Consider the following 55,120-nt stretch of genomic DNA (forward strand, 5'->3'; position numbering starts at 1 on the left):
GGCAGACGCGCCTGCAGCGCACCGACAGCGCCCTGCTCGACCTGCGCACCTTCCGCACCCGTGGCTTCACGGTGCCGATCGTCGCGATGGGCCTGAGCTTCATGGCGATGTTCGGCACGCTCATCCTGCTGCCGATCTACCTGGAGCGCGTCCTCGGCCTCGAGGTCCTGCAGGTCGGCCTGCTGCTGCTCCCCGGTGGGCTGCTGATGGGCCTGCTCTCCCCCATCGTCGGGCGCATCTACGACCGCCGTGGCCCGCGCGTGCTGCTGATCCCCGGATCGATCATCGTCAGCGCCGTGCTCTGGGCGCTCTCCACCGTGGGCGTCGACACCAGCGTGTGGTTCGTCCTCGGTGCGCACGTGGTGCTGAGCATCGGCCTGGCCCTGACCTTCACGCCGCTGTTCACCGCGGCGCTCGGCGGGCTGCCCCCGAAGCTGTACTCGCACGGCAGCGCGGTGCTCGGCACGGCGCAGCAGCTCGCCGGTGCGGCGGGCACGGCCCTGTTCGTCACGCTGCTGACGATCGGTGCGGCCACCGCCGTCGAGGGCTCCGGTGCCCGTGGGGTCCAGGTGGCCACCGCGTCGGGCGTCGGCACCGCCTTCATGGTCGGCGCGATCATCTCGCTGTTCGGCATCCTCGCGTCGGTGTTCGTCCGCCGGCCCGAGGTGCCCGAGGGCGCGCCGACGCCCCCGCCCGTGCACTGACCGACGAGCCTCTCGCACCGACCGACGAGCCGGGCCGACGCCGAACCCGTGACGGGACCGGCGCCGGCCCGCGCCCGTCTCCGGACCGCGTGGCAGGGTGGGCGCCATGCGGTCGACGACGAGCGAGCTCAACTGGTCCGGCACGGTCACGTACACGGCCGAACGGGTCGTCCGCCCGTCGTCGACCGACGAGGCCGCCCAGGTCGTGGCCGACGCCGATCGGGTGCACGGCCTCGGCACCCGGCACTCGTTCAACGACGTCGCCGACACCGCAGGCACCCTGCTCGACCTGACCGGCGTCCCCACCGACCTGGTCGTCGACGCCGAGCACCGCACCGTGACCCTCGGAGCCGGCACCCGGTACGGCGACGTCGCGGCCGACATCGACCGTGCCGGGTTCGCCCTGCACAACACGGGGTCCCTGCCGCACATCTCCGTCGGGGGTGCGGTCGCGACCGGCACCCACGGTTCCGGTACGGCACTGGGCTCGCTCGCCACCGCGGTGCGCGCGTTCGAGGTGCTCGGTCCGGACGGCTCCGCCCGGACGATCGACCGGACGGACCCCGCGTTCGACGGTGCCGTGCTGCACCTCGGACTGCTCGGCATCGTGACCCGGGTGACCCTCGACGTGGAACCGTCCTACGGGATGCGTCAGGACGTCTACGGCGCGATCCCCTGGGACACCTTCACGGCGAACGTCGCTGACGTGCACGCCGCCGCGTACTCGGTGTGCGCCTACACCGTGTTCGGCGATGCGATCACCGAGGTCCTGGTGAAGTCGCGCGTGCCCGACGGCGCCGAGGACGTGCCGGTGCCCGAAGCGCTGGCCGGCGCACGCCGCCTGCCCGGCACCCCCGGCGACGACCGCCGGACCGCGCGCGACGGCTCGGTCGGACCGTGGTGGGACCGCCTGCCGCACTTCCCGATCGGGTCCGTCCCGAGCCACGGGTCCGAGGTGCAGAGCGAGCACTTCGTCCCGCTCCGGCACGCGGCGGCCGCTCTCGACGCGCTCCGGGGGCTCGCCGACCGGATCCAGCCGCACCTGCACGTCTGCGAACTCCGGACGATGGCCGCGGACGACCTCTGGCTCAGCCCGACCCAGGGCGAGGACGTCCTCTGCATCGCGTTCACCTGGAAGAAGCACCCGACCGAGGTCGCCGCGATCCTGCCCGACCTGGAGTCCCGGCTCGCAGCCTTCGACGGCCGACCACACTGGGGCAAGATGAGCTCCCTCGACCACGCGGCGATCGCCGGGCTGTACCCGCGGCTGGCGGACTTCCGCGACCTCGTCGCCCGGGCCGACCCGGAGCGGACGTTCGCATCCGCGTTCGGCGAGCGCGTGCTCGGGACCTGAGCCGGGCCTCCAGGCCGTGCCCCGCTAGCCGGTGGTGAACGCGAGCGGCGTGATCGTCCGCGTCTCGCCGTCCCAGTGCCGGACGCCGCCGACGTCGAGCGTCTCCGGCAGCGGCACGGCGCGCAGCGCAGCGACGGCGCGCGGCAGGTCCTCGTCACGCACCCGGCGGGCCAGCGTGACGTGCGGCGACCAGTGCCCGGGCACCGACGTCTCGACGCCGCCGGGCGCGACCGTGTGCACCTCGCCGTGGAAGGTCGTGAGCGCCGCGTCGAGGACCACCGCGCGCACGAGGACCGACCGACCGGCACCCGCGGGGAAGAGCAGGAGCCCGCCGAGCCGGATCGCGGTCGGGACCGACGTGCGGAACCCGGCCGGCACGGGCAGCGTGTCCCCGGCGGCCAGGGTGACGTGCGGGGCGTTCGACGGCGACGGGTGCCGACCGAGGCTCGGCAGGTCGGCGTCGATCAGGGCCTGCCAGGCGGACCGCACGGCGGCGTCCGACTCCGGGCCGAGGACGAGTTCGATGCTGCGCACGATCCGAGTCAACCAAGTCGTGTCGGGACGCGTGCTCCCACGCAGGCGGCACGGGTCGAGTGCTGCGTAACACGACGGAACGGAACTCGCACCGGGGGTGGACCGCACGTCACACTCGTCTCCACGCCGCGGACCACCGCGGCTCCCCCACACGCACTGCCCACGAGGAGCACCAGCATGTCCGCAGCCCCCGCACTGCCCGAGAAGCCGAAGGGCAAGCGCCCGATCGGCTGGATCGTCGCCGCCGCGATCGTCGTCGTGGCGATCGTCGTCGCCGTCGTCGTCGGCGCCCTCCGCTCCGGGAGCAACGACGCCGGTGCCGCCGGTGACGCCGCCCCGAAGACCGTCACGATCGGTGTCGCGGACAAGTCGCTCGGCTACTGGAGCACGTACACGAAGCTCGCGAAGGACAAGCTCAACGTCACCGTCAAGCTGACGAACTTCTCGGACTACTCGCTGCCGAACCCCGCCCTCAAGGACGGTCAGCTGGACATCAACCAGTTCCAGCACATCCAGTACCTGGCGGACTACAACGTCACCTCGAACGACGACCTGCAGCCGATCGGTTCGACCGCCGTCTACCCGCTGCCGCTCTACGCGACGAAGTACGACAAGCCGTCCGAGCTGCCCGCGAACGCCAAGGTCGCGATCCCGAACGACTCGATCAACCAGGCCCGTGCGCTCCTGATCCTGCAGGCGGCCGACCTGATCACGCTGAAGGACGGCGGGTCGGCGTTCTCCACCGCCGACGACATCGAGACGAAGAAGGTCGACGTCCAGCCCCTCGACGCCTCGCAGACCGCGAACGCGCTGCAGCAGGGCTCCGTCGCCGCCGCCGTCGTGAACAACAACTTTGCCACCGCCGCCGGTCTGCCGATCTCGGACGCGATCTACCAGGACGACCCCTCGAGCGCGAGCGCCGCCCCGTACGTGAACGTGTTCGCCGTCCGCGACGAGGACAAGGGCAACAAGACCTACCTCGACCTGGCCGAGCTGTTCCAGGACGACGCCGTGCAGAAGGCCTTCGCGAAGGACCTGCCCGAGGCAGTCGCCCGCGACGAGAGCGCCTCGAAGCTGCAGGACGAGCTCGCCCAGGTCGAGCAGGACGCGAAGGCGGCCAAGCAGTAGTGCCGGTCCTCGTCGAACTCCGCGGCGTCTCGAAGCACTACCGCCGCGCCGACACCGGCGAGACCGTGGTGGCCGTCGAGGACGTCTCCCTGGACGTGCACCAGGGAGAGGTCCTCGGCGTCATCGGGTACTCCGGTGCCGGCAAGTCCACCCTGGTCCGCCTGGTCAACGCGCTGGAACTGCCGAGTTCCGGCACGGTGACCGTCGCGGGCCGCGAACTGACGGCGATCCCCGAGCGGGACCGCCGTCTGGCGCGTCGCAACATCGGGATGATCTTCCAGCAGTTCAACCTGTTCCGGTCCCGCACGATCGCCGGCAACGTCGCGTACCCGCTCAAGGTCGCAGGCGTGCCGAAGGCCGAGCGGAACCGTCGCGTCGCCGAGCTGCTCGACTTCGTGGGCCTGCTCGAGCGCGCCCACGCCTACCCGGAGCAGCTGTCCGGCGGGCAGAAGCAGCGCGTCGGCATCGCCCGCGCCCTCGCCGCGTCGCCCGACCTGCTGCTCGCCGACGAGGCGACCAGCGCCCTCGACCCGGAGACCACCTCCGAGGTGCTCGCGCTGCTCCGCCGCGTCAACCGGGAGCTCGGCGTCACCATCATCGTGATCACGCACGAGATGGACGCGGTCCGGCAGATCGCCGACCGGGTCGCCGTGATGGAGCAGGGGCGGGTCGTCGAGGTCGGGGACGTCTACGACGTGTTCTCGACGCCGAAGACCGGTGCCGCGCAGCGCTTCGTCCGCACCGCGCTGCACGACCGGCCCTCCCCCGAGACGCTCCGGCGCCTGCGGGACCGCCACCCGGGTCGGCTCGTCACGGTGCAGATCACCGACGAGGCCGGGCTGCAGAACCGCATCGACGCCGCGTTCCGCGCCGCCGGGGTCACCGCCGAACTCGTCTACGGCGGGGTCGGCGAGATCCGGGAGCGTCGGATCGGGTCGCTCACCTACGAACTGAGCGCGCCCGGCGCCGAGCCCGACGCCATCGATCGCGCGATCGCCGCACTCCGCGCCGACGGCGTCACGACCGACGAGGAGGCCGCCGCGTGAACAACAACTCGTTCCAGAGCGTGATCGACACGTTCGACGTCTTCCTCGCCGCGATCCGCGACACCATCGTGATGTCGCTGATCTCGCTGGTCATCGCCGGGGTCATCGGCCTCGCGCTCGGCCTGCTGCTCTACGCGACCCGGCCGGGCAACGTCCTCGGCAACCGCACCGCGTACACGGTGCTCAACGTGTTCGTGAACCTGATCCGCCCGATCCCGTTCGTGATCTTCCTCGCCGCGATCGCGCCGCTGTCGCGGGTCGTCGTGCAGACCACGATCGGTGTCCCCGCGGTCACCTTCGCGATCTCGTTGGCCGCGGCCTTCGCGGTGTCCCGGATCGTCGAGCAGAACCTGCTGTCGGTCGACCCAGGCGTCGTCGAGGCTGCTCGGGCCTCGGGTGCGCACCCGGTCTCGATCCTGCTGACCGTGCTCATCCCCGAGGGTCTCGGCCCCCTGATCCTCGGCTACACGTTCATCTACATCGGCATCGTCGACATGACGGCGCAGGGTGCGCTGATCGGTGGCGGCGGACTCGGCGAGTACGCGATCACCTACGGCTCGCAGCGCTACGACTGGTGGGTGGTCTACGTCTCGGTGGCGGCGATCGTCGTCATCGTGCAGCTCGGCCAGTTCATCGGCAACCGCTTGGCGCGGGCAACGCTGCGTCGCTGACGCGGGCTCTCGGGTTCTGAGGGCAACCGCCTGGAGGCCCGGTGCCGGTCCACGAGACCGGCACCGGGCCTCCGGTGCGTCGCCGCCCGGACGGACGCGCCCAGCGTCGTGCGCCGAGCGGTCACGACTCCCCGCTCATCTCCGCCGAGGTCGCACGCACCGTCGCCCGACGCCCCCGCAACCGACAGTTCCCGACCACTCGGCGCCGCGCACACGGCACGTCGAGCGACCTCGGCACGCGCTGCCGAGCGGTCACAACTCCCCGCTCACCTCCGCCGAAGTCGCACGAACCGTCGTTTACCGGGCCCGCAACCGACAGTGCCCGACCACTCGGCGGCACGCACGCGGCATGTCGTGCGACCTCGGCACACGCCGCCGACGCGCCCGACGGCCCCCTGCCGAGCGGTCGGAACTCCCCGCTCACCTCCGCCGAGGTCGCACGAACCGTCGCCCGACGCCCCCGCAACCGACAGTTTGCGACCACGCGGCGATGCGCACGCGGCATGTCGTGCAACCTCGGCACGAGCCCGCCGCCGCGCCCGACGGCCCACCGCCGAGCGGTCACAACTCCCCGCTCACCTCCGGCGAGGTCGGTCGAACCGTCGTTTACCGGGCCCGCAACCGACAGTGCCCGACCACTCGGCGATGCGCACGCGGCATGTCGTGCGACCTGGGCGGCCGACACGAGCGGCCGACGGCGCGGGTCAGGCGGCGGGAGCCTCGACGGTGGTGACGGCGCCGGTCTCGCCGGGGTGCTCGTAGTGGGCACGGACCAGGATCGGGCGGTGGTCGGAGATGCCGGCCGGCAGGGTCTCGACGCCCGCGATGTGCAGGCCGACGCTCGTCGCGAAGTCGAAGTGGCCCGTGAACTTGCGGTAGCGCAGGTACGTCGGCTGGTCGGACAGCGACAACGCGAACCCGCCCTGCTCGATCTTGCGGCGCAGGTTCGTCTGGAACCACGGGTAGTTGAAGTCGCCGACCATGACCGCGGGGACGTCCTTCGCCAGCTCGCGCAGGAACTGGTGCGCGGCCTCGATCTGCTTGCGGCGCAGGGAGTTCGTCGCGGTCAGCGGTGAGGCGTGGAACGAGGCGACGACGACCTCGGCATCGGCCTCGGTGTCGCGCAGGTGCATCGCGATGAGCCGTTCGTGCGCGGGTGCGAGGACCCGGTCGTGCAGCGACTTCTGCAGCGAGTGGATGCTGAAGTCCTGCACCTCGAAGCGGTCGTCGCGCTTGTAGATCGCGAGCCCGAGTCGGTTGGTGCGGGTCGACGCGGCGAGCGAGAGGCCGCCGATCGACGGTGCGAGGTCGTTGCTGTCGCACTCCTGCACGCACAGGACGTCGGCGTCGGACGCCTCGGCCAGTGCGGCGAGCTCGCTGTTCGCGGTGTGCTCGCGGAGGTTGTAACTGACGACACGGAGCTGCGTGGGCTGCACGGTCTGCTCTGATGCGATCGTGCTCTGCTGCTCTGGCGCGGCCATGCTGCCTTCCTGTCCGGGTGTTCCGGTCACCCTGCCGCGGTCACCGTACTCGGGTACCGCGGACGGTTGCTGAGACTGTAACGCCTGCCGGGTTTCGTCCGTGTGACCGTGACGGAAACGGACAGCGGCGGGATCAGGCGCGGACACGGCGGACCGGGCGGACGGTGTCACCCGCTGTGCGACTCATCAGGATGCCCTCCACGCAGGCGACCACGAGCAGGGCGGCGATGACCCAGAACGCGGCCGCGTACGGCCCGTCGCCGCCCAGCCCGGAGGCCGCGCGGATGACCACGGCGGCGACGGCGACACCGAAGCCCGCGGCGGTCTGCTGCAGCGTCGACGACAGCGTGTTCGCGGGGGTCATGTCGGCCTGCTCGACGTCGGCGAAGGCGATGGTGTTGTACGCCGTGAAGCCCACGGAGCGGGCGGCACCACTGACGACGAGCAGGACGGCGAGCAGCCAGAACGGGGTGTCCTCGGTCATGAACGCCATCGCGACCACGGTCAGCGCGGCGACGGCCGACGACACGACGATCACCGGGCGGTAGCCGAACCAACGGAGGAACGGGGTCGTCATCGGCTTGATGCCGAGGTTGCCGACGAACACCCACAGCACGGCGGACCCGGCGAGCACGGCGCTCCAACCCCAGGCGTCCTGGAACAGCAGCGGGAGCACGAACGGCACCGCGGACACCGCCAGGCGGAACAGGCCGCCGCCGGCGTGCGACACCCGGAAGGTCTCGAGCCGGAACGCGTCGAGCCCCATGATCGGGTGCGGAGCCCGGCGGAAGTGCCGGATCGCGAGCCAGCAGCACACCGCGCCGAGGATGCCGGAGACGACGACCGCGGTGACCGGCACGACGTCGAGCGCGAGCAAGGACGCCATGACCACGAGCGAGCCGAGCCCGACGCAGGCGAGCAGCGACCCGAACCAGTCGAACGGCACCCGCTGCGCCGCACGCTCCTGCGGCACGAGCACCAGGGCGGCGATGAAGGCGACGACGCCGAGCGGGATGTTGATGAGGAAGATCCAGTGCCACGACAGCGTCTCGACGAGGACCCCGCCGATGAACGGCGCGATGATCGGTGCGGCGAGGGCCGGCCAGGTCAGGATGGCGATGGCGGTGACGAGTTGTTCGCGCCCGGCGCTCCGGAGCACGACGAGCCGGCCGACGGGCACCATGAGCGCTCCACCGAGCCCCTGCAGGATGCGCCACAGCGTCAGCTCGACCAGCCCGGTGGACAGCGCGCACAGGGCGGACGCGATCGTGAACAGCGCGATGGCCCCGGCGAAGACGGTCCGCGAACCGATCCGGTCGGTGAGCCAGCCGGACACCGGGATGAACACCGCGAGGGTCACGAGGTACGCGGTGATCGTGACGCCCACCGCGGCGGAGTCGACCCCGAGGTCACACCCCATGGCCGGGGCGGCGGTTGCCAGGATCGTGCCGTCCAGGAGCTCCATGAAGAAGGTCCCGGCCACCAGCACGGCGACCGCCGTGCTGCGCGTCCGTCGTCTGGGTGTCGTCGCCGTCGTCGTCATCGCCCACCGAGACTATGCCCGCGGACGTCCGCGCCGTCACGGACGGGCCGCCCACCGGACGCCGCACCCGCCACCCACCGGGCGCGACGCAGCGCACATGACGCGGGACGGGCCTCCAGGCGCAGTTCCGGGCGATCCTCATGCTCGGGCCGACTACCCTGGCCGGGTGCCGACCCGACCACCCGAACGCCGAGGAACTCGCGCGTGAGCCGCACCGACAGCGCCGGTGTGGTCGCCGCGGGCACGGCCAGCGGTCGACGACGTGTCCTGGACACCGTTGCCTCACTGCCGGCGTGGGCGGCGGTCCTGCTCGTCTGGACGGGCGGCCGGGTCCTGTCGACCCTCTGGCTCGCGCTCGCGTACCCGCTCATCGGTCGTGCACTGCCGGGCAACGCGATCTGGGGCAACGAGCACGGGTTCGGCGCCTTCCTGGTGGCCTGGGACGGGCAGTACTACGAGCAGATCTCGCTGCACGGGTACCCGGACGCGCTGCCGCTCGACGCCGCCGGCAACGTCGCGCAGAACGCCTGGGCCTTCCTGCCGGCGTTCCCCTTCGCGATCCGGGCGCTGACCGCCTCGACCGGGGTGCCGTTCGAACTCGGCGCACCGCTCGTCGCGATCGTCGCCGGACTGCTCGCCACCTACCTGCTGCACCGCCTGGTGCGGGACCGCGCTGGGCACGCCGCCGCGATGTGGGCGGTCTTCTTCTTCAGCTGCGGTCCGCTGTCGTTCCTGCTGCAGGTCGGGTACGCGGAGAGCATGTTCCTCGCGCTGTCGTTCGGGGCGCTGCTCGCGCTGGAGCGTCGGCGCTACGGGCTCCTGACGGCACTCGGCGTCGCCGCGGCCTTCACCCGCCCCGGTGCCCTGGCGATCCCGCTCGTGCTCGGCGTCGTCGCACTCGTGCGGTGGGTCCGTGCACGGCGCGAGACCGGCCGGGTGCTCGAGGGCTTCCCGCTCCGCGAGCAGGTCCGGGTCGTCGCCGCGGGGCTGACCATGGTCCTCGCGGGGCTCGCCTGGCCGGTGATCGCCTCGCACGCCACCGGGACACCGAACGCCTACCTGGAGACCGAGATGTCCTGGTGGGTGAACTTCATCGGCCGCGTGGACTTCGTGCCGCTGACGCCGTGGTTCCTCATCGCGGGCCGCTGGCTCGGCGTGGGCGGGATCCTGATCGTGGTGTTCCTGCTCGTCACGTACCCGATCTGGCTGCTCCGCCGCTCGACGCTGCGGCTCGGGCCCACGACGGTGCTGTACTCGGCCGCGTACGCGCTCTACATCTTCGCGGTGTCGCTGCCGATGGCCTCGACCCCGCGGCTGCTCATGCCGCTCGCGCCGCTGTTCGGGTCGCCCGAGCTGGTCGCGAAGCCCTGGATGCGGTGGACCTTCGTGACGGCCGCGTTGGCCGGGCAGCCGGTCCTGGTCGCGGTGCTGTGGCTGCTCGGCCCTCCGTGAGCGGCTGACGCGCAGCCCTCGCAGGCGACGGCCCGGTGCACGCGCCCCGACATGACGCGACGCCGCCGTCCGGACAGGACGACGGCGTCGCGCGTCACGCGTTGCGCCTCAGAGCTCGACCGTGCCGTGGTCGCCGGTGTCCGGCTGGCTCTGCTTACCGAGCGCCGCCTTGAACATCTGCACCAGGCTGCCGACCGGCCCGGTGTCCTGGGTCCAGTACTCGACTGAGACCCCCTCGACCGTGAGCAGCCGGATCGACGGGTCCTGACGGCCCTCGGGGAACCAGGCCTCGGCGAACGGGGACCACAGCTCGTCGACGACCGAGTCGTCCTGGGTCACGGTCGCGGTCCCGGCGATGGAGAGGTACCCGCCCTGCGACTCGATCGAGACGTTGACGTGCGGGTTCCGCGCGATGTCCTCGACCTTCTCGCTGCCGTCCTGCACCAGGAACCGCAGGGTCCCGTGGAACGTCTTGTCCTGCACCGCGAGGGGCCTGGCGTGCAGGTTCCCGTCCTCGCTCACCGTGGTGAGCAGTGCCGTGTGGGCGCCGTGGACGATGTCCGAGATGGCGGCGCGCTGGTCCGTCTGTGTGTCGGTCATGGTGCTCCTTTGCGTCATGCGCCCCGCTCCGCCGACGTGCGACCGTCGGTGCACGGGGCCGTACCGTTCCGACCAGTGTGCCCCTCCGGCGCTGGACGCGTCAGCCCGGCGCGTCGACGTGGTCCGGTCGCGGTCGGCCTGGAGGCCCGGTGCACGCCCGCCGCGCCGCCCCCGCCCGGCGCGCGCCGGCCTCCGAGCCGTGCATGCGTGTGCAGGAAGCGACACCACACGCGTCGATCGACAGGTGGAACGTCGTTGCATGCACACGCACCGGATGCGTGTGCATCGAGCGACCGGACACGAGTCGATCGACGCGCGGATCGTCGGAACATGCGCACGCACGGAACCGGCGGGCGGCCCCGTGGGCGGGCCAGCCGGCGTCAGGCGGGTTCGCGGATCGTGGTCTCGACGTCGACGACCTGCGGGATCTTCGGCATCGAGGCGAAGCCGAACGCCACGGGCGGGTCGAGCGGTGCCAGGTCCCCGAGGGGCTCCCCCGCCCAGGTCCCCCGCACGCCGGTGACGTCGTGCGCCCCGGTGACGCCGTAGTACTCGCGCCGGCCGTTGCCCGCCGAGCCCGCGGTCCCGGACCCGGGCGCGAGCAGCCGTGCCACGGGGTCGATCGCGGCGAGCCAGCGCGGGTCGCGGGCGATCGGCTTCGGGACGATGCGCAGGATCCGGCCGAGCGGCGAGATGCCGCCGACGTCGATCGAGGCCTGCAGCGCCCCGGCGGACAGCTCGAGCCCGCTGGCGGTGCGGCGGGCGCGGACGTCGACGACCGAGACGGTGTCGAAGCGGTAGGTGCCGGAGACGTACGCGGCGACGATCTCGTCGGGCGCGAGCAGCACGCTGGAGCCGTCGGGGAGTTCGAGGAACACGTCCGTGAACGGCCCGAACGGTGACCGGTCCCACATGCCGACGACGATCCGGACGCCCGAGGTGGTGCCGACGCCCATGATCCGGCCGCGGAACCGGCGTTCGACGACGGAGTCGGAGGCGTGACCAGCAGCGGGACCGGAGGCGTGGTCGGGGCGTGACGACATGCCCTGGACCGTACCCGCGGCCCCCGTGAGCCGATCTCGGCGGCCGCCCCGGGCCTCCCGGCCGTTGCCCGCGCGCCCGTGTCAGACGGAACCTGAACGCAAAACACCGGTGTCCACGCTCCGAACACCCGCGAAGGGTGGTGTGGAGCGCGAACACCGGTGTCTTGCGGACCGAACCGGACCGGACCCCGGACGGGCCCGCGACCGTCAGGCGACGGGGACGGGCTGCGCCAGCAGCTCGCGCACGCGGGGTGCGACCTCGGTGCCGTAGAGCTCGATCGAGCGCATCATGTCGGCGTGCGGCAGGCGACCCGTGGCGTACCGCATGTCGAAGCGCGAGGCGCCGAGGATCCGCATGTTGCGCGCGACCTTCCGGGCGACGGTCTCCGGGGAGCCGACGTAGAGCGAGCCGCCGGCCGACAGGCTCGCGCGGTACCCGGCGACGTCGAGGGGCGGCCAGCCGCGCTCCCGGCCGAGCTGGTCGGTGACGGCCTTGTGGTACGGCCAGTAGCGCTCGGCGGCCTCTTCGTCGGTGGCGGCCACGAAGCCCGGCGAGTGCATCGCGATGGGCTGCTGCGGCAGGTCGAGCTGCGCGAGGGCCTGGCGGTACAGGCGCGAGAACGGGGCGAACTGGGCTGGCTGCCCGCCGATGATGGCGAGGAACAGCGGCAGGCCGTACGACGCGGCACGGATGACCGACTGCGGGGAGCCGCCGACACCGATCCACGTCGGGATGGCGCCGTGCTCGAGCTTCGGGAAGACGTCCTGGTCGACCAGACCCGCACGCTTCGTGCCGGACCAGGTGACGGCGTCGCCGCCGCGCAGGGCCGCCCAGAGCTGGAGCTTCTCCTCGAACAGGACCTCGTAGTCGCTCAGCTCGTAGCCGAACAGCGGGAACGACTCGGTGAAGGAGCCACGACCCAGGATGACCTCGGCGCGGCCGTTCGACAGGGCGTCGACGGTGGCGAAGCGCTCGTACACGCGGACGGGGTCGTCGGAGGACAGCACCGTGACCGCGGAGCCCATCCGGATGCGCTCGGTGCTGGCGGCGATCGCGGCGAGGACGACCTCGGGGGCGCTCACGACGAAGTCGGCTCGGTGGTGCTCCCCGACGCCGATGAAGTCGACGCCGACCTGGTCGGCGAGGACGGCCTGGTCGACGACGTCGCGGATGCTCTGCGCGTCGGACTGCAGGCTGCCGTCGGCGCGCTCGGTGACGTCACCGAAGGTGTCGAGGCCGAGCTGCAGCGGTCCGATCCGGTCGGGTGCGGGCGGCGGGACGTCCGAGGGACGGTCGGTGCCGAATGCGTTGCTCATGGTGTCCTCCTGGTCGCACTTCCATGCGTTTGCATCAACATAGCACGACCCCGGCGCGCGCGCACCGGGGCCCGGGCCGGGCCCGGACCGGGGCCGGCCAGCCCGCACGAGTACGGTCACCCGCATGCCGAACCTCCCCGACCAGACCGGACGCCGCATCGTCGTCACCGGGTCCAACAGCGGCACCGGACAGGAGGCCGCCCTGCGCCTCGCCGGAGCCGGCGCCAGCGTCGTGCTCGCCGTCCGCAGCACCGAGAAGGGCGAGACCGCCGCCGCCGGCATCCGCGCCGCTAACCCCGGAGCCGACGTGGAGGTCCGCGAACTCGACCTCGCCGACCTGGCGAGCGTCCGCCGCTTCGCCAGCGGCATCGTCGACGAGGAACGTCCGATCGACGTCCTGGTCAACAACGCCGGCGTGATGGCGCCGCCGGAGCGCTTCGAGACCGTCGACGGATTCGAGCTGCAGTTCGGCACGAACTTCCTCGGCCCGTTCGCCCTGACGAACCTGCTGCTGCCGTCGCTGCTGCGTGCGCGCACGCCCCTCGCCGACGGTCCCCTGGCCGAGGCACCCCGGGTCGTCACGATGTCGAGCCTCGCCGCGATCCCCGGCCGGATCCGCTTCGCCGACCTGCAGTGGGAGCGCGGCTACAACGGCTGGCGCGCCTACGCGCAGTCGAAGCTCGCCGACCTGCTGCTCGCGCTGCACCTGCACCGCCTGACCGTCGAGGCCGACGTGCCCCTGGTCAGCACCGCCGCCCACCCCGGCTACACCCGGACGAACCTGCAGGCCGCAGGGCGCTCGCTCGGTCGGTCGAAGCCGGTGCGGTCGAGCAACCGCGCCCTGCCGTTCACCCAGGCCGTCGAGCAGGGCACCGAGCCGCTGCTGTACGCCGCGGTCGGGCCGAACGCCGTCGGCGGCGCCTACTACGGGCCCTCGGGTCCGTTCGGCATGACCGGTCCGACCACCACCGTGTCGATCCCCGGGTCCGCGCGGAGCGCCGACCTCGCCCGCTCGCTCTGGGCCGTCGCCGAGGACCTCACCGGGACGCGCCCGCCGCTCTAGCAGAGACGCCGGCGTCTCGCCAAGACGCCGGCGTCTCGCCAAGACGCCGGCGTCTCGCCAGGACGCCTCCAGCTCCACGAGACGCCGCTGAATCCGGAGGCGTCTCGCGCACCTGGCGGCGTCGAACGGGCACGCCGGCGTCTCGCGGGAGGCCCGGGGCGGGCCCGGTGCGTCGCCGGCGTCAGGCGCGGTGCAGCTCCACCGACCCGTCCAGCTTCCCGGGTTCGGTCAGGCGGGCGTGCTGCAGGACGGTGCGCCCCGGCGCGATCGCCGCGGCGACGATCGACAGGGTCGTCATGTGCCCCTCGGCCTCGTGCACGTCGCGGAGGATCGCGTCGGGGTGGTCGCTCGGCAGCGCTGCGGACTCCGCCAGCACGCCGAACCAGCCACCCCAGCCGTCCCCGGCGTCACCACCGGAGTCCACGGCGCGGAGTTCGTCGAACGGGCCGAGCACCGGTGGGCCGGCCGGGGCGTCGACGGCACGGAAGGCCTCGAGCCACCGACCGATGCGCGGCGCCGCGGGGTCGTCGGCCGCACCGTGCGTGACCATGTGGACGCCGGGGCCGAGGTCGGTGGTGCGGACCTGTTCACCGTCCCAGGTCAGCACCGAGGCGCCCTCGGCCGTGGCGCGCACCAGGTTGAAGGCCCGGGTGGTCGGCAGGGTGCCGTCGTGTCCGGGCAGCAGGTCGTCGGCGACGGCGTCCACCGGCACCACGCCGCGGGTCGTCCACGTGCCGTCGACGCTCGTCACGGGTTCGGCGCGGTTGAGCACCACGGCCAGGCCGGCGCGGTCGGACGCGGCGAGCCACGCACCACCGGCGGAGCGGTCACGGACACCACGGAGGTCCGGGTCCCGGTCCGGCCACCAGGCAGCGGGCGGGTCCCACGGGCGCTCGGGCGACTCGTCCCGCAGGGCGAGCACGGTGACGGGCCACGCGGACCCGGGGTCGACGCGGACGACGACGGTGCACATGCCGTCGATCCTCGCACGTGGCCCCGGTAGCGTGAGCCAGGTGAACGCAGCAGCAGAGCGCGCCCTGACCGTCATCGTGGGGATCACCGGGGGCATCGCCGCCTACAAGGCCGTCGGGGTCGTCCGCGACCTCGTCAAGCGCGGCCACGACGTGCACGTCGTCCCGACCGAGGGCGCCCTCCGCTTCGTCGGACTGCCGACGCTCGAGGCCCTCAGCCGCAACCCCGTCACCACGAGCGTGTGGGACGACGTCGCCGAGGTGCGCCACGTCGCGCTCGGTCGCCGCGCCGACCTGGTCGTCATCGCCCCAGCCACCGCCGACTCGTTGGCGCGGATGGCGCACGGCCTGGCGAGCGACCTGCTCGGCACGACGCTGCTCGCGACCGAGGCACCCGTGGTGGTCGCCCCGGCGATGCACCCGCAGATGTGGGAGCACCCCGCGACCCGTGCGAACGTCGCCACGCTGCGTGACCGCGGCGTCCACCTGGTCGGCCCGGTCGTCGGCGCGCTCACCGGCGACGACGCGGGCATCGGTCGGATGGCGGAGCCCGAGGACATCGTCGCCGCAGCGCTCGCCGTGCTCGACCAGCACCCCGCCCCGGCCGGCCGCCGCAGTGCGGACACCGGCACCGCGTCCAGCACCGGAGCCCGTGGTGAACAGGGCGACCTGGCCGGCGTCCGTGTCGTCGTCAGCGCGGGCGGCACCCGCGAGCCCTTCGACCCGGTGCGGTTCGTCGGCAACCGCTCGAGCGGCCGTCAGGGCATCGCGATCGCCGCCGACGCCGTCCGTCGTGGCGCGTCCGTGACCCTCGTCGCCGCGAACGTCGAGGGCTCGCTGACCGCCGGACTGGACGCGACCGTGGTGCCCGTCGGGTCCGCGCTCGAACTCGCCGAGGCCGTGCACGCCGCCGCCACCGAAGCCGACGTCGTCGTGATGACCGCCGCCGTCGCCGACTACCGTCCCGCCGAGGTGCTCACCGAGAAGCTCAAGAAGGACGCCCAGGGCGAGCGCATGACGCTCGAGCTGGTGCGGAACCCGGACGTGCTCGCCGACCTCGTCGCGGCGCGGCGGACCGGGCAGATCATCGTCGGGTTCGCCGCCGAGACCGAGCCCGACCGCGACGCACGGATCGAGCTCGGACGCGCCAAGATCAGCCGGAAGCCGGCGGACCTGCTCGTCGTGAACCACGTCGGCTGGTCGGCCGGCTTCGAGCGCGAGGAGAACGCGATCGAGGTCCTGGTGCCCGGTGGCGAGGTGGTCCGCGAGACCTCCGGCACGAAGGCCGAGGTGGCGACGGCGGTCCTCGACCTCGTCGCGACCGCACTGACGTGAGCAGCGTCTCCGGCTGCTTCCGAGGACGAGCGGGCACGATGGGGCGCATGCGACGACGTGAGCGGATCCGACGTGCCAACCGCACGGCCACCATCCTGGCGGTGGCCCTCGGCGCGGCGGGCACCATGCACTTCCTGCGCCCGACCCACTTCGACCGGATCGTGCCGGAGGCCCTGCCTCCGCGGCTGACCACGCTGGCCTCCGGGGCGGCCGAGCTGGGCATCGCCGCCGGGCTCGCGTTCCCCGCCACCCGCCGTGCCTCGGGCTGGGCGGCGGCTGCGCTGTTCGCGGCGGTGTTCCCGGCGAACCTCAAGATGGCGAACGACCTGCTCGACCATCCCCGCTCGAGCCGGGCGATGCGGCTGATCGGGGTCCTGCGGCTCCCCCTGCAGCTGCCGCTGGTCCTCTGGAGCATGCGCGTCGGTCGGCACGCACCGAAGCCGTGACCCAGCCGTCGTGGACCCGCGCGGCGGTGCCCCTGCTGCACCGCCCGGTCACCCAGCACGCCTGGGAGGACATCGTGTTCGCGCACTGGCGGCACGACCCGGCGTCGCTGCAGCGGCTCGTCCCGCGCGGCACCCGTCCGGACGTGGTCGACGGCAGCGCCTGGGTGGGGCTGTCGGCGTACGTGTTCCGGGAGACCCGGGTGCCACCGTTTCCCTCTGCCGGGCGGCTCGGCACCATGACCGAGGTCACGATCGAGGTGCTCACGGTGGACGACCATGGGCGCCGCGGGGTGACCTACCGCACGGTCGACACCGCGAACGTGCCCGCCATCGTGGCCGCGCACGCACTGCTCGGCGTGCCGTACACGTTCGCGCACGCACGTTCCCGTCGCCGCGGTGACGCGGTGGCGCACCGGTCCGTCCGGCACCCGACCCGCGCGCTGCACCCCGTGCGGTGGGCGCGGTCGCTCCGGCAGGAACGCCCGACCGGTGCGGTGCGGCCGAAGCACGCGGCCTCGGTGCGGGTGACCGCCGGCGAGGTCGTCGACACCCCGCTGGCCGCCGAGCTCACCACCCGCGCCGGCATCCACGCGCGGTACCTGGCGCAGACCCTGTTCTGGCAGCGACAGCACCCGGTGCTCACCACCCGTTCGGCCACGCTCGACCGACTCGAGGGCGACCTGCCCGACGCCGTCGGCATGCCCGGACTGTTCGACCGGGCCCCGGACTCCCTGCTCGTGGTCGACGGCACGACCGTCCGGTACGGCTGGGGCGGGGTCGTCCGGTGACGGACGCACAGCCGCACGCACAGGCCGACGACCCGTTCGACCTCGACCGCTTCGTCCGGGCCCAGCAGGGTGTGTACGACGTCGCGCTCGACGAACTCCGTCGGGGCCGGAAGTCGTCGCACTGGATGTGGTTCGTGTTCCCGCAGCTGGCCGGTCTGGGGCGGAGCGCCACGGCCGTGCGCTTCGCGATCACCGGCGTGGACGAAGCCCGCGCCTACCTGACGCACCCGGTGCTCGGGCCCCGTCTGCTCACTGCGACCGACGTCGCACACGACGCCCCCGCCCGCTCCGCCGACGCCCTGCTCGGGGGCATCGACGCGGTGAAGCTCCGGTCGTCGATGACGCTCTTCGCCCGGATCGCGGCCGACCCGGGGCCGTTCGTCGCCGTGCTCGACCGCTGGTACGACGGCGCCGAGGACCCGGCCACGGTCCGCCTGCTCGGGGAGCGCTGAGGACGCACCGGAGCGCCACCGGTCAGGCCGGCACCGAAACGGGCACCAGCGGCACCTGCACCTGCACCTGCACACAGTGAGCCGACCGCAACGCCGTTGTCATATCAGGTACGGTGATGCGAGCACGTGCGATGTCGACCGTGCCCGTTCGCCCGGCGCCCCGACGCCGCCGCCCCCGAAGGAGAACGCATGCCGGTCCCCCGCAGCGCCCCGACCGAGCACCAGCTGCTCCGTGACACCGTCCGCCACAAGATCCACGACGCGATCATGGACGGCACGCTCCTGCCCGGGGAACGACTGAACGACGACGAGCTCATCTCGTGGCTCGGCGTCTCCCGGACGCCCATCCGCGAGGCCCTGAGCCAGCTGTCCCGCGCCGGCCTGATCGAGATGGCCCCGAACCGGTACACCCGTGTCACCACGCCGGACCCCGCCGAGGTCGTCGAAGCGATGCAGACCCTCGGCGTGCTGTTCGGCGGCGTGGTCCGGCTCGCGGTCCCGCGCCTCGGTTCGGCGAGCCGGAAGAAGATCCTGGCCCAGCTCGACAAGACGATCACCGAGCTCGAGGCCCACGAGGTCGCCGCCGTCAACCACGACGCCCTCGACGTCTTCGCCCTGTACGTCGCCGAGTGCGGCAACGAGAACCTGCAGCGCGTCTGCCGCGACACGATGGACGGCCTGGCGTTCCGGTTGCGCCTGCCGAACCTCGACGAACTGGTCGACTGGGACCGGATGACCGAGGACTTCCGGCGACTCCGGGCGGCGACCGAATCCGGCGACAACGTCACGGCCGAGCTCGCGACCGAGGCGATCCACCAACTGCCGGGCGAGAAGCACTGAGTCCACCTGTACTCCCGTACAGGAAACGCCTGTCTCGCGCACGCGAGGCGGGCGGTCAACGTTCCACGGGCCTCCCGGTCGGCGGCCCGGCCATGCGCGTGACGCTCCCAGTCCCGGGGCCGCGCGGACCGATAGCATCGCTGGCGACCACCTGAACCAGGCACCCGGAGCAGCACATGAACCCCCGCCCGACGGACCGTACCGAGGTCGCCGCACGCCTGGCCGCCGCGGTCGGTCGGATCAACCGACGGGCCCGCACCGACTCGGCCTCGCTCGGGTACGGCATCGTGTCGGCGCTCGCGTCGATCCAGCGGCACGGACCCCTGCGCCCCGGCGACCTGTCGCGGATCGAGGTGGTCACGAAGCCCACGATGACCCGCATCCTGACCGAGCTCGAGCAGCGCGGCTTCATCCAGCGCGAGGCCGACCCGCGCGACGGCCGGGCGTTCATGGTGACGGCCACGCCGGAGGGCATCGAGGCGGTCGAGCAGGCCCGCGCGAACCGCACCGGGATCGTCGCCGAACTCATCGCCGAGCTCGACGAGTCGGACGTCCAAGCGATCGCCGGCGCCCTGGCCGCGCTCGAGCGTGTCGCCCAGGGCGAGCACGCCCAGGAACCTCACACCTTCTAGGCCTCGTAGGACCGTTACCGAACCGTTACCAAGTGGTGGACGGACCGTTCTGCCAGCGTTCCTGGACGCGCTGCCCAGTCTGACCGGTCATGGTGTCGGCTCCGCCTGACCGCGGCCACCCCACGGCTGCTCCCGGCGGACGGACGGGCCCCACACCACCGTCCGGTCCTCACCGGCTCGAGGACTCCTCGTCGTCGCCGACGGTGTCACCGACACCGCCAGCCTCCGGCGTGCCCGTACGACCTCGGTCGCGCGAGCGGGAGTCCCTCCCCCACCGAGCCGCCGACCTGCGGAACCGATGCGACACACCCCTGAGCTCCCCACCACGACGGCCTCGACCCGACGTGAAGCCCTGAACACCCCCACCCGCCGGATGCGTCGGGCCCTGCGGCACCGCGCGACACTGATCGCCGGCGGCGCGGCGGTCCTCGCCGTCGCCGGTGGCGCCCTGACCGTCGGCACGCAGCCCGCCATCGGCGAGGCCCTCGGCATGCCGACCGGCACCCCGAGCGCCTCGGCGACCGCGGAGCCCGCCCTGCGCGGCACCGCGCTCGACCGCGCCCAAGCCGCCGCCACGATCACCACGGCGAAGACCGTCATGCAGACCGCGAACCACAAGGTCGACACCTCGGCGCTCGAACAGCGCGTCGACGCGCTGAGCGACTACCCGGACCTGTCCGGCGCTGCGCTGACGAACCGCATCTCGACGACGGTCGCGTCGACCACGCACGTCGCCCAGGCGAGCGCCACGCAGGACAAGCGGGACGTCGACGCGAAGGCCGCGGCCGCAGCGAAGGCCGCAGCCGAGCGGAAGGCTGCCGCCGAGGCAGTGGAGGCCGCCCGGAAGCTCGCCGCCGGCAACACCGTCGCCGGTGCCAAGGCCACGGCGAGCTCGCTCGCATCGTCGGAGTACGGCTGGGGTGCCGACCAGTTCCAGTGCCTGGACAACCTGTGGACCAAGGAGTCCGGCTGGAACTACCAGGCCGTCAACGCGAACGGCGGCGCGACCGGCATCCCGCAGGCGCTCCCCGGCTCGAAGATGGCCACGATCGCCGCGGACTGGCGCACCAACGCCACCACCCAGATCACCTGGGGCCTGCAGTACATCAGCTCGGCGTACGGCACCCCGTGCGCGGCGTGGGGGCACTCGCAGGCGAACAACTTCTACTGATCGGCGCGGTCGCGACGGCGACCCGCAGACGGACGGGAGGCCCGTGGCGGATCCGCCACGGGCCTCCCGTCCGTTGCGTGGTCGCGGTCAGCCCACCCGCGCGACGCGCACGTCTGCGCGGGTGGGCAACGGACCCGCCCGTCGCGCCGCTCGTCGCGCCTGCTCCTCAGAGTGACCGGCGGAGGACGACGGACGCCTCGGGGGTGTTCACCCGGAACGCGAAGGTCTCCTCGACGTACATCGTGACGTCGACGGCGTCGTGGCCCAGGTAGCCGAGGGCCAGGTCCTCGCCGACGGTGAACACGAAGTCCCCGCCGCGCTGACTGATCAGCAGCGACTCGTCGATGCCGGGCGCTCGCTCGACCTGACCGCCGGTGATGCCCTCGAGCTGCTCACGCAGGGGCGTGCCGGCGTCGTCGGTCTCGACGATGTCCGCCCAGTCACGGGGGCTGCACGCCAGGGCGTACGGCCCGGCGACCCCGACGTCGCGGAGTGCGGCGACCGCAGCGGTGACCGCGGCCCGGAACGACGCCGGCGAGCCGTCGTGCGACTGTTCGGGCTGGGTCGACGCGTGGCCGGCCCCGGTGATGCCGCCCTCCGGCCACCCGCGCAGCGTCGCCCGGTTCTCGTGGGCCGCGAGCCGCAGCACGGCCGCGTCGAGGTCGCCCAGGTCGACGTCGGTGGCGCCGCGGGAGGAGTCCACGAGCTCTTCGAGCGCGACGGTGAAGGTCGCACGGACCTCGCAGAGCGGCAGGACCCGGCGTCGCCGTGCGGTGATGCCGTCGGCGACCCCGCCGGTCACCGCGTCGGTGCGGCCGAGGTCGACCGAGGACCACTGCCAGCCGCGCGGTCCGTCGAAGTCGACGATGCGCCGCGCGGCGAGCGCCGGGACCAGCCGGTCACGGGCCTCGGCGTCGAGCACCGCCCAGGTGTCGTCGCCGAACGGCGCGAGTTCGCGGAGGAGGTGGTTCATGGCGTGTGCCCTTCCGTGCTGCGGAGCGAACCGATGCCGAGACCGGGACCGGTGGCGTCGGGAGCCGCCACCACGGACGGCGACGGTGGTGCCGCGAGCGCGGCGAGGTCCACCAGACGATCGCGTGCGGGTGCGAAGAACGTCGCTCCGGTGATCGCACGTGAGAAGTCGAGCAGCCGGTCGTACGTCCCGGGAGGATCGCCGACGAACATCCGTTCCAGCATCCGTTCGAGCACCCAGAGCTCACCGCTGTAGCCGATGAAGTAGGTGCCGTACTCGCCGCTGCCGGGTCGACCGAAGGGCATGTTGTCGCGGAGGACGTCGTGCTCGACCCCGTCGTCGTCGACGATGGTCGCGAGCGACTTGTGCGACGGCCGGACCTCGGTGGCGCTGTCACGCTCCACGTTGTCCGACTTCGACCGGCCGATGATGCGTTCCTGCGCGTCCGTCCCGAGGGCGTTCCACGCCGCCAGGTCGTGCAGGTACTTCTGGACGACGACGTAGCTGCCACCGGCCCAGTCCGGGTCGTCCGCGCCGACGAGTGCGGAGGCAGCCAGGTCCTGCGCGACCGGGTTCGCCGTGCCGTCCACGAAGCCGAGCAGGTCGCGGGTGTCGAAGTACCGGAAGCCGCTGACCTCGTCGACCACGGTGACGTGGTCCCCGAGCGCGGCGAGCAGCAGGCGTTCGAACTCGAAGCAGACGTCGGTGCGTTCGCCCCGGATGTGGACGAGCAGGTCTCCTCCGGTGGACGGCGCCGAGTGGACCGGCCCGGTCAGTGCGGGGAACGGGTGCAGCGCGTCCGGGCGGGCGTGCGGCGAGAACCGGTCCCACGCCACCGCCCCGATGCCGACGACGCAGGACAGGTGCGCGTCGAGGTCGCGGAACCCGACCGTCTTGAGCAGGCCGTCGAGGTCGCTGAGCACGTCGCGGACGGCATCGAGGTCGTCGTCGTCCGGCCCGACGTCGAGGGTCAGGAACACCGCCGAACGGGACAGCGGTGCGTCGACGCTCTGCGCGTCGATGGGGACGCGGCTGCCGGGTGCGCCGGGCATCAGGGTGCGCCGTGGACGGAGGCCATGGTGTCCGCCTTTCCTCCGCAGCCGTCCTGACGGTGCGGTTCGGTGCCGTGGGGTGTCTCCCGTCGAGCATCGCCACCCGGCACCCCGTCACGCCTGAGTCGGATGACCCGCTCCGCAAGGGGGGATGCCCTCGCGACCACGGGGTGATGTGGTGACCGCGTCGTCGTCGCTAGCGTCCGGAGTAGCCGCCACGGGCCTCCCGGGCGGCGCAGTCGACCGACGATCCAGGAGCGACGATGACGATCAGCATCTCGGACGCACGACCGGCGCACGACGACGGCATCGGGCGAGCGCTGCGATCGCCGTCCGGCGGCACCGATCCCTTCGTGGTCGTCACCGGACCGGACGCGTCCGCCCGGGCGCGGGCGCTCGCGGACGTCGCCGACGCTGCCCGGGCGGACGGGAACACGGTCGTCCGGTGGCGTGCGGTGGGCGGTGACCCCGTCATCGAGGCCGCGTCGCTGGCCCCGTGGCTCGCCCTCGTCCGGGCGCACGACGCCGGGGCGCCGGGGCCCACCCGCAGCGTCGTGCTCGTCGAGGACTTCGACGCGCTCGACGAGGACGCCAGGACCGTGCTGCACGACCTGCTCGCCGCACTGGCGCGGGACCTCGGGACGGTCGTGGTGGTCGCCGTGCGTGAGGGCCGGGCCCTGGCGGGATCGGGCACCCGGCTGCCGTCGGCCGACGTCTCCGTCACGGCCGCCTTCACCGGGGACTTCGGTCTCGTCGACACCGAGGCCGAACGGGCCGTCCGCCGGGGCACCCGACCCGATCCGTCGCTGGTGGCGGCGGTCGAGTTCGTCCGGGCGGTCCGGTCCGGTGACGTGCACGCCGGCAGGCGGACCGTCCTGACCGCGCTCCGGGAGTCCGACCGGGCGGGCACCGACGACGTCCTGGTCGCGACGCTGCACGTGCTCTGCTACCTCGGCGGGCACGACTCCTGGTGGGGCGAGGCGCTGGCGCTGACCGCCGACCGTGACCTCGACCCGGTGCTGCGGCTCGTCGAGGACTGTGTGGACGGATCCGGCCGGACCGAGCACGAGCGTGCCGCGCTGTACCGCGAGGTGCACGCATCCGCTGCCGACACGCAACCGTGGAAGGCCGTGGCACTGCACATCGCGTGGACGCTGCTCGACTCGACGGATCCGCGCCGGGACCACGTGGAGGCCGTGCTCCGACGAGCGGGCGACGCCGGGCTCGTCGGCTACTTCAGCTCGTGCCGTGCCGCCGTGACGCACTACCAGGCCGGGCGGCTCGACGCGGCGCGGGCGGCGTTCGACCACGTGCTCCGAGCGGCCGAGCGCTGGCAGGCCGGGACGCTCGTCGCGCTGACCGAGGCGCTGCAGGCACTGGTGCTCTCGGTGCAGGGCGAGCCGGAGCAGGCGGCGTGGAAGGCCGACCGCGCCGCACGGTGGGCGGCGCAGCACGGCACGCCGCTGGTCGCCCGGGCTGCGGAGCACGCCCGCTCCGCGCTCGACGTCGCGACGGGACGGTTCGAGGAGGCCTACAGCCGCTCGGCGACGCGACCGGGCAGGGCGGAGCGGTGGCTCGAGAGCAGCTACGGACCGATCGAGCTGCTCGACGCGGTGGAGTCGGCTGCGCGGCTCCGCCTGGCCGACCACGGTGCCGCGCTGGTGGCCCGGGCAGAACGGGCGTTCACCGACCAGCCGACCCCGCGCCGCTCCCTGGTGCTGCTCGCCTGCCGAGCGGTCGTCGACGAGACGCACGGTGCCCGCGCCCTCTTCGAGGACGCGCTGGCCAGCGTCGACGGCGACGTCTCGCCGTTCGAGGTGGCCCGCGTCCGCCTGGCCTACGGCGAGTGGTTGCGTCGTGGGATGCACGCACTGGAGGCCCGGGGCCAGTTCCGGATGGCGGCGCGCGCCTTCGAGGTGCTCGGTGCCGGTGACTGGCGGGCCCGCGCGGAACGCGAGCTACGCGCAGCCGGTGCCGCCCGTCCGCTGCCGACGGCGCTGGAGGCGGTCGACCTGAGCGAACAAGAACGCCGTGTGGCGTCGCTCGCCGCTGCCGGGCTGACCAACAAGCAGATCGCCGGGCAGCTGTACCTCTCGCCGCGCACCGTGAGCGGGCACCTGTACCGGCTGTTCCCGAAGCTCGGCGTGACGACGCGCGCCGGACTCCGGGATGCACTCCTGCGACTGGGAGGCGATGCGACGGGCGACGTCCGGACGTGACCCTGTCAGGGACACCCTCGCCGGCCGCTCGCCCCGCGGGCCCCGGATGCCCCGGCCACCACCCGCGACACCCCGGGCGGACGACCCGGGAGCGTCACCGGAACCCGTCGCCGGGGTAACGGCAGGGCCCGTCGCGAGCCCGCGGTCCGTTCGTAGACTCCAGCCACCGACGAGGACTGGTGGCCGCCGTGTTGACGGACGAGGAGTTGCTCCCCCGCGGAGACGAGGTCTCCGTGCCGGTGTCCGCCGTGCCCAGCAACCGGCTGCCGATCCGCGGCCGGAGCATCGAGCAGGCCCTCGTCGCCGATGCCGTGGCCGGTCTGGCACGGGGTGCTGGTGACGTGCTCGTCGTCCGCGGAGCAGCGGGGGTCGGCAAGTCGCGTCTCCTCGAGGACGTCGTCGACCAGGCGACCGCGGCCGGCCTCCGCGTGGCCGTCGGTCGCACGGACCGCGACGCACGCCTGATCACGCTCGCACCGATCATGGACGCGCTCGGCGCCGGGCCCCGGCCGATCTCCGACCGCGTCCGGCTCAGCGCGGTGACGCTGGACCCGGAGGCGCGGTACTGGCTCCTCCAGCAGCTCCAGGACGACCTGGAGCGGGCCGCGGCGTCGGACGGCGTCGTGGTCGTCGTCGACGACCTGCAGTGGTGCGACACGACGACCCTGGCGGTGCTCCGATCGCTGTCGCGCCGGCTCGCCGACGTCCCCGTGCTCTGGGTCGTCGCGGTCCGGACCGAGCACCAGGACCCGCCGGTGACGGCGACCGTCGACGAGCTCGCCGCGACGGGACGGCTCGTCGACCTCGACCCGCTCGACGAGGAAGCCACGGCCGCGATGATCGCCGACCTGGTCGGCGCGACGCCGGACGGCTCGGTCCTGCGTGCGGCGCGCCGGACGGAGCACATCCCGATCCTCGTCGCCGAACTCGTCCGCGGGCTCGTCGACGAAGGCCTGCTGGCGGTCGTGGACGGCGTCGCCACGATGCCGGGCGCTGCACTGCCGGCGAGGTTCGGTGCGTCGATCCGCGAGGGCCTCCGACGCCTGTCGAAGCCCACGCAGCAGCTCGTGCAGGTCGGAGCGACCCTGGGACGCTCGTTCTCGGTGCGGTCGTTGTCTGCGATGCTCGACCAGCCGGTGCAGCGGCTGCTCCCCGGGCTGCAGGAAGCGATCGAGGCGGGGGTGCTCGTCGACGACGGCACGGACCTGTCGTTCCGCCACGACGTCCTCCGCGAGGCGGCGGAGTCGATGATCCCCGCGGCCGTCCGCGACGACCTGCTCCGGCAAGCGGTGGACGAACTCCTGCGGCAGGGTGTCCCACCGGTCTCGATCGCCGCGCGCATCGCCACCGTGGCGCAGCGCGGGGACGTCCGGGCCGCCGAGGTCCTGCGCACGGTGGCGATCGACCTCGCGAGCACGGATCCCACCGAGGCCGGCGCGCTCGCCCTCCGCGCCGCCGACCTCGCGCACGGCACCCCGGCGTTGCCCGGCGTCGTCGTCGACGTCCTGCCGCTGCTCTGGCACAGCGGTCGGACGGCCGAGGCCCGTGCGCTGCTCGACGCCCTGCAGGGCCGCCTCGCCCCGGAGGACGACGCACGCCTGCACCTCACCCTGGCGCGGCTGCAGACCGAGGGCTCGACGCCGGATGCGCTGCGGACGGTCGAGTCCGCGCTGGCCCTGCCCGGCGTGAGCGCCGGCGTGCGGTCGCGTCTGCTCGCCGTCCGCGCGCTGAACCTCGCCCAGGCCGGGCGGCACGCGGACCTCGCGACCGCGCTGCGGGAAGCCCGGGCGACGGTCGACCGCGAGGCGGACCCGGTCGCCGTCGCCACCTTCGAGGCCAGCGCGTCCGTGCTCGCCTTCAACGAGGGCCGGTTCGCGGATGCGACGCAGGCGATCACGTCGGCGATGAGCCGGATCGCTGCCACCGGGGGCTCGTCGAGCACCTGGTTGCCCGAGGGACTCTGGGTGGCGTTCCTCGCGGGTGCACTCGGCGACACCGACCGTGCCGGACGCATCGCCGAGGCGAACGCCATCGAGACCCGTCGCAACCACCTGGCCCGCCCGACGGCTGCCTGGATGATGCTGCGCACGCGGGTGCTCTTCGACCAGGGCCGTCTGGAGGACGCCAAGACGTCGGCCGAGTCGGTCCTCGACCTGGCCGAGGACCTGGAGCTCGGTCAGTTCGCTGCGCTCACGGCCGGGACGGTCCTATTCCGCACGGCGCTGCTGCAGGGCGACCGCTCAGCGGCCGACCGGACGCGGCACTTCGCCGAGGCCCTGCACGCCGATCCGGCCTTCGCACGCTCCGGCTCGTGGCTGCTGGCGCTCGAAGCGGACGCACACGGCGACGCCCGGGCCGCCGTCGACCGCAGCGAGGTGGCGTGGCGGAGCCTGGAGGAACCGATCGCGTCGATGTCGAGCCCGGCCGACTTCGCCGACGACGTCCACCTCGCGCGCATCGCGATCCGTGGGGGCCGACGGGACCGGCTCGAGCGGATCGAACGGGTGGCACGGCTCCGGGCCACGGCGAACCCGGACAACGACCTGTGCGGCGGGACCTGGCTGCACGTGCACGGACTCGTCCACGACTCCGTGGAGCACCTCGGTGCGGCGGTGGAGCGGCTGCGCCGGGTCGACCGCCGGCTCGTGCTGGCCGCGGCGCTCGAGGACCTCGGGAGCGCCCTGCGGCGGCGCTCCGTGCCCGCGGCCGTCGAGGTGTGGCGGGAGGCGACGGAGCTGTTCGACGACGCCGGTGCCCTGCGCGAGGCCGAACGGTCGCGGCGGCACCTGCGGGGCGTCGGCGTGACCGTCCGGGCGGCCACCGCCGACCCCGCTGCGTCGGGCGCCTCGGGACTCCCGGGGCTCACCGCTCGCGAGGCCCAGGTCGTCGAACGGGTCGCCGCCGGCCTGACGACGCAGCAGATCGCGTCCGACCTGTTCATCTCGACCCACACGGTGACGAGCCACGTCCGCCACGTCTACGCGAAGTGGGGCGTGGCCTCCCGCCGGGAGCTCGCGGCGCGGTTCCGGCAGCACCGCTCCGGCTGACCTCCGGTCGGGCAGCGCCGGGCGCACCGGGTCACTCCGGGTCACATCGGGTCACATCGCGGTCGTCGTCGAACCCGGCACCGAGCGCACGAACCGCCAGGTGCGGCGCGGTGGAGAAGCCGAGCTCGATCCGCCCGGAGAACCCCGCGAACCCGGCGAGCGCTCCGGCGCGGGTGCGGGTGGCGTCGAGGAACCCGAGGTGCAGGTCGGCACGGACCCCGCTCGGGCCCGGCGTCCGGAAGCCGACGAGACGCCCCGTCACCGCGCGGTGCACCGTCGTCCCGGTCGTGCCGTCCTCGGTCCGGACCTCGTCGAAGACGCCGTCGACCGAGACCGCCACCGCGAAGTCGCGCGGCGGCAGGACGGCGGCGATCCGGGCCTCCAGGTCGGCAACGGAGGCGACCGACGCGACCGTCACCACCAGGTCGGGCGAGAACGTCGAGACGACCGCGAACGCGACCGGGTCGGCCGTGTCCGCGACCGCTGCGGCGCCGTCCGGCAGCATCCGGAAGCACCGGCGGTCGAACACGACCAGGCCATCGGCGGTGCCGGTGCCGGTACCGGCGAGCGCACCGAGCCCGAGGGTGCCGTGCCGACCGAGGTCCGCGACGGCGACCGGGACGTGGACGGCCGGTCGTCGGTGCCGAGGATCGTCGACGACCTGCTGCGCCCACGTGGCGAGGGTCGTCAAGGACGTGGTCCTGTCATCCGTCGTCTCCCGCACCACGCACTCCTCGTCCGGCCTCGGTTCGACCGTAGGAAGTCCGCCCGCGCGGGACCAGCGCCGTTTGACTCAAGCGCTCCGGTGGGTGCGCGGCGCACGGTTGGACCATGAGTGCACGCGCGAACATGGTCTCCCCGTCCGTCCCCCCGTCCGGCACGGGGTGCGTGGAGTGCGACGCGACGGGCTCGTGGTGGGTGCACCTGCGTCGGTGCGCCGCCTGCGGGCACGTCGGCTGCTGCGACGACTCCCTGAACCGGCACGCCACCGCGCACTTCGCGGTCACCGGGCACGAGGTCATGCAGTCGTTCGAGCCCGGCGAGGGGTGGTTCTGGGACTTCGTCATGCAGGACTTCGTGGACGGACCCCGCCTCGCCGACCCGCAGGCGCACCCGACGACCCAGTCGGTCCCGGGCCCGGCCGACCGACTCCCCCGCGACTGGTCGGAGCAGCTGGCCGAGCGACGCTGACACCGGTCGCGGCCGGTCGCGGCCGGTCGCGGCCTCCCGCGACCGGTCAGGGCAGCCTGCGGTCGGTGTCGAGCGCCTCCGACCGGGCGATCACCTCGTGCATCGTGGTGTGCGACCGCACCTGGTACGACAGGTGTGCCACGGCCAGCACCACCGCCGATCCGACGCCCCACGCGATCGAACCCGGGTCGTCGACACCGAGCTGGTCGACCAGGATGGCGACCCCGGCGCCGGCGACGATCGAGTTCACCACCGCGATCGCGGACGACATCGTGAACAGCAGCCGGTACCACGACGGGGTCCGGCCGATGTCGAGCAGCTCGTTCGCCGCGTGCCGCCCGCGGGGCATCGGGAAGTACGTGTCGGCCTCGGGCAGCAGCCGACCGTAGTAGCGACGGATCCGTTGCATCGCGGCGAGCGCGGCGACGTCCTCGAGCGAGGTCTCGACGAGGCGTTCGTAGGTGAACGCGCCGAGCAGGACGATCACCGGGATGATCGCGCCGAGGAACCCGAGCGCGAAGGGCGTGTGCGCGAGGAACCCGAAGGCGACGAGCGAGCTGGAGAGCGTGGTGAGGTACAGCGAGGAGCGACTGCTCGACTCGCTGACCGTGATGCTCCGCGCGCTCTCGAGGACGAAGTGCTCGGTCATCAGGGCGTTGAAGAAGGCGGTCGGCCGGTCCAGGGAGGTGATCGACTCGGCGGCGGTCGGCAGTGTCGTGTCGGGTTCGTCGGGCATCACGGGACTCCTCGGTCAGTCGCTCGTCGCCAGGTGGCGGTGGACGAAGGTCACGGCCATGGCGCCCTCGCCGACCGCTGCGGCGACGCGCTTGACGGACCCGGCGCGGACGTCCCCGGCGGCGAAGGACCCCGGCACGTTCGTCTCGAGCCAGAAGGGACGCCGCTCGAGCGGCCACTGGTCGAGCGAGCCGTCGACGGCGTCCAGGTCCGGGCCGGTGACCAGGTACCCGAGCCGGTCGCGGACCATGGGCGTCTGTTCGGCCCAGCTCGTGTCCGGTCGTCCGCCGATGCAGATGAACAACCGCGTGGCCGGCAGCGACACCGTGGCCCCGTCGCCGTCGGTCACCTCGATCGACTCGAGTCGGGTGTCCCCGTGCAGCGCCGAGACCCGGCAGCCCGTCCGGACCGTGACGTTCGGCGCGTCCGCGATCCTGGCGCTCAGGTACTCCGACATGGTGGCGGACAGTGACGCTCCCCGGACGAGCATCGTGACGTGCGCCGCGGAACGGGACAGGTTCATCGCCGCCTGGCCAGCCGAGTTCGCCCCGCCGACCACGAAGACCTGTTCGCCGGCGCAGCCGTCGGCCTCGCTCGTCCCGGCACCGTAGTAGACACCGCAGCCGAGCAGCTCCTGCTCGCGCTGCAGCCCGAGCCGACGCCACTCGACACCGGTCGCGCAGATGTTCGCACGGGCGACGACGTGGCCGCCGTCGGCGAGGTCGGCGTGGATGCGGCCGTCGTGGAAGACCCCGCGCACGCCCTCGCGCATCACCAGGAGTTCGGCGCCGAACCGGACGGCCTGTTCCCGGGCGCGCTCGGCGAGGTCCGCTCCGGCGATCCCCTCGGGGAACCCCAGGTAGTTCTCGATGAGGCTGCTCGACCCGGCCTGCCCGCCCACGGCGTCCCGCTCGAGCAGCACGACGTCGAGCCCTTCGGAGGCGGCGTACACGGCCGCGGACAGCCCGGCGGGACCGGCGCCGTAGATGGACAGGTCGTACTCCTGGCGTCGTGGTGCGTGGATCCACCCGAGCCGGTCGGCGACCTCGCGCAGCGTGGGTGCGACCAGTTCCGTGCCGTCGGGGAACACGACGAGCGGGAGCCGCGACGGATCGACCCGGTCGGCGCCCCCGACCCCGTCGACGTCGACCGGGAACCAGTCGAACTGCACCACGGAGCGCGACAGGAAGTCCCGCAGGGCGTAGGAGTCCGCGTCGAACGGCCGTCCGTACACGCGGACGCGACGGGACGGGAGCACGGCGGCGTCGGTCTCCATGGCTCCTCCGGTCAGTGCGACGACGATCGGTGCGGAACTGCTGCCGCTCCCTCACGAGCACGCTACGGACTGCCGGCGCGCTGCACGTGGTCCTGCGAGGGTCTCCTTCGGCACCGGAGGCGGCGTCGGGTCGCGCCGGGCGGGATCAGCGGCGCGCACGGCGGACGGGAGGCCCGTGGCGGCGTCGCCACGGGCCTCCCGTCCGATCGGTGGTCGCGGTCAGCCCACCCGCGCGACGCGCACGTCGACGCGGCTGAGCGCCAGGCCGTGCGCCGCGGCGGTCGCCAGGGCGACGTCGTGGACGGCGCGGGCGACGTCGGGGGCCGGGCGGAAGCCGTCGGTGCCGATGACGACGCGCAGGGCGTCGTCGTCGACGACGATCCGGAGCGGTCCGGTGCTCGTGGCGATGCTGCGGACCGCCTGCACGGCGCTCGCGACCGTCGGGCGGGAGCGGTACAGGTCGGTGACCCCGGGGACCTCGAGGACGGCGGCCTCGATCGTGGCGAGGGTCTCGTCGGTGGTGCTCATCGGGCCTCCTCCGGGTCGGTGCCGGGCTCGTCGGCGCCTGTTTCGTCGGTGCCGGGCTCGGGGTCCGGCAGCAGGTCGCGGACGACGACGTCGATCGCCTCGACGAGCAGGTCGGTCTGCTCGGCCAGGGCACCGGCCACGGCGGTGCGGACCAGCTCGGCGGTCGCGGGGATCGACGGACCGGCGGCGATCGCGATCTCGACGGCGACCCGGATCGGGGACGCGAGTTCGGTGACGTCACCGTCCAGCTGGCAGCGGGCCACCAGGACCCCGGGGACCTCGTCGCCGGTGCGGCGGATGAGGGACCGGATGGCGCCCTCGGTCATCACGGGGCGCTCGGTCTCGGACAGGGGACGGAGCGGGACGTCACGTCCGGAGCGGGACTCGATCGAGATGTTCGCCAGGACGCCGCTGATCCAGGACTCGTCGGCCGGGGCCTCGTCGCGGGCGGCCGCCTCGAGCGAGCGGAGCGATGCGTGGCGGACGCGGATGATCGCGGCCAGGGCGTTCTGGCAGGCGGGCGAGTCGTCGATGCTCGGGTCCGCCGGCTGCATGCCTGCGTCGAGGTAGTCGGCGAGTTCGTCGATCGAGTGGCCGTCGAGGTCACCCGGTTCGAGGGCGTCGAGTGCCTCGGGGCTGTCGGGCAGGTCCGGTCGGATGCCGTCGTGGTCGGTCATCGCCATCCCTCCATGAGTCGGATCATGTTCTTCCTCGCTCGGGACAGCAGTCCCCGGACCGTCGAGGGTGGCAGGTCGAGTTCGGCGGCGATCTCGTCGTACCGGTACTCGAGCACCTCCTTCATGATCCAGCACCGTCGTTGGGCTTCGGGCAGTTCGGCCAGCGCACGTTCGACCGCGTCCTCGCGGGAGCGCGCCTCGGCGACCCGGTCGGGTGCGTCGTCGGCGGGCGCGGCGACCTCGAGCTCGGTGACGTCGTCGTGGATGCGGCGTGCGCGGATCCGGTCGAGGCACTTCCGGCTGAGGATGCGCATCAACCACGACTTCACGCGCGCGAGGTCCTCGAGGGAGTCGAGGCGGTCCCACGCGGTGATGAAGGTCTCCTGCACGACGTCGTCGAGTTCGTCGGTGGAACCGAGGGTCCGACGGGCGTAGGCGCGGAGCAGCGGGGTGTGGCGACGGATCAGGACCTCGAAGGCCCGGACGTCGCCGTCGGACGACCGGCCGGCGAGGACCGCGTCGTCGAGCTCGGCGAGGGACTGGTGGTGCACGCGTTCCTTCTACTGGTGGTGGATGGTGAACGGCTGGGTGCGTCCGTCCACCGTCGTCGGACGGGTACTGGTGGGACGCATCCCGCACCGCGTTCGTCACACACCGAAGGGCGCACACCGGACGGTTCCGGTGCGCGCCCCTGACGTCGTGCGTGTCGGCTCGCCCTCCTGCTGGTCGGCTCGTCCTCCTGCCGGTCGGCTCGTCCTACTGCTGGATGAAGGCGAGCAGGTCGGGGTTGATGACGTCCGCGTGGGTCGTCAGCATCCCGTGCGGGTAGCCCTCGTAGATCTTGAGCGTGGCGTTGCTGAGCAGCTCGGCCTGCTTGAGCGAGGCCGCCTTGTACGGCACGACCTGGTCGTCGTCGCCCTGCGTGACGAGGACCGGGACGGAGATCGCCTTGAGGTCCTCGGTCTGGTCCGTCTCCGAGAACGCCTTGATGCCCTCGTAGTGGGCCAGGGCGCTGCCCGTCATCCCCTGGCGCCACCAGTTCGCGACCACCGGGGCGGAGACCTCCACGCCGGGACGGTTGAACCCGTAGAACGGACCCTCGGCGACGGCCTGGAAGAACTCGGCGCGGTTCGCGGCGAGGGCGCTCCGGAACCCGTCGAGCACCGAGATCGGCGTGCCCTCCGGGTTGGTGTCGCTCTGCAGCATGATCGGGGGCACCGACGAGACCAGGACGGCCTTCGCGACGCGGCCCTGGGGCTCGCCGTACTGCGCGACGTACCGTGCGACCTGGCCACCACCGGTGGAGTGCCCGATGTGGACCGCGTTCTGCAGGTCGAGGTGCTGCACGACGGCATCCGTGTCGCTCGCGTAGTGGTCCATGTCGTGACCGGTGCCGATCTGCGACGAACGCCCGTGCCCGCGGCGGTCGTGCGCGATCACCCGGTAGCCCTTGCCCAGGAAGAACAGCATCTGCGCGTCCCAGTCGTCCGACGACAGGGGCCATCCGTGGTGGAAGACGATCGGCTGCGCGTCGCGCGGCCCCCAGTCCTTGTAGAAGATCTCTGCACCATCGCTCGTGGTGACGAACGCCATCGTGAACCTCCGTGAGTTTCTGCTCCACATGTGACGCGGACTGGCCGCTGCCTCCCGTTCGGCGGGAGACCGAAGCCCCTTCACCGTAGGACCGGCGCTCCGGCGACCGCTTGGGTCATTCATCCCGATCCGGCCGGGCCGGGCCGGGCCGGGCCCGGCTTGGTGCGGGGGCGTGTGTGCACCAGAGTTGATCCCATGTCGCTCGTCACCGCCGTCTGCCGCGTCGACCGCCTGCTGCCCGACTCCGGCATCATCGGCGTCACCGCCATCGACAAGCGCCCGGTCACCGGCAGCGTCCGGGTCCGGCCGCTCGGCCTGCGCGCCGACGTGCAGGCGAACCGCAAGTACCACGGCGGTGTGGACCAGGCCGTGTACGCCTACGCCGACGAGGACGCCGCGTACTTCGCCGACCTGCTCGAGCGCGAGGTCCCGCCCGGCCTGTTCGGCGAGAACCTCCGCACCAGCGGCATCGACGTCACCGGGGCCGTGACCGGGGAACGCTGGCGGATCGGCGACACCCTCGTGCTCGAGGTGACGGTCCCCCGCACACCCTGCGGCACCTTCGCCCGGCGCATGGGGATCGACGGGTGGGTGAAGCGGTTCGCCGACGAGGGGCGGCCCGGGGCGTACTTCCGCGTGGTCAAGTCCGGTTCGGTCGCCGCGGGTGACCCCGTCGAGGTGATCCACCGGCCGGAACACGGGGTGACCATCGGCGAGATCTTCGGCGACCTGGCGCCCGATCGAGCACGGGCCGTGCTCGAGTCGGGCGAACGGCTGGCACCGAAGGTCTTCCACGACCTGTCGAAGGTCGCGGCGCGGGCCTGAGCCGGTCGGGCCCGTCGGGCCAGTCGGGCCCGATCAGCTCGGCAGCACGCCGCGCGAGGGGTCGATCGGACGCTTCGCCACGGGCAACCCGGCGACGACCAGGTCGTAGGCGTTCGCCACGAGGTCCTCGACCAGGGTCTCGTCGATGCCGTCGCCCGGCGTCAGCGTGATCCAGTGCCGCTTGTTCATGTGCCACCCGGGCGTGATCTCGTCGTGGTCACGCACGAGCGCTGCCCCGTGCGGCGGCGCGCACTTGAGGTTCACGATCGGGGTCCCACGCACCTCGGTGACCATCACGAACATCTTGCCGACGACCTTGTAGACCACCGAGCCCTCGCCGAACGGCTGGGTCTCGACGGCCGCCGGCAACGCCAGCGCCGTGCGGCTCGCGATGTCGTGCAGCTGCTCGCCGTCCATGTGACCAGGATGCCGCAGGCCGCCGACAGCGCACCCCGTTCGGGGGCAGGTCGTGAGTGTCGATCACGTCGTAGGATCACCACGCCGCGCACCCGACGCGGCGGTCGCTCGCGCGATCACCACCAGTTCCAGGGGGAACCCGTGCGCATCATCCGTACCCTCGGCATCGCCGCCGCCACCGCCGTCCTCGCGACCACCGTCGTCGTCGGCGGGACCTCGACCGCGCAGGCCGCGCCGAAGTCCTACGCCAACTGCACCGCGGTGCACAAGGTGTACTCCGGCGGCATCGCCAAGAAGTCCGTCACGAAGAACAAGGTCGTCTCCGGCGGCAAGACCACCTACCGTGCGCTCAAGGGCACGGTGAAGAAGGACGACGCCCTGTACAAGGCGAACACCAAGCTCGACCGCGACAAGGACGGCATCGCCTGCGAGAAGAGCTGACGCTCCCGCTCGCTCGGTGACACCGGCAAGACACCGGTGTTCGCGTCCTGAACACCCGCACGCCTGGGTGCGATGCGCGAACACCGGTGTTCTGCGTGCCCGGTGCGCCCCGGCGTGCGCGGGCGGCGCGGTGCGACGCGCTCAGAGCGTCGGGACGCCCTCGTGCCCGGACCGGGGACGTGGAGTCCCCGCGACGCCCGTGACGACCGACCCCGCCGGCACGTCCTTCGTGACCACCGTGTTGGCACCGACGACGGAGTCCGGCCCGATCGTGATCGCCCCGATCAGCGACGACCCGGCGCCGAGCACCACGCGGTCCCCCACCACCGGGTGCCGTCGGGCTCCCGGCCCGTGGTCTCCGCCGCGTCCGCCCAGGGTGACGCCGTGGAACACGAGCACGTCGTCACCGATGACCGAGGTCTCGCCGATCACGACGCCCATGCCGTGGTCGATGAAGAACCGACGGCCGATGCGCGCGCCGGGGTGGATCTCGATGCCGGTGACCGACCGTGCGACCTGCCCGAGCAGGCGGGCCGCGAACCGGGACCCGGGCAGCCCCTGCGCGTTCCAGAGACGGTGGGTCACCCGGTACGTCCAGATGGCGTGCAACCCTGAGTAGACGATCGCGTTCTCCAGGTCGCCGCGGGCAGCGGGGTCACCGCGGCGTGCTGCGGACAGGTCCTCCCGGATGGTCCGCAGCACGCCTCGTCGAAGAGGACGACTCACGCAGTGAGCCCCTCGAAGAGCACCGTCGACAGGTAGCGCTCTCCGGTGTCGCACACGATGGCGACGATCCGCTTGCCGGCGTTCTCGGGGCGTGCGGCGATCTCGAGGGCCGCGTGGATGATCGCGCCGGACGAGATGCCGGACAGGATGCCCTCCTGCGTCGCCAGGGCACGGGCGACCCGGAGCGCGTCGTCGAGCTCGACGTCGAACACCTCGTCGATGACGCTCTGGTCGAGGACCTCGGGCACGAAGTTCGCGCCGATGCCCTGGATCTTGTGCGGACCGGCCTTGCCCTCGGTGAGCAGCGGCGAGTCCTTCGGCTCGACGGCGACGATCTGCACGCCGGGTACGCGCTCCTTGAGCACCTGCCCGACACCGGTGATCGTGCCGCCGGTGCCGACCCCCGCGACGAACACGTCGACGTGCTCCTCGGTGTCGCGGAGGATCTCCTCCGCCGTGGTCTTCCGGTGGATCTCGGCGTTCGCAGCCGTCTCGAACTGGTGGGCGAGGATGGCGCCGGGGGTCTCCGCGACGATCGACTCGGCCTTGGCGACCGCGCCCTTCATGCCCTCGGGCCCGGGGGTCAGGACGATCTCGGCACCGTACGCACGGATGACCGCACGGCGCTCGACACTCATGGTCTCGGGCATCGTGATGACGACCCGGTACCCGCGAGCAGCGCCGACCAGCGCGAGGGCGATGCCGGTGTTGCCGGACGAGCCCTCGACGATGGTGCCACCGGCCTGCAGCGCACCGGAGGCCTCGGCTGCGTCGATGATCGCGACGCCCAGACGGTCCTTGACGCTGGCGCCCGGGTTGTAGAACTCGAGCTTCGCGAGCACCTCGGCTCCGCCCGCCTTCGGCAGCCGGTTCAGCTTGACGAGGGGGGTGTTGCCGAACGCCTGGGAGATGTTCTCGTAGATGGTGCCGCTCATCCGGTCCGTCCTTCGCAGCTCAGGTCGCGCATCGCTCTTCCTGGAGGCGCGGTGTGCGCCCGATCCTAGCGACCGGACCCCAGGCGGTCCTGTCCGTGACGGCGCGTGCGCGCCCGGCAATTGGTCCACACGCTGTGGACCAATTGCCGCTTCCTCGGGCCACGCCTCCGCGAACCCACCGCGAAAGCGACAGATGCCCGCGGAAGGTTTGCGGACACCTGTCGCTTTCGCGGGAGTGAGCACGACCAGCGCCGAGGAGAGTCGCTTTCGCGGCTCGCCCCACCGCGTCAGCGCACGAACGCCGTCCGGGCGAACCGCTCGTCAGTCGCCTCGAGCACCCGCAGCACGTTGCCGCCGGCCAGCGCCCGCAGGTCCGGCTCGCCCCAGCCGCGCCGGACGAGCTCCGCCGCGAGCACCGGGTACCGCGACACGTCCCGCAGGTCCGGCGGCAGCACCGGGGTGCCGTCGTAGTCGCCGCCGAGGCCCAGGTGCGCCACACCGGCGACGTCGCGGGCGTGCTCGACGTGGTCGGCGACGTCCGACACCGTGACCAGGGGCGGTTCGCCGGACATGCCCGACTCCTCCCAGTCCGCCCATGCTCGCGACACGAACTTCGGCACGAAGGTGATCATCACGACGCCACCGTTGTCGGCCAACCGGGCGAGCACGTCGTCGGGCACGTTCCGCGGGTGGTCGTCGATCGCGACGGTGGACGAGTGGCTGAACACGACGGGTCGGGTCGCCACGTCGAGGGTGTCCCGCATGGTTTCCGGGGCGGTGTGGGACAGGTCGACGAGCATGCCGATCCGCTCCATCTCGGCGACGATCTGCCGCCCGCGGTCGGTCAGGCCGCCGTGCGCCCGCTCCCCGGTCGCGGAGTCTGCCCAGGGGGTGTCGTCGTTGTGGGTGAGCGTCATGTAGCGGACGCCGAGCCGCGCGAGGGTGCGGAGGACCGCGAGGTCGTCACCGATCGAGTGCCCGCCCTCGGCGCCCAGCAGCGACGCGATCCGGCCGGAGTCGACGGCGGCACGGACCTCGGCGGCGGTGCGGGCGAGCGCGAGGTCGTCGGGGTAGCGCTCGATGATCCGGTGCGCGAGGTCGACCTGCTGCAGCGTCGTCGTCACGGGGTCCGGGTCGTCCGCGGGCACGAACACCGACCAGAACTGCCCGACGACGCCGCCGGCACGGAGCTTCGGGATGTCGGTGTGCAGCGAGTCGGTCTCGGTGTCGATGCCCTCGACACCGGAGTCGTGGCTGTCACGACGCTCCCACGGCAGGTCGTTGTGGCCGTCGATGACCGGGAACGGGAGCGCGTCGAACGTCATCCCCCGACGCTACCGCCCACGCCGTCATGGCTAGGCTCCAACCGTGCAGCCCGTCACCCTCCGCACCGAGCGACTGGTGCTCTCGGCCCCCGACCTCGGCGACGCCGACGACGATCGGTCCGCCGCGACGGTCTGGCCGATGTCGTGACCGTCTCGTTCCGGGTCGTGACGGACCTGCCGGTTCCGCCGGAACGCGCCTTCGCGCTGTCGCTCGACATCGGCGCGCACGAGCGATCGATGGCCGCGACCGACGAACGCGCCGTCGCCGGCACGACGGCCGGCATGATCGGCCTGGGCGAGACCGTCACCTGGCGTGCGCGGCACTTCGGGATCGTCTGGCGGATGACGAGCAGGATCACCGCCCTGGAGGCGCCGCACCGGTTCGTCGACGAACAGGTGCGTGGGCCGTTCGCCCGGTTCCACCACGAGCACCGGTTCGAGCCGTCGGCCGGCGGCACGCGCATGGTCGACACCATCACGTTCCGCGCACCGCTCGGCCCGCTGGGCCGCCTTGCCGAGGTGCTCGCGCTGGCCCGGTACATGCCGCGGCTCATCGCCGACCGCAACGCCTCGCTCGCCGCCGAACTGCGTGCCGAGCAGCGCGCCGAATCCGACGGCGATCAGGGCGCAGCGAGCTCCCCCAGCGCGTCGTAGGCGGCGGCGACGGCGTCGACTCGCACCCGGCCACCCGGGCCCGAGGCGTCGTAGACGTCGTTCGTGATCGCGGCGACGACGGCGAACAGCGCGGCCATCGAGTCGAACGCCGACGGTGAGTCGACCGGGCAGAGGATCGCGGTGGCGGCGGGAGCGGCGATGACCGCGGCCGTCGGGTCGCCGAGGACGACGACGTCCGCCCCGGAGTCGACGCAGTGCCGGACGATCCGTTCGACCCCGGCGGTGTGCCGACGCACGGTCACCAGGATCACGAGGTCGTGCCGGTCGAGGTCGGCGACCTCTTCGCCGAGTCGCTGCCCGGGCGACGGACCGACCCGGACGTCGGACCGCACCTGCGCCAGCTGGGACCGCAGCTGCAGCGCGATCGGGTACGCGCCGCGTTCACCGAGGACGAGCACGCGGCGGGCACGGACGATCCGACGGGCCAGGCGCGGGCGATCCGCTCGGCCGAGGGACGCGAAGGCCGCGTCGAGGTTGCGCGCCTCGACCGCGCGCTGGTCGACGTGGGCGGCGTCCTCGGCGACCCACGGCAGGCCCGAACCCCGTGCGGACATCAGGTTCTGCCGGACCTCGGCGGCGTCCTGGAACCCCAGCGACCGCACGAGTCGCGAGACCGTGGCCTTCGAGGTGCCGGACTCGGCCGCGAGTTCGGCGGAGGTGCCGACGAGCAGGAGTTCCGGGTCGTGGCGGACCATCGCGGCGACCCGACGTTCGGCGGGCGAGAGCTGCTCCCACACGGAGTCGATCCGGGCGCGGACGTCGGGGCCGGCGGTGCTCATGCGCGGGCCACCCGGTCGACGGCGACGGCCAGGGCGTCGAGGCCGAGGGCGATGTCCGGCGTCGACACGAACTCGTCGGGGTGGTGACTGATGCCGTCGGGGTTGCGGAGGAACAGCATCGCCACGTCGGTCACGAGCCCGAGTGACATCGCGTCGTGGCCGGCTCGTGAGAACAGCTCCATCGGCGCGGTCTCGCCCGTCGAGACGATCCCGGCGCGGACGGCGTCCATCAGGCGGGGCGAGCAGAACACCGCGGGTGCGCGGTGCACCTCGGTCGGGGTGACGCTCACCCCGCGTCGTTCACCGATGAGCGTGAAGGCCTTGGTGAGTTCGTCCCAGACCTCGTCGCGCTCGTCGTCGAACTCGCCGCGCAGGTCGACGGAGAACCGTGCGAGCCCGGGGACGACGTTGACGGCTCCGGGTTCGACGGTCATCGTGCCGACGGTGCCGACCTGGTGCGATGCCCGGCAGATCCGTTCCACCGCGAGCGCGGCCTCGGCGGCGGCGAGCAGGGCGTCGTGCCGGCGCTCGTAGGGGGTGCCGCCGGCGTGCCGGGCCTCTCCCACGGCCTCGACCGAGAACCGGCGAGCACTCGCGATGCTCGTGACGACCCCGAGGGCCTGCCCGGCCTGTTCGAGGTGCGGCCCCTGCTCGATGTGCGCCTCGAGGTAGCCGACCACCGACGCCGGGTCGAGCGCGGCGTCGCCAACGCGCTCCGGGTCGAGGCCGAAGTCGGTGAAGGCCTGCCGGAGCGTGACGCCGTCACCGTCGGTCAGGTCCCACCAGGCGTCGTCCCAGACCCCGGCCACCGCGGACGACCCGAGCAGGGCCTTGCCGAAGCGCGTGCCCTCTTCGTCGGAGAACGCGATGACCTCGAGCGCGACGGGCAGCGGACCGTCCGCGGTGAGCCGGGCGGCGGTGCGGATGGCCATGAGCACCCCGACGACGCCGTCGTACCGTCCGGCGTCCACCACGGTGTCCAGGTGCGAGCCGAGCAGCAGCACGGGGGCGTCGGGCGTCGCACCCGCGGCCCGGCCGTGCAGGTTGCCGGCGGCGTCCTGCCAGGTGGACAGTCCGGCGTCCTGCATCCAGCCCGCGACGAGGGCGTTCGCCCGGGCGTGCTCGGGCGACAGGTAGACGCGGGTGATCCGGCCCGGTTCGGCGCTGAGGGCGGCGAGCTCGTCGCACCAGCGGGCGACGAGTTCGGCGTCGGCGGTGCCCACGGCGGTGGCGTTCAGGACGGGCACGGCGCTCACGCGAGCACCTCGGCCCCGGCGGGAGCGACCGCGGCGGTGTCGTCGCGGAAGACGTCGAGGGCCGCATCGACACCACCGCCGTGCGGGACCGCGTGCCCGGCCCGGCGCAGGGTGTGCTCGAGCGCGGCCAGGGTCGTGACCACGGTGTCCTTCCGGGCGTTGTAGCCCATCGTGCCGATGCGCCAGACCCGACCGTGCAGCGGCCCGAACGAGGTGCCGATCTCGATCCCGTGGTCGTCGAGCATCGCGCCGCGCACCTGGTCGCCGACGACGTCGGACGGGATCTCGACGGCGACGACGTTGTGCATCTTGCGGGCGACGTCGCCGAAGACCGGGAGCCCGAGGGCCTGCACCCCGGCGAGCATTGCGCGCCCGGCGGTCTCGTGGCGGGCGACGACGGCGTCGCGGCCTTCCTCGAGCAGGATGCGGGCGCACTCGTGCGCGGCGTAGAGCATCGAAGCGGCCTCGGTGTGGTGGTTCAGGCGGCGGGGGCCCCAGTAGTCGAGGATCATCGCGAGGTCGAGGTAGTTCGAGCGGATCGGTTCGTCGGCGACGTCGTCACCGGGTTCCCGGATGCCGGCCTCGACGCTCCGCCGCTCGTCGAGCACGGCCACGGCCTTCGGCGACAGCGTGACGGGTGCGCTGCCGGACGGGCCGCCGAGGCACTTCTGCAGCCCGGCGCTCACGGCGTCGATCCCCCAGGCGTCGACCTCGAGCGGGTTGCCGCCGACCGTCGCCGTGGCGTCGGTGTAGAGCAGGACGCCGTACCGCTCGCAGATCGCACCGAGCTCGTCGAGCGGCTGGTTCATCGTGGTCGAGGTGTCGCCCTGCACGACCGCCAGCACCTTCGGACGGACGCGGGCGATGGCCGACTCGATCGCGGACGGCGTGAATACCTGACCCCAGTCGGTCTCGATGGTGTGGACCTCGGCCCCGGCACGGCCGGCGATCTCGGCGAGCAGGTGCCCGAACCGACCGAACACCGGCACGAGCACGCGGTCACCCGGGGCGAGCAGTGACACCAGCACCGCTTCGATCCCCGCACGCGAGGTGCCGTCCACGAGCAGCGTCGCGTCGTTGCGGGTGCCGAACACGCGGCGGTAGAGCGCCTGCGTCTCGTTCATCGTCGAGGTCATCCAGGGGTCGTACTGGCCGACGAGCGGCGTCGACAGGGCACGGAGCACGCGCGGGTCGGCGTCGATCGGGCCGGGCCCCATGAGGAGACGGGCGGGTGGGTTCACTGGGAGCATGGTGGTTCCTTCCGTTCCTGATCCGACGATACCGGAACGATCGTTACAGGAGTGTTTCCGCGGCGAGCACGGGCCGTCCGGCCAGCTGCCCCTCGACGCCGACCACGCCGCCGTCCGCCGTGGCGATGCGACGGCCGCGGAGCCAGGTCTCGGTGACGCTGCCGCGCACGCAGAGCCCGTCGAATGCGGACACCGGGTTGCGGTGCTCGAGCCCGGCGACGTCGACGACGGACTCGGCGGACGGGTCGAACACGGCGAAGTGCGCCAGGGCACCGGGAGCGATCACCCCGCGGTCGCGCAGCCCGACCAGGGCGGCCGGACCGGTCGTGAACAGCGGGAGCAGCGCCTCGAGCGGGATCCCGCGACGCTCGGCCTCGGTCCACACCGCCCGGAACCCGACCTGCAGGCCGGCGACCCCGCCCCAGGCCAGGCCCCAGTCGTCGGTCTTCAGATCGGCGGTGGAGGGCGAGTGGTCCGACACGACGAGGTCGATCGTGCCGTCGAGCACACCGGCCCACAGCACGTCGCGGTTGGCGTCGTCGCGGATCGGTGGGCAGCACTTGTAGGCGGTCGCGCCGTCCGGGATCGTGCCCGCCTCGAACGACAGGTAGTGCGGGCAGGTCTCGACCGTGATCCGGACGCCGTCGTCCTTCGCCGCGCGGAGCATCGACAGCGCGCCCGCGTCGGACAGGTGCAGCACGTGCACCCGCGCCCCGGTCGCCCGCGCGCCGTCGATGACCTGCGCGATCGCGGACCGTTCGGCGGCGACGGGCCGGGTGGCCAGGAAGTCGGCGTACCGGCCGCCGAGCGCACGGTGCGGCACGAGGTGCTCCGGGTCCTCGGCGTGCACGATCAGCAGGGCGTCGATCCGGGCGACCTCGGCGATCGCGGCTCGGAGCTGCTCGGGGTCGAGGTGCGGGAACTCGTCGACACCGCTCGGCGCCGTGAAGCACTTGAACCCGAAGACGCCGGCATCGTGCAGGGCGTCGAGCGAGCCGAGACTCGCGGGGACCGCGCCGCCCCAGAACCCGACGTCGACCGTCACCCGACCCTCGGCACTCGCACGTTTGACGGCGAGCGCCTCGACCGTGGTCGTCGCGGGGATGGAGTTGAGCGGCATGTCCACGATCGTGGTGACCCCGCCCATCGCTGCGGCACGGGTCGCTGACGCGAAGCCCTCCCACTCGGTGCGGCCGGGCTCGTTGACGTGCACGTGCGTGTCGACGAGTCCGGGGAGCAGCACCTGCCCGGCCGGCACGGTGTGGTCCTGCACGGCGTCGACGACCGCGTCGACGGGCAGGACGCCGGTGACCCGGCCGTCGTGGACGACGACCGCAGCCGGGCGGAACGCCCCGTCGACCCAGGCTCGCTGCGCGCGGACGACCAGGTCTGCCGTGTCGCCCGCCGGGAGGCCCGTCACGCGCCCGCCCCGGCCGTCGCAACCGCCGCCGGGTGGCGTTCGAAGCCCGCCAGCAGCCCCGACATCGCCTTCACCGGCGGCAGGGCGTACTCGCCGCGCTTGCCCGTGGACAACCCGAGCCGGACGAGCGACTCCGCCAGGACCGTGGCTGCCGCGACGCCGTCGACGACCGGTGCCCCGATGGCCAGCGAGACCTCGGCGCAGAAGTCGGCCATGCCCGCGCACCCGAGCACGACGGCATCGGCTCCCCCGTCCATGACCGCTCGGCACTCCTCGATCACGAGCGCCCGTGCACCGGACTCGGGGTCGTCGAGCTCGAGCACCGGGACCTCGCACGCCCGGATCTCCGTGACGAGCGGGGCGAAGCCGTAGCGCTGGGCGAGCTCGTGGGCGCGGCCGGTCGTCCGCGCCAGGGTGGTGACGACACCGAACCGGCGGCCGAGCATCGCGGCGGCGTGGAACCCGGCCTCGGCGATCCCGATCACCGGCACCGTCGCGAGCTCCCGCGCAGCGTCGAGCCCCGGATCCCCGAAGCAGGCGACGACGAAGGCGTCCACCCCGTCCTGCTCACCGCGGGCGATCTGCTCGAGCAGCCCGGGCACGGCCAGGGCTTCTTCGTAGTGGCTCTCGATCGAGGCCGGCCCCATCGAGGGTTCGACCGCTTCGACCAGCGTGCCGGGCGCGGCGACGGCCTGGGCCGCGATGCCGATCGCCCGCGTCATCGACGCGGTGGTGTTGGGGTTGACGACGCGGATGCGCATCGGGGTCCTTCCGGTGGAGCGAGTGGAGCGGTGGAACCGGTGGTGCTGGGTGGTGACCATCGTGGCGGGGGCGGGGCGGGCCTCCCGGCCGTGGTGTGGATCTGTGGACGACCGAGCGCCGCGACCCGCCCTGTGGAGGGCGAGCCGCGACGCCGGGGGTCAGGCGCGACCGACGGCCGCGCCGTCGTCGACCGAAGGGTCGTCCGCGTCGAGCACGGGCATGCTCGGCCGGACACGCTCGAGCGCCCAGAAGACGACGAGGCCCAGGCCGCACCCGATGAACCAGCTGTAGCTCGACAGCCACGGCAGCACATCGAGTGCCGGGGGCAGGACCGCGCTCGCCACCGAGACCGCGCCGGTGACCACGAGGGTCCAGATGGCGTTCGGGTTGAACCCGCCGCGGTACCAGTACCGGGCGGTACGGCTCGTGGAGTACATGTCGTCGATCGCGATGCGCTGCTTGCCGACGATGTAGTAGCCCGCGATGAGGATCCCGAACAGCGGGCCGATCAGCGCACCGAGCACCCCGAGCGTGTACAGGATCGCCTGGTCGTTGCCGTACCAGTTCCACGGGGTGAGGAGCACGGAGCCGACCGCGGCGATCATGCCACCGGCCCGCCACGAGATCTTCCGGGGTGCCACGTTCGAGAAGTCGAACGCGGGGCTGATGAAGTTCGCGACGATGTTGATGCCGACGGTCGCCGTGACGAAGGTCAGGCCACCGAGCAGGATCGCGAAGGGTGCTCCGATGGCCTGCACGGTCTCGATCGGGTCGGTGATGAGCTTGCCGAACACCGGCACCGTCGCACTGGCGCAGAGCACCGTCAGGACCGAGAAGAACAGGAAGTTGATCGGCAGCCCCCAGAAGTTGCCGCGCTTGACCGCACGGAACGACCGGCCGTAGCGCGAGAAGTCCCCGAAGTTCAGCATCGGGCCCGAGAAGTAGCTGACCACCAGGGCGACCGCCGACAGCATCACCGGGATCGACGCCCCGAAGGACAGCGGCTCGCCGGCCGACAGGGTGAACGAGATGTTGCCGATGCCCGCCTGGCTGACCAGGTAGACCGCGAGCACGATCATCACCACGTAGACGGCCGGTCCGGCCCAGTCGATGAACCGCTTGATCGCCTCCATGCCCATCCAGAACAGCGCGCCCTGCGCCACCCAGAGGATCGCGTACGAGATCCACCCCAGGGCCGACAGCCCGAGGAACGAGTGGTCGAGCAGCCCCGCCGACGCCGGGATGAACTTGAGGAAGATGATGTTCAGCGACTGGGCGGCGAGGAAGGTCTGCACGCCGTACCAGGCCATCGCGATGAGGCCGCGGATGATGGCGGGGACGTTCGCGCCGAGCACCCCGAACACCGCGCGGTTGATCACCGGGTACGGCACACCGGTGCGCTGCGACGGCTTCGCGACCAGGTTGGCGAAGACCTGCACGATGAGGATGCCGACCACCAGGGCGATGAGCACCTGCCAGCTCGCGATCCCGAGGGCGAAGAGCGACCCGGCGGTGACGTAGCCGCCGACCGAGTGCACGTCGGACATCCAGAAGGCGAAGAAGTTGTAGCTCGTCCAGCGCTGCTCGCGCAGCGGGGCGAGGTCCTCGTTCGTGAGCGCCGGGTCGTACCCGGGCTTGACGACACCGGCACCCGCTGGGGCGGGAGCGGCGGTCGTGGTGGGGGCGTGGGGCGCGGCGACTGGTGTCGCGATGTCGGTAGCCATGGCGTCCTCCGAGGGAGTGGGAAGCGGGGCGGTGCGTGCTTGAGCACGAAGCTACGGAGCGACTTCGCCCCCGCCGTTTCCCTCGTGTAACGGTCGCGTGTCCCGCACCCCGTCCTGGAACGACCGTTCCGGGACGGTGGTCGAGACCGGCGCCGACCGCTCCCGGTGCCGCGCGCGGAGCCGCGGTGCGGCTTGCCGCATCGATGGGCACCGACCCCGCACGGACCCCGCCCCGACCCGAGCGGTGGTGACCGCCGGTGGTACGAATCGACCATGAGCAGGGGAATCAGGATCGACCACGTGGGCGTCACGGTGCCGGACATCGACGCAGCCACGCAGTTCTTCGAGGCGGCGTTCGACGCCGTCGTCCTGTACGACATGCGGCGTCGTGACGAGACGCCGAACAGCAGTTCCGAGGCGCACGGCTACCTCGGCATCCCGAGCACCATGGCGCAGGGGGCCATGCGGATGCTCGCGCTGCCGGAGGGGCCGGGGCTCGAGCTGTTCGAGTACCTGGGGCCCGAGCAGCGGAACGCCGCACACCCGTCCGACCTGGGATGGCAGCACCTGGCGATGTACGCCGACGACCTGGACGAGACGCTCGCCCGGGTCGAGGCTGCCGGCGGCACCCGGAACTCCGACCCGCGCGACCTGCGTGGTGACGAGGCAGGGGCCGGCAACCGGTTCGTCTACACGCGCACACCGTGGGGGTCGACGCTCGAGCTCGTCAGCTACCCGACGCCGCAGCCGTACCTGGTGTACGCGCCGCGGCCGAAGTGGGCGCCGTGGCCGATGCCGGACGACGTCTACCCGGTGCCGGCACCCGCCGTGCACTGACGACCGACCGCCGCACCGACCGACCGATCGACCGATCGACCAGGAAACCACCACACCGACCGCCAGATCGCCAGACCGTCCCTCAGTGGCGGGGCACCTGCCCCGTCCGCCGTACGGCCCGTTCGAGCAGTTCGACGTCGATCCCGACGTGCTGCCGGGCGATCACGCCCGCCTCGGGCGCCCGCCCCGAACACACCGCGTCCACCAGCAGTTCGTGCTCGTGGAGCGCGCGGGTCTCCATCTCCGCCATGCCCTCGGCCGTGCCCCACAGGTGCGCCGGAGCGGCGATGGAGATCTGCGCCTCCAACCCGGCGAGCGCCGTCCGCAGGGCGTCGTTCCGCGCGGCGTCGATGATCGTCCGGTGCAGCACGGCGTCGGCCTGCTGCTTCTCGAGCCCCGAGGTGGCGTCGCGGAACACCTCGAGCCGTGCACGGATCAGGGCGGCGTCGTCCGGGGTGACCCGTTCCGCGGCGGCCGTCGCGAGCGCCCCGTGCAGCAGCGCGATGGCGTCGGCGGTGTCCTGGATCGCCTCCCACCGGGCGAGCAGCACCCGTCCGACGGCGTCCGATGAGCTGTCCGGCCACTCGGTGCGGACGAACGTGCCGCCGCCCCGGCCTCGACGGGTCTCGAGCAGCCCCCGTTCGACGAGCCGCGCGATCGCACCGCGCACGGTGACCCGGGCGACGCCGAGCAGGCCGGCCAGTTCGCGTTCCGGCGGCAGGTTCGCGCCGGGCAGGTACTCGCCCACGGCGACGGCGGTCACGAGGCGGTCCTCGACCTCGTCGACGCGCGTCTCGGTCGTACGATCGGACACACGGACCCCCTTCGCGGTGTTACGACCACGTTAAGGCAGCAGAAAAGGTATTGCGTGGGACCTTTTTCCGCTCCATGCTGACCCCCATGTCCAGCATCACCGAATCCACGATGCCGTTCCGCGACGGCGAGACCTGGTACCGGGTCACCACGCCCGACACCCCGGTCGCGGGCGCGCTGCCCCTCGTCGTCCTGCACGGCGGGCCCGGCATGGCCCACGACTACCTCCGGAACCTCGCGGCCCTGGCCGACGAGACCGGCCGGACCGTCGTCCACCACGACCAGTTCGGCTGCGGCCGGAGCAGCCACCGCCCGGACGCGCCGGTCGACACCTGGCAGCCGCAGCTGTTCGTCGACGAGTACGCCGCCCTGGTCGAGCACCTCGGGCTCGGCGACCACCACGTGCTCGGGCAGTCGTGGGGCGGCATGCTCGGCGCCGAGATCGCGGTGCAGCAGCCCGCGGGGCTCCGGTCGCTGGCGATCTGCAACTCCCCCGCGTCGATGCAGCTCTGGGTCGACGGCGCCGCCGAGCTCCGCGCGCAGCTGCCCGCCGACGTGCAGGACGCCCTGACCCGGCACGAGACGGCCGGCACCGTCGACGACCCCGAGTACCTGGCGGCGACGCAGGTCTTCTACGAGCGGCACGTCTGCCGCGTGGTCCCGATGCCGCAGGACTTCGTCGACTCCGAGGAGCAGATGGAGCGCGAGCCGACGGTCTACCACACGATGAACGGCCCGAACGAGTTCCACGTCATCGGCACGATGCGTGACTGGACCATCGCCGACCGGCTCGACCGCGTCGCCGTGCCGACGCTCGTCGTCGCCGGCGAGCACGACGAGGCCACCCCCGCCACGTGGGCGCCGTTCGTCGAGCGGATCGCCGACGTCCGGCAGCACGTCCTCCCCGGTGCGAGCCACTGCTCGCACCTGGAACAGCCGGCGGAGTTCCGCCGGGTCGTCGCGGCCTTCCTGGCCGCGCACGACGACGCCTGACCCGGCCACCACCTTGCCTGGAGGCGCGTGGCGGGCCCGCCCCGCGCCTCCAGGCAAGCAGTCCCCACCCCCACCGCCGCACCCGTCCCTCCACCCGAAACGGAACCCGACATGTCGCAGCAGCACAGCGAGCTCTCCGCACAGCAGCAGCTCGAGGCCTACGGCTACAAGCAGGAGCTCAAGCGCTCCGTCTCCACCACCGACCTGCTCATCTACGGCCTGGTCTTCATGGTCCCGATCGCCCCGTGGGCGATCTTCGGGACCGTCTACAACGCCTCCAGCGGCATGGTGCCGCTGGTGTACCTCGTCGGCCTCGTCGCGATGATCTTCACCGCCCTGGCCTACGCGCAGATGGCGAAGTCGATCCCCCTCGCCGGCAGCGTGTTCTCGTACGTCGGCCGCGGCATCCACCCCACCGCCGGGTTCTTCGCCGGCTGGGCGATCCTGCTCGACTACCTGCTCGTCCCGACGCTGCTCTACGTGTTCGCCGCGGAGAGCATGGTCGGCATCTTCCCGGGCACGCCCCGCTGGCTGTGGGCGCTCGTGTTCGTCGCGATCAACACGGTCATCAACCTGGCCGGGGTGTCCTCGCTCAAGCTCGCGAACCGCATCTTCCTGCTCATCGAGCTCGTCTTCGTCGCGATCTTCGTCGTCATCGCCATCGTCGCGCTGACCGGCGGGACGATCCCCGACGCGTCCTTCAGCACCGAGCAGATCTGGGACCCGGCCAAGGTGTCGGCGCCGCTCATCGCCTCGGCCCTGTCGATCGCGGTGCTGAGCTTCCTGGGCTTCGACGGCATCTCGACGCTGTCCGAGGAGTCCACCGGCCGTCGTGGCGGAGCCGGCACGGCGATGATCCTGGCGCTCGTGATCGTGGCGTTCCTGTTCATCCTGCAGACCTGGCTCGCGTCCGCCCTGGCCGCGGGGCGGGACTCGTTCGCGGACAGCGAGGCCGGCAACGCCTTCTTCACCATCGTCGAGCAGGCTTCGTCGAGCGGGTGGGCGACCGCGTTCTTCGCCGTCAACGTGCTCGCCGTCGGCATCGCGAACGCCATGGCCGCACAGGCCGCGACGAGCCGTCTGCTCTTCTCGATGAGCCGCGACCGTCAGCTGCCCGCGTTCCTGCACAAGCTCAACGGGCGCCAGGTGCCGCAGAACGCGATCATCGTCGTCTCGGTGCTCTCCGCGATCCTGGTGCTGTTCTTCGTCGGGCAGATCGACACGATCTCGTCGCTCGTGAACTTCGGCGCGCTCTTCGGCTTCATGCTCCTGCACGTGTCCGTCTTCGTGCACCACGTGGTCAAGGGGAAGTCGCGCAACTGGCTGCTGCACCTGGTCGTGCCGCTGGTCGGGTTCCTGATCATCGGGTACGTCCTGCTCAACGCCGCGGTCGAGGCGAAGGTCGGCGGCATCATCTGGCTGATCGTCGGCGCGGCCGTGTTCCTGTACTACCGACGCACCGGCCGTTCCACCGAGGTCGGCTCCGAAGCAGAACCGACGACCGAGGACGCACGATGACGCCGGACCACTTCCTGCCGAACACCCTCGGCCGCCCCGGGTTCTCGGCCGACCGGGAGCCCGTGCTGCGGGTCCGCCCCGGCACCGGCGAGACCATCGGCTTCGAGACCACCGACGCCGTCTACGCCGAACTCGACCAGCACCACGACATGGCGCAGCTGCAGGCACCGATCAACCCGGTGACCGGGCCGGTGTTCGTCGAGGGGGCGGAACCCGGCGACACCCTCGTGGTGACCATCCACGCCATCGAGCTGACCACGCACGGCTGGTCGGTGTCCCTGCCCGGCTCCGGGGCCCTGCAGCACGTGATGGGCGACCGGGTCTTCGCCCGCCGCTGCCCGATCTCGGACGACATGGTGCAGGTGTCCGACCGGCACCGGTTCCCCGTCCGGCCGATGATCGGGTGCATCGGCACGGCGCCGGCCGAGGGCGAGAACTCGACGATCATGCCGGCCTACCCGGAGGGCGGCAACATGGACGTCACCGAGGCCCGCCCCGGCTCGACGGTGTCCCTGCCCGTCCGGGTCCCCGGTGCGCTGCTGTCGATCGGCGACATCCACGCGCTCATGGCCGAGGGCGAGTCGTCGTTCGTCGCCATCGAGGCCCAGGGCACCGCGATCGTCTCCGTCGACCTGGTCAAGGGCGGTCCGGTGCTCCGCGCGCCCCGCATCGAGACCGCCGACGACTGGCTGTTCGTCGGCCTCGGCGACCCCGTGCAGGAGAGCGTCCGGCGCGGGTACGAGGATGCCTTCGCGTTCCTGGTCGACGAGCACGGCTGGACCGCCGAGGACGCCTACGCGGTGCTCAGCGCGGTCGGTGACTCGAAGCTCGGCGGGCCGACCGGCTCCACCGCCCCGGATCCGTTGCACCCCTTCGCCGCCGTCGGTGCGGTCACCCTGCACCGGGTGCCGAAGGCGGTGCTGTGAGGGTTCGCTGAGGGTGACGAGCCCTTCGTGAGCAGAAATGGTCGGGTGCCGAACGGTGACCCGACCATTTCTGCTCACGAAGCCCACCAAACTCACGAAGCTCGCGCCGCCCACCGGGAACCTGCACAGGCATGTGCACGATGATGGGCGCATGCACGACACCATCCGCTACGTCGCGATCGGCGACAGCTTCTCGGAGGGCATCGGCGACGCCGGACCCGCTCCGTTCCCCGGCTGGACCGGACGACTCGCGAGCGCGATGGCGGGAGCCTCGGACGCCCACGTCTCGTACGCGAACCTCGCGGTGCGCGGCCGACTGCTCGCCGGGGTCCTCGACGGTCAACTCGAGGCCGCCCTCGCGCTCGACCCGGCGCCGACCCTCATCACCTTCTGCGCCGGCGGCAACGACCTGCTGCGCCCGCGCTTCGAGGTGGACGCGCTGATCGGGCAGGTCGAGGCCGCCGCCGACCGCGTCGAGGCCACCGGGGCGCGCCTGGCACTCCTCAGCCCGGCCGACCCGAGCGCCCGCCTGCCCCTCGGTTCACTCATCAACCGCCGCGGTGACGCCTGGGCCGAGGCGCTCGGCACCCTCGCCCGACGCCGCGGTCTGCCGTTCGTCGACGTCTCCCGCGACCCGCACCTGCGCCGTGCGGAGTTCTGGTCGGACGACCGGCTGCACATGAACGCCACCGGGCACCAGCGCGTCGCGGACCTGGCGCTGCACGCGGTCCTGGACGGCCCCGCGCCGGTCGAGCCCGCGGACCCCGGTGCCGCCCGGACCCGCCTGGGCGAGGAACTCCGTTACTACCGCGAGTACGTCCTGCCGTGGGTCCAGCGCCGGATCACCCGCACGTCGTCGGGCGACGGGCGCTCGGCGACCTACCCGACGTGGACGCCGGTGCGCGGTCAGGACGCGTAGCCAGCGTCAGCCCGCGACGTACACGCGGGTGGTGACCCCGCTCAGCGCGTGCGCGAACTCGTCGCCCGTCGCCACGAAGCCGCCCGCCTCGTACAGCCGCACCGCCCGGTCGTTGTCGCCGAGCACGTGCAGCACCACGCGGGGGTGCCCGGCGGCCCGGGCGTCGTGCACCGCCTCGGACAGCAGCGACCGTCCGACCCCGCGGGCCTGCACCCCGGGGCGCACCGCGAGCAACGACAGGTAGGCGGCGTCCGCCGGGTCCGTCGACCGACCGGTGCCCGGTGCCGTCACGAGCACGAAGCCGTCGACCGCACCGTCCGGGCCGGGAGCCACCAGCCAGGCGACGTGCTCCGCCGCGAACTTCTGCCGCGCGCGCTCCCGCACCGCCGGGTCCTCGGCGGCACCGTCACGGGCAGCCACGGCCGCGGCCCACAGGTCGATGCAGGTGTCGGTCTCGTCCGGGGTCGCGGGATGCACGACCACGGACGACTCGATCACCCGATCAGCCTACGACCGCCCGGCTCCCGATCCTGAACGACGCCCCACGGTGCTCGTCGGGCAGCCGGTCCCCACGGCCGTGCAGCTTCTGGCGCAGCGATCCCGGCTCGTACTCCTCCGGGTAGGCCCCACGGGCGCGGAGCTCCGGGATGACGAACTCGATGACGTCCTCCCACGTGCCCGGGGTCACCGCGTACGCCAGGTTGAAGCCGTCGACGTCGGTCAGCTCCTGGATCTCCTGCAGCCGGTCGGCGATCGTCGCTCCCCCGCCGACCGCCACCGGGCCGAGCCCGCCGATCGCCGTCTGCCGCGCCAGGTCACGGATCGTCCACTTCGACCCGTCCTCCCCCGTCGCTGCCGCGATGTTCGCCGCCGCCGACTGGATCGCGTTCGACTCGACGTCGCCGAGGGGCTGGTCCGGGTCCCACTGCGACAGGTCGACGCCCATCCAGCCGGAGTTGAGCACCAGCGCACCGAGCTCCGACGCGTACGACAGGTAGTCCTCGTACTTCGCCTGGGCAAGCTCGTCGGTGGCGTCCGTGATCACGGTGAGCAGCGTGTAGACGCGGGCGGCGTACCGGTCGCGACCAGCTGCCTCCAGGGCGTCCCGGACCTTCGCGACGGTCGACGCGAGCTGCTCGACGGTCGGTGCGCCCACGAAGACCGCTTCCGCGTTCTCCGCGGCGAAGCGGATGCCGCGCGGTGACGCGCCCGCCTGGTAGATGACGGGCGTGCGCTGCACGGACGGTTCGGACAGGTGGATGCCCGGCACGTCGAAGTGCGTGCCGTGGTGCTCGATCGGGTGCACCTTCGCCGGGTCCGTGAAGACCCCGGCTTCGCGGTCGGCGACGACGGCGTCGTCCTCCCACGAGCCCTCCCAGAGCTTGTAGAGGACCTCGAGGTACTCGTCCGCCACGTCGTACCGGTCGTCGTGCGACAGCTGGTCGGCCTGGCCCATGTTCCGCGCGGCACTCGGCAGGTACCCGGTGACGACGTTCCAGCCGACCCGCCCCTTGGTCAGGTGGTCGAGCGTCGACATGCGTCGGGCGAACGGGTACGGGTGTTCGTACGCGGTTCCGGCCGTGATGCCGAATCCCAGGTGCTCGGTCACCGATGCCATCGCCGACACGAGCAGGATCGGGTCGTTCACCGGCACCTGCGACCCGGTGCGGAGCGCGGCCTCGTTCGAGCCGCCGTACACGTCGTAGGTGCCCAGGACGTCGGCGATGAAGATGCCGTCGAACGCCCCGCGCTCGAGCGTCTTCGCCAGGTCCGTCCAGTAGGTCAGGTCGCGGTAGTCCCGCGACCGGTCGCGCGGGTGCCGCCACAGTCCGGAGGACTGGTGCGCGACGCAGTTCATGTCGAACGCGTTGAAGCGGATCTGCCGGTGCTCGCTGCTGGTGGTCACGGGTCGAGACGCTACGTCGGACACCTGCGACCGTCACGGATCGTGACGAAGCGTGACGGTCGTCTCCGGCACCGGCCTGGAGGCCCGCCCCGCGTCCGTCACGTCGCCCGCGCCGGGCGCGTGGCCGGCTCCAGGGCTCAGGCGCGGTCGTGGAGCGTGACGTGGTAGCCGTCGGGGTCGGCGAACGTGAACGTCCGACCGAAGGGACCATCGATCGGCGCCGAGACGATGCGGTGGCCGTCGGCGACCAGCGCGTCGTGGATCGCCTGCACGTCCGTTGCGTGCAGCCAGACCGCGGCGCCGACGCCGGGCTGCGCCACCGCGTCGAGGTCCGTGCCGGGCACCAGGTCGCGCAGGGCGAAGGCGATCGGCGTGGTCTCGAACACGACGGCGTGCGGCGGACCGGCCTGCGAGCGGACGAGGCCGAGGTACCGCTCGTAGAACGCCTGCGAGGCATCGAGGTCGCGGGTCTGCAGGGAGATGAAGTCGGGGCCTGTGACGGGCATGTGGTGCTCCTTGAGTACGTGTCAGTCTTCTGACACAGGACAAGCTATGTCAGACTACTGACATGCGTCAAGACGACACCGGCATCCACCTCGAGACGTCGATCGGCTACCTGCTCAAGGAGACCGCGAGCGCCCTCCGGGCGTCGATGGAAGCCGTGCTGCGCCCGCTCGGCATGACGGTGACGCACTACTCCTGCCTCGAGCTGCTCGCGCAGCGCCCCGGCCTGTCGAACTCCGAACTCGCGCGCGGCACGTTCGTGACCCGGCAGTCGATGAACGTGTTGCTGCAGACCCTGGAGCGCGAC

56 protein-coding genes (2 of these 56 cut by a window edge) are annotated in these 55,120 nt (G+C 72.5%); 26 read left to right on the forward strand and 30 right to left on the reverse strand.

Translation table 11 applies throughout. The annotated features are described in order from the left end of the window. Positions 1-704 carry the 3' portion of an MDR family MFS transporter gene (locus DEJ19_RS13165; protein WP_111233259.1) on the forward strand. Its footprint begins 778 nt before the window's first position, so 704 of the gene's 1,482 nt are visible here — the last part of the coding sequence; the start codon falls outside the window, past its left edge; the stop codon is at positions 702-704. Between the two features lie 106 nt (positions 705-810). Then, positions 811-2,058: a D-arabinono-1,4-lactone oxidase gene (locus DEJ19_RS13170; RefSeq protein WP_110863445.1), complete on the forward strand. Its 1,248-nt coding sequence runs from the start codon at positions 811-813 to the stop codon at positions 2,056-2,058. A 24-nt stretch (positions 2,059-2,082) separates the two neighbouring features. Here DEJ19_RS13170 and DEJ19_RS13175 read toward each other — a convergent pair whose 3' ends face one another. Then, a complete protein-coding gene (locus DEJ19_RS13175; protein WP_110863446.1) occupies positions 2,083-2,592 on the reverse strand; it encodes a 2'-5' RNA ligase family protein in 510 nt (169 codons plus the stop codon). 177 nt (positions 2,593-2,769) lie between these two features. Between DEJ19_RS13175 and DEJ19_RS13180 the strand changes: the two genes are divergently transcribed. Genes DEJ19_RS13180 through DEJ19_RS13190 form a run of 3 tightly spaced genes read left to right on the forward strand, consistent with a single transcriptional unit; the run spans position 2,770 to position 5,437 of the window. Beyond that, positions 2,770-3,720, forward strand: a complete 951-nt coding sequence (locus DEJ19_RS13180) for a MetQ/NlpA family ABC transporter substrate-binding protein (protein WP_110863447.1) — start codon at positions 2,770-2,772, stop codon at positions 3,718-3,720. Next, entirely contained in the window at positions 3,720-4,766 is a 1,047-nt protein-coding gene (locus DEJ19_RS13185) for a methionine ABC transporter ATP-binding protein (protein WP_110863448.1), read from the forward strand. The genes DEJ19_RS13180 and DEJ19_RS13185 overlap by 1 nt, the downstream gene beginning before the upstream one ends. Then, positions 4,763-5,437 carry a methionine ABC transporter permease gene (locus DEJ19_RS13190; RefSeq protein ID WP_017888525.1) on the forward strand — a complete coding sequence of 225 codons (675 nt, stop codon included), beginning with the start codon at positions 4,763-4,765 and terminating at the stop codon, positions 5,435-5,437. The genes DEJ19_RS13185 and DEJ19_RS13190 overlap by 4 nt, the downstream gene beginning before the upstream one ends. Positions 5,438-6,141: 704 nt before the next feature. Here DEJ19_RS13190 and DEJ19_RS13195 read toward each other — a convergent pair. Together DEJ19_RS13195 and DEJ19_RS13200 are read right to left on the reverse strand one after the other, a co-directional pair. Beyond that, the gene (locus DEJ19_RS13195; protein ID WP_071405095.1) at positions 6,142-6,918 is read right to left on the reverse strand and encodes an endonuclease/exonuclease/phosphatase family protein; all 777 of its coding nucleotides are present in this window, start codon (positions 6,916-6,918) and stop codon (positions 6,142-6,144) included. A 133-nt stretch (positions 6,919-7,051) separates the two neighbouring features. Beyond that, a complete protein-coding gene (locus DEJ19_RS13200; protein WP_111233258.1) occupies positions 7,052-8,461 on the reverse strand; it encodes an MFS transporter in 1,410 nt (469 codons plus the stop codon). Between the two features lie 204 nt (positions 8,462-8,665). Here DEJ19_RS13200 and DEJ19_RS13205 point away from each other — a divergent pair, with 204 nt between their 5' ends. Beyond that, positions 8,666-9,913: a mannosyltransferase family protein gene (locus tag DEJ19_RS13205; RefSeq protein ID WP_111233257.1), complete on the forward strand. Its 1,248-nt coding sequence runs from the start codon at positions 8,666-8,668 to the stop codon at positions 9,911-9,913. A 108-nt stretch (positions 9,914-10,021) separates the two neighbouring features. On the opposite strand, the gene DEJ19_RS13210 is transcribed toward DEJ19_RS13205, so the two are convergent. The 3 genes from DEJ19_RS13210 to DEJ19_RS13220 form a co-directional block, all read right to left on the reverse strand. Then, positions 10,022-10,513 (reverse strand): pyridoxamine 5'-phosphate oxidase family protein, encoded by a 492-nt coding sequence (locus DEJ19_RS13210; RefSeq protein ID WP_071405093.1) that lies wholly within the window; start codon positions 10,511-10,513, stop codon positions 10,022-10,024. A gap of 380 nt (positions 10,514-10,893) precedes the next feature. After that, the gene (locus DEJ19_RS13215; protein ID WP_111233256.1) at positions 10,894-11,556 is read right to left on the reverse strand and encodes a hypothetical protein; all 663 of its coding nucleotides are present in this window, start codon (positions 11,554-11,556) and stop codon (positions 10,894-10,896) included. A 207-nt stretch (positions 11,557-11,763) separates the two neighbouring features. After that, positions 11,764-12,873 carry an LLM class flavin-dependent oxidoreductase gene (locus DEJ19_RS13220; RefSeq protein ID WP_111233255.1) on the reverse strand — a complete coding sequence of 370 codons (1,110 nt, stop codon included), beginning with the start codon at positions 12,871-12,873 and terminating at the stop codon, positions 11,764-11,766. 124 nt (positions 12,874-12,997) lie between these two features. On the opposite strand from DEJ19_RS13220, the gene DEJ19_RS13225 reads away from it, so the two are divergent. Then, on the forward strand, positions 12,998-13,936 hold the full coding sequence (locus DEJ19_RS13225) for an SDR family oxidoreductase (protein ID WP_111100180.1): 939 nt from the start codon (positions 12,998-13,000) through the stop codon (positions 13,934-13,936). Between the two features lie 181 nt (positions 13,937-14,117). Here the strand turns inward: DEJ19_RS13225 and DEJ19_RS13230 are convergent, their stop codons facing one another. Then, a complete protein-coding gene (locus tag DEJ19_RS13230) occupies positions 14,118-14,909 on the reverse strand; it encodes an NRDE family protein (RefSeq protein ID WP_181441532.1) in 792 nt (263 codons plus the stop codon). A gap of 64 nt (positions 14,910-14,973) precedes the next feature. On the opposite strand from DEJ19_RS13230, the gene DEJ19_RS13235 reads away from it, so the two are divergent. From DEJ19_RS13235 to DEJ19_RS13265, 7 genes are all read left to right on the forward strand, one after another. After that, the gene (locus DEJ19_RS13235) at positions 14,974-16,242 is read left to right on the forward strand and encodes a bifunctional phosphopantothenoylcysteine decarboxylase/phosphopantothenate synthase (RefSeq protein ID WP_111095288.1); all 1,269 of its coding nucleotides are present in this window, start codon (positions 14,974-14,976) and stop codon (positions 16,240-16,242) included. 47 nt (positions 16,243-16,289) lie between these two features. Continuing rightward, entirely contained in the window at positions 16,290-16,688 is a 399-nt protein-coding gene (locus DEJ19_RS13240; RefSeq protein WP_181441531.1) for a DoxX family protein, read from the forward strand. After that, a complete protein-coding gene (locus DEJ19_RS13245; RefSeq protein WP_181441530.1) occupies positions 16,685-17,476 on the forward strand; it encodes a YqjF family protein in 792 nt (263 codons plus the stop codon). Before DEJ19_RS13240 ends, DEJ19_RS13245 begins: the two co-directional genes overlap by 4 nt. After that, complete coding sequence (locus DEJ19_RS13250; protein ID WP_111233252.1) at positions 17,473-17,928, forward strand: DUF1810 domain-containing protein; 456 nt, start codon at positions 17,473-17,475, stop codon at positions 17,926-17,928. The genes DEJ19_RS13245 and DEJ19_RS13250 overlap by 4 nt, the downstream gene beginning before the upstream one ends. Positions 17,929-18,117: 189 nt before the next feature. Beyond that, positions 18,118-18,768: a GntR family transcriptional regulator gene (locus tag DEJ19_RS13255; RefSeq protein ID WP_111233251.1), complete on the forward strand. Its 651-nt coding sequence runs from the start codon at positions 18,118-18,120 to the stop codon at positions 18,766-18,768. A gap of 176 nt (positions 18,769-18,944) precedes the next feature. After that, positions 18,945-19,400 (forward strand): MarR family winged helix-turn-helix transcriptional regulator, encoded by a 456-nt coding sequence (locus DEJ19_RS13260; RefSeq protein WP_027466277.1) that lies wholly within the window; start codon positions 18,945-18,947, stop codon positions 19,398-19,400. A gap of 298 nt (positions 19,401-19,698) precedes the next feature. Then, positions 19,699-20,571, forward strand: coding sequence for an aggregation-promoting factor C-terminal-like domain-containing protein (locus DEJ19_RS13265; RefSeq protein WP_111233250.1), 873 nt, complete (start codon positions 19,699-19,701; stop codon positions 20,569-20,571). Between the two features lie 166 nt (positions 20,572-20,737). On the opposite strand, the gene DEJ19_RS13270 is transcribed toward DEJ19_RS13265, so the two are convergent. Together DEJ19_RS13270 and DEJ19_RS13275 are read right to left on the reverse strand one after the other, a co-directional pair. Beyond that, entirely contained in the window at positions 20,738-21,544 is an 807-nt protein-coding gene (locus DEJ19_RS13270) for a family 1 encapsulin nanocompartment shell protein (protein ID WP_111233249.1), read from the reverse strand. Beyond that, entirely contained in the window at positions 21,541-22,596 is a 1,056-nt protein-coding gene (locus DEJ19_RS13275; protein WP_111233248.1) for a Dyp-type peroxidase, read from the reverse strand. Before DEJ19_RS13275 ends, DEJ19_RS13270 begins: the two co-directional genes overlap by 4 nt. Positions 22,597-22,859: 263 nt before the next feature. Here DEJ19_RS13275 and DEJ19_RS13280 point away from each other — a divergent pair, with 263 nt between their 5' ends. Together DEJ19_RS13280 and DEJ19_RS13285 are read left to right on the forward strand one after the other, a co-directional pair. Next, the gene (locus DEJ19_RS13280; protein ID WP_111233247.1) at positions 22,860-24,815 is read left to right on the forward strand and encodes a LuxR family transcriptional regulator; all 1,956 of its coding nucleotides are present in this window, start codon (positions 22,860-22,862) and stop codon (positions 24,813-24,815) included. A 179-nt stretch (positions 24,816-24,994) separates the two neighbouring features. Continuing rightward, complete coding sequence (locus tag DEJ19_RS13285) at positions 24,995-27,862, forward strand: ATP-binding protein (RefSeq protein WP_111233246.1); 2,868 nt, start codon at positions 24,995-24,997, stop codon at positions 27,860-27,862. 31 nt (positions 27,863-27,893) lie between these two features. On the opposite strand, the gene DEJ19_RS13290 is transcribed toward DEJ19_RS13285, so the two are convergent. Next, a complete protein-coding gene (locus DEJ19_RS13290) occupies positions 27,894-28,553 on the reverse strand; it encodes an acetolactate decarboxylase (protein WP_181441529.1) in 660 nt (219 codons plus the stop codon). 140 nt (positions 28,554-28,693) lie between these two features. On the opposite strand from DEJ19_RS13290, the gene DEJ19_RS13295 reads away from it, so the two are divergent. After that, positions 28,694-29,053: a UBP-type zinc finger domain-containing protein gene (locus DEJ19_RS13295; protein ID WP_110863463.1), complete on the forward strand. Its 360-nt coding sequence runs from the start codon at positions 28,694-28,696 to the stop codon at positions 29,051-29,053. Positions 29,054-29,099: 46 nt separating this feature from the next. Here DEJ19_RS13295 and DEJ19_RS13300 read toward each other — a convergent pair whose 3' ends face one another. The 6 genes from DEJ19_RS13300 to DEJ19_RS13325 form a co-directional block, all read right to left on the reverse strand. After that, complete coding sequence (locus tag DEJ19_RS13300; protein ID WP_111233244.1) at positions 29,100-29,789, reverse strand: hypothetical protein; 690 nt, start codon at positions 29,787-29,789, stop codon at positions 29,100-29,102. Between the two features lie 15 nt (positions 29,790-29,804). Beyond that, positions 29,805-31,064: an NAD(P)/FAD-dependent oxidoreductase gene (locus DEJ19_RS13305; RefSeq protein WP_111233243.1), complete on the reverse strand. Its 1,260-nt coding sequence runs from the start codon at positions 31,062-31,064 to the stop codon at positions 29,805-29,807. A 219-nt stretch (positions 31,065-31,283) separates the two neighbouring features. Next, positions 31,284-31,592, reverse strand: a complete 309-nt coding sequence (locus DEJ19_RS13310; protein ID WP_111233242.1) for a hypothetical protein — start codon at positions 31,590-31,592, stop codon at positions 31,284-31,286. After that, positions 31,589-32,269, reverse strand: a complete 681-nt coding sequence (locus DEJ19_RS13315; RefSeq protein ID WP_146243432.1) for an Asp23/Gls24 family envelope stress response protein — start codon at positions 32,267-32,269, stop codon at positions 31,589-31,591. Before DEJ19_RS13315 ends, DEJ19_RS13310 begins: the two co-directional genes overlap by 4 nt. Next, positions 32,266-32,820, reverse strand: a complete 555-nt coding sequence (locus tag DEJ19_RS13320) for an RNA polymerase sigma factor (protein WP_110862500.1) — start codon at positions 32,818-32,820, stop codon at positions 32,266-32,268. The genes DEJ19_RS13315 and DEJ19_RS13320 overlap by 4 nt, the downstream gene beginning before the upstream one ends. Positions 32,821-33,025: 205 nt before the next feature. Beyond that, entirely contained in the window at positions 33,026-33,862 is an 837-nt protein-coding gene (locus tag DEJ19_RS13325; RefSeq protein ID WP_111046741.1) for an alpha/beta fold hydrolase, read from the reverse strand. A gap of 195 nt (positions 33,863-34,057) precedes the next feature. On the opposite strand from DEJ19_RS13325, the gene DEJ19_RS13330 reads away from it, so the two are divergent. Beyond that, complete coding sequence (locus tag DEJ19_RS13330; protein ID WP_111233241.1) at positions 34,058-34,687, forward strand: MOSC domain-containing protein; 630 nt, start codon at positions 34,058-34,060, stop codon at positions 34,685-34,687. A 33-nt stretch (positions 34,688-34,720) separates the two neighbouring features. On the opposite strand, the gene DEJ19_RS13335 is transcribed toward DEJ19_RS13330, so the two are convergent. Then, the gene (locus DEJ19_RS13335; protein ID WP_110863470.1) at positions 34,721-35,104 is read right to left on the reverse strand and encodes an MmcQ/YjbR family DNA-binding protein; all 384 of its coding nucleotides are present in this window, start codon (positions 35,102-35,104) and stop codon (positions 34,721-34,723) included. Positions 35,105-35,245: 141 nt separating this feature from the next. On the opposite strand from DEJ19_RS13335, the gene DEJ19_RS13340 reads away from it, so the two are divergent. After that, on the forward strand, positions 35,246-35,545 hold the full coding sequence (locus tag DEJ19_RS13340) for an excalibur calcium-binding domain-containing protein (protein WP_209049853.1): 300 nt from the start codon (positions 35,246-35,248) through the stop codon (positions 35,543-35,545). A 141-nt stretch (positions 35,546-35,686) separates the two neighbouring features. Here the strand turns inward: DEJ19_RS13340 and epsC are convergent, their stop codons facing one another. The 3 genes from epsC to DEJ19_RS13355 all read right to left on the reverse strand — a co-directional run bounded on the left by epsC (position 35,687) and on the right by DEJ19_RS13355 (position 38,531). Next, the gene (epsC, locus tag DEJ19_RS13345) at positions 35,687-36,247 is read right to left on the reverse strand and encodes a serine O-acetyltransferase EpsC (RefSeq protein ID WP_110863472.1); all 561 of its coding nucleotides are present in this window, start codon (positions 36,245-36,247) and stop codon (positions 35,687-35,689) included. Positions 36,248-36,267: 20 nt separating this feature from the next. Beyond that, positions 36,268-37,206: a cysteine synthase A gene (gene cysK / locus DEJ19_RS13350; protein WP_027466262.1), complete on the reverse strand. Its 939-nt coding sequence runs from the start codon at positions 37,204-37,206 to the stop codon at positions 36,268-36,270. Between the two features lie 287 nt (positions 37,207-37,493). Further along, on the reverse strand, positions 37,494-38,531 hold the full coding sequence (locus DEJ19_RS13355; protein ID WP_111029318.1) for a dipeptidase: 1,038 nt from the start codon (positions 38,529-38,531) through the stop codon (positions 37,494-37,496). Positions 38,532-38,675: 144 nt separating this feature from the next. Here DEJ19_RS13355 and DEJ19_RS13360 point away from each other — a divergent pair, with 144 nt between their 5' ends. Next, positions 38,676-39,185, forward strand: coding sequence for an SRPBCC family protein (locus DEJ19_RS13360; RefSeq protein ID WP_111233240.1), 510 nt, complete (start codon positions 38,676-38,678; stop codon positions 39,183-39,185). On the opposite strand, the gene DEJ19_RS13365 is transcribed toward DEJ19_RS13360, so the two are convergent. From DEJ19_RS13365 to DEJ19_RS13390, 6 genes are all read right to left on the reverse strand, one after another. Beyond that, on the reverse strand, positions 39,152-39,985 hold the full coding sequence (locus tag DEJ19_RS13365; protein ID WP_111233239.1) for a MurR/RpiR family transcriptional regulator: 834 nt from the start codon (positions 39,983-39,985) through the stop codon (positions 39,152-39,154). The genes DEJ19_RS13360 and DEJ19_RS13365 overlap by 34 nt on opposite strands. Then, complete coding sequence (locus DEJ19_RS13370) at positions 39,982-41,241, reverse strand: allantoate amidohydrolase (RefSeq protein ID WP_111233238.1); 1,260 nt, start codon at positions 41,239-41,241, stop codon at positions 39,982-39,984. The genes DEJ19_RS13365 and DEJ19_RS13370 overlap by 4 nt, the downstream gene beginning before the upstream one ends. Next, complete coding sequence (locus DEJ19_RS13375) at positions 41,238-42,491, reverse strand: pyridoxal-phosphate-dependent aminotransferase family protein (protein ID WP_111095240.1); 1,254 nt, start codon at positions 42,489-42,491, stop codon at positions 41,238-41,240. Before DEJ19_RS13375 ends, DEJ19_RS13370 begins: the two co-directional genes overlap by 4 nt. A 43-nt stretch (positions 42,492-42,534) precedes the next feature. Continuing rightward, the gene (gene allB, locus DEJ19_RS13380) at positions 42,535-43,911 is read right to left on the reverse strand and encodes an allantoinase AllB (RefSeq protein ID WP_220035315.1); all 1,377 of its coding nucleotides are present in this window, start codon (positions 43,909-43,911) and stop codon (positions 42,535-42,537) included. Continuing rightward, a complete protein-coding gene (locus DEJ19_RS13385; protein WP_110863479.1) occupies positions 43,908-44,672 on the reverse strand; it encodes an aspartate/glutamate racemase family protein in 765 nt (254 codons plus the stop codon). The genes allB and DEJ19_RS13385 overlap by 4 nt, the downstream gene beginning before the upstream one ends. Before the next feature lie 159 nt (positions 44,673-44,831). After that, the gene (locus tag DEJ19_RS13390) at positions 44,832-46,397 is read right to left on the reverse strand and encodes an NCS1 family nucleobase:cation symporter-1 (RefSeq protein ID WP_111233237.1); all 1,566 of its coding nucleotides are present in this window, start codon (positions 46,395-46,397) and stop codon (positions 44,832-44,834) included. Between the two features lie 273 nt (positions 46,398-46,670). Here DEJ19_RS13390 and DEJ19_RS13395 point away from each other — a divergent pair, with 273 nt between their 5' ends. Continuing rightward, positions 46,671-47,234, forward strand: a complete 564-nt coding sequence (locus DEJ19_RS13395; protein WP_035808811.1) for a VOC family protein — start codon at positions 46,671-46,673, stop codon at positions 47,232-47,234. An 82-nt stretch (positions 47,235-47,316) separates the two neighbouring features. Here the strand turns inward: DEJ19_RS13395 and DEJ19_RS13400 are convergent, their stop codons facing one another. Further along, entirely contained in the window at positions 47,317-48,048 is a 732-nt protein-coding gene (locus tag DEJ19_RS13400; RefSeq protein WP_110863481.1) for a FadR/GntR family transcriptional regulator, read from the reverse strand. Positions 48,049-48,134: 86 nt separating this feature from the next. On the opposite strand from DEJ19_RS13400, the gene DEJ19_RS13405 reads away from it, so the two are divergent. From DEJ19_RS13405 to DEJ19_RS13420, 4 genes are all read left to right on the forward strand, one after another. Next, the gene (locus tag DEJ19_RS13405; RefSeq protein ID WP_258377400.1) at positions 48,135-49,040 is read left to right on the forward strand and encodes a proline iminopeptidase-family hydrolase; all 906 of its coding nucleotides are present in this window, start codon (positions 48,135-48,137) and stop codon (positions 49,038-49,040) included. 111 nt (positions 49,041-49,151) lie between these two features. Then, positions 49,152-50,558, forward strand: a complete 1,407-nt coding sequence (locus DEJ19_RS13410) for an APC family permease (protein WP_111234030.1) — start codon at positions 49,152-49,154, stop codon at positions 50,556-50,558. After that, the gene (locus tag DEJ19_RS13415) at positions 50,555-51,484 is read left to right on the forward strand and encodes an acetamidase/formamidase family protein (protein ID WP_110865231.1); all 930 of its coding nucleotides are present in this window, start codon (positions 50,555-50,557) and stop codon (positions 51,482-51,484) included. The genes DEJ19_RS13410 and DEJ19_RS13415 overlap by 4 nt, the downstream gene beginning before the upstream one ends. A gap of 151 nt (positions 51,485-51,635) precedes the next feature. Then, positions 51,636-52,403 carry an SGNH/GDSL hydrolase family protein gene (locus tag DEJ19_RS13420; protein ID WP_084740901.1) on the forward strand — a complete coding sequence of 256 codons (768 nt, stop codon included), beginning with the start codon at positions 51,636-51,638 and terminating at the stop codon, positions 52,401-52,403. A 6-nt stretch (positions 52,404-52,409) separates the two neighbouring features. On the opposite strand, the gene DEJ19_RS13425 is transcribed toward DEJ19_RS13420, so the two are convergent. The 3 genes from DEJ19_RS13425 to DEJ19_RS13435 form a co-directional block, all read right to left on the reverse strand. Continuing rightward, positions 52,410-52,901, reverse strand: a complete 492-nt coding sequence (locus DEJ19_RS13425; RefSeq protein ID WP_111234031.1) for a GNAT family N-acetyltransferase — start codon at positions 52,899-52,901, stop codon at positions 52,410-52,412. Between the two features lie 4 nt (positions 52,902-52,905). After that, complete coding sequence (locus DEJ19_RS13430) at positions 52,906-54,309, reverse strand: LLM class flavin-dependent oxidoreductase (RefSeq protein WP_220035341.1); 1,404 nt, start codon at positions 54,307-54,309, stop codon at positions 52,906-52,908. A 137-nt stretch (positions 54,310-54,446) separates the two neighbouring features. Further along, entirely contained in the window at positions 54,447-54,815 is a 369-nt protein-coding gene (locus tag DEJ19_RS13435; RefSeq protein ID WP_111032077.1) for a VOC family protein, read from the reverse strand. Between the two features lie 62 nt (positions 54,816-54,877). Here DEJ19_RS13435 and DEJ19_RS13440 point away from each other — a divergent pair, with 62 nt between their 5' ends. Continuing rightward, on the forward strand, positions 54,878-55,120 hold the 5' portion of the coding sequence (locus DEJ19_RS13440; RefSeq protein ID WP_110865233.1) for a MarR family winged helix-turn-helix transcriptional regulator. It continues 210 nt past the right edge of the window; the window shows 243 of its 453 coding nt (coding positions 1-243); it begins with the start codon at positions 54,878-54,880; its stop codon lies off the right edge, out of view.

It is taken from the genome of Curtobacterium sp. MCSS17_016 (genome assembly GCF_003234255.2).
GTDB lineage: Bacteria > Actinomycetota > Actinomycetes > Actinomycetales > Microbacteriaceae > Curtobacterium > Curtobacterium flaccumfaciens.

What these genes read in the sequence shown, in the direction of transcription:
- DEJ19_RS13170 (WP_110863445.1), top strand. Translation starts at nt 811, where the DNA reads ATGCGGTCGACGACGAGCGAGCTCAACTGGTCCGGCACGGTCACGTAC.
- DEJ19_RS13180 (WP_110863447.1), top strand. Translation starts at nt 2,770, where the DNA reads ATGTCCGCAGCCCCCGCACTGCCCGAGAAGCCGAAGGGCAAGCGCCCG.
- DEJ19_RS13195 (WP_071405095.1), bottom strand. Translation starts at nt 6,918, where the DNA reads ATGGCCGCGCCAGAGCAGCAGAGCACGATCGCATCAGAGCAGACCGTG.
- DEJ19_RS13200 (WP_111233258.1), bottom strand. Translation starts at nt 8,461, where the DNA reads ATGACGACGACGGCGACGACACCCAGACGACGGACGCGCAGCACGGCG.
- DEJ19_RS13210 (WP_071405093.1), bottom strand. Translation starts at nt 10,513, where the DNA reads ATGACCGACACACAGACGGACCAGCGCGCCGCCATCTCGGACATCGTC.
- DEJ19_RS13215 (WP_111233256.1), bottom strand. Translation starts at nt 11,556, where the DNA reads ATGTCGTCACGCCCCGACCACGCCTCCGGTCCCGCTGCTGGTCACGCC.
- DEJ19_RS13220 (WP_111233255.1), bottom strand. Translation starts at nt 12,873, where the DNA reads ATGAGCAACGCATTCGGCACCGACCGTCCCTCGGACGTCCCGCCGCCC.
- DEJ19_RS13225 (WP_111100180.1), top strand. Translation starts at nt 12,998, where the DNA reads ATGCCGAACCTCCCCGACCAGACCGGACGCCGCATCGTCGTCACCGGG.
- DEJ19_RS13230 (WP_181441532.1), bottom strand. Translation starts at nt 14,909, where the DNA reads ATGTGCACCGTCGTCGTCCGCGTCGACCCCGGGTCCGCGTGGCCCGTC.
- DEJ19_RS13240 (WP_181441531.1), top strand. Translation starts at nt 16,290, where the DNA reads ATGCGACGACGTGAGCGGATCCGACGTGCCAACCGCACGGCCACCATC.
- DEJ19_RS13255 (WP_111233251.1), top strand. Translation starts at nt 18,118, where the DNA reads ATGCCGGTCCCCCGCAGCGCCCCGACCGAGCACCAGCTGCTCCGTGAC.
- DEJ19_RS13260 (WP_027466277.1), top strand. Translation starts at nt 18,945, where the DNA reads ATGAACCCCCGCCCGACGGACCGTACCGAGGTCGCCGCACGCCTGGCC.
- DEJ19_RS13265 (WP_111233250.1), top strand. Translation starts at nt 19,699, where the DNA reads ATGCGACACACCCCTGAGCTCCCCACCACGACGGCCTCGACCCGACGT.
- DEJ19_RS13270 (WP_111233249.1), bottom strand. Translation starts at nt 21,544, where the DNA reads ATGAACCACCTCCTCCGCGAACTCGCGCCGTTCGGCGACGACACCTGG.
- DEJ19_RS13275 (WP_111233248.1), bottom strand. Translation starts at nt 22,596, where the DNA reads ATGCCCGGCGCACCCGGCAGCCGCGTCCCCATCGACGCGCAGAGCGTC.
- DEJ19_RS13280 (WP_111233247.1), top strand. Translation starts at nt 22,860, where the DNA reads ATGACGATCAGCATCTCGGACGCACGACCGGCGCACGACGACGGCATC.
- DEJ19_RS13295 (WP_110863463.1), top strand. Translation starts at nt 28,694, where the DNA reads ATGAGTGCACGCGCGAACATGGTCTCCCCGTCCGTCCCCCCGTCCGGC.
- DEJ19_RS13300 (WP_111233244.1), bottom strand. Translation starts at nt 29,789, where the DNA reads ATGCCCGACGAACCCGACACGACACTGCCGACCGCCGCCGAGTCGATC.
- DEJ19_RS13305 (WP_111233243.1), bottom strand. Translation starts at nt 31,064, where the DNA reads ATGGAGACCGACGCCGCCGTGCTCCCGTCCCGTCGCGTCCGCGTGTAC.
- DEJ19_RS13310 (WP_111233242.1), bottom strand. Translation starts at nt 31,592, where the DNA reads ATGAGCACCACCGACGAGACCCTCGCCACGATCGAGGCCGCCGTCCTC.
- DEJ19_RS13315 (WP_146243432.1), bottom strand. Translation starts at nt 32,269, where the DNA reads ATGACCGACCACGACGGCATCCGACCGGACCTGCCCGACAGCCCCGAG.
- DEJ19_RS13325 (WP_111046741.1), bottom strand. Translation starts at nt 33,862, where the DNA reads ATGGCGTTCGTCACCACGAGCGATGGTGCAGAGATCTTCTACAAGGAC.
- DEJ19_RS13330 (WP_111233241.1), top strand. Translation starts at nt 34,058, where the DNA reads ATGTCGCTCGTCACCGCCGTCTGCCGCGTCGACCGCCTGCTGCCCGAC.
- DEJ19_RS13335 (WP_110863470.1), bottom strand. Translation starts at nt 35,104, where the DNA reads ATGGACGGCGAGCAGCTGCACGACATCGCGAGCCGCACGGCGCTGGCG.
- cysK (WP_027466262.1), bottom strand. Translation starts at nt 37,206, where the DNA reads ATGAGCGGCACCATCTACGAGAACATCTCCCAGGCGTTCGGCAACACC.
- DEJ19_RS13355 (WP_111029318.1), bottom strand. Translation starts at nt 38,531, where the DNA reads ATGACGTTCGACGCGCTCCCGTTCCCGGTCATCGACGGCCACAACGAC.
- DEJ19_RS13365 (WP_111233239.1), bottom strand. Translation starts at nt 39,985, where the DNA reads ATGAGCACCGCCGGCCCCGACGTCCGCGCCCGGATCGACTCCGTGTGG.
- DEJ19_RS13375 (WP_111095240.1), bottom strand. Translation starts at nt 42,491, where the DNA reads ATGCTCCCAGTGAACCCACCCGCCCGTCTCCTCATGGGGCCCGGCCCG.
- DEJ19_RS13385 (WP_110863479.1), bottom strand. Translation starts at nt 44,672, where the DNA reads ATGCGCATCCGCGTCGTCAACCCCAACACCACCGCGTCGATGACGCGG.
- DEJ19_RS13390 (WP_111233237.1), bottom strand. Translation starts at nt 46,397, where the DNA reads ATGGCTACCGACATCGCGACACCAGTCGCCGCGCCCCACGCCCCCACC.
- DEJ19_RS13395 (WP_035808811.1), top strand. Translation starts at nt 46,671, where the DNA reads ATGAGCAGGGGAATCAGGATCGACCACGTGGGCGTCACGGTGCCGGAC.
- DEJ19_RS13405 (WP_258377400.1), top strand. Translation starts at nt 48,135, where the DNA reads ATGTCCAGCATCACCGAATCCACGATGCCGTTCCGCGACGGCGAGACC.
- DEJ19_RS13410 (WP_111234030.1), top strand. Translation starts at nt 49,152, where the DNA reads ATGTCGCAGCAGCACAGCGAGCTCTCCGCACAGCAGCAGCTCGAGGCC.
- DEJ19_RS13415 (WP_110865231.1), top strand. Translation starts at nt 50,555, where the DNA reads ATGACGCCGGACCACTTCCTGCCGAACACCCTCGGCCGCCCCGGGTTC.
- DEJ19_RS13420 (WP_084740901.1), top strand. Translation starts at nt 51,636, where the DNA reads ATGCACGACACCATCCGCTACGTCGCGATCGGCGACAGCTTCTCGGAG.
- DEJ19_RS13435 (WP_111032077.1), bottom strand. Translation starts at nt 54,815, where the DNA reads ATGCCCGTCACAGGCCCCGACTTCATCTCCCTGCAGACCCGCGACCTC.